Annotated in this window: 58 protein-coding genes and 4 pseudogenes (1 of these 62 only partly in view); 27 read left to right on the forward strand and 35 right to left on the reverse strand. The window is 60.9% G+C overall.

The features are described 5' to 3' along the window. Positions 1-215: 215 nt before the first annotated feature. Positions 216-542 carry a DMT family transporter gene (locus AC13QO_RS18460; protein WP_483315431.1) on the reverse strand — a complete coding sequence of 109 codons (327 nt, stop codon included), beginning with the start codon at positions 540-542 and terminating at the stop codon, positions 216-218. 34 nt (positions 543-576) lie between these two features. Then, complete coding sequence (locus tag AC13QO_RS18465; protein WP_488541470.1) at positions 577-1,140, reverse strand: TetR/AcrR family transcriptional regulator; 564 nt, start codon at positions 1,138-1,140, stop codon at positions 577-579. A 169-nt stretch (positions 1,141-1,309) separates the two neighbouring features. Here AC13QO_RS18465 and AC13QO_RS18470 point away from each other — a divergent pair, with 169 nt between their 5' ends. Then, complete coding sequence (locus AC13QO_RS18470; RefSeq protein ID WP_488541471.1) at positions 1,310-1,699, forward strand: group II truncated hemoglobin; 390 nt, start codon at positions 1,310-1,312, stop codon at positions 1,697-1,699. Positions 1,700-1,701: 2 nt separating this feature from the next. Then, complete coding sequence (locus AC13QO_RS18475; RefSeq protein WP_488541472.1) at positions 1,702-2,073, forward strand: DUF423 domain-containing protein; 372 nt, start codon at positions 1,702-1,704, stop codon at positions 2,071-2,073. Positions 2,074-2,349: 276 nt separating this feature from the next. Here AC13QO_RS18475 and hmuQ read toward each other — a convergent pair whose 3' ends face one another. The 5 genes from hmuQ to AC13QO_RS18500 form a co-directional block, all read right to left on the reverse strand. Next, on the reverse strand, positions 2,350-2,664 hold the full coding sequence (hmuQ, locus tag AC13QO_RS18480; protein ID WP_488541473.1) for a heme-degrading protein HmuQ: 315 nt from the start codon (positions 2,662-2,664) through the stop codon (positions 2,350-2,352). A gap of 9 nt (positions 2,665-2,673) precedes the next feature. Beyond that, on the reverse strand, positions 2,674-2,943 hold the full coding sequence (locus AC13QO_RS18485; protein ID WP_488541474.1) for a hypothetical protein: 270 nt from the start codon (positions 2,941-2,943) through the stop codon (positions 2,674-2,676). Further along, positions 2,940-3,347, reverse strand: a complete 408-nt coding sequence (locus AC13QO_RS18490; protein WP_488541475.1) for a DUF2325 domain-containing protein — start codon at positions 3,345-3,347, stop codon at positions 2,940-2,942. Before AC13QO_RS18490 ends, AC13QO_RS18485 begins: the two co-directional genes overlap by 4 nt. 107 nt (positions 3,348-3,454) lie before the next feature. Further along, positions 3,455-4,774 (reverse strand): TonB family protein, encoded by a 1,320-nt coding sequence (locus AC13QO_RS18495; protein ID WP_488541476.1) that lies wholly within the window; start codon positions 4,772-4,774, stop codon positions 3,455-3,457. Positions 4,775-4,831: 57 nt separating this feature from the next. Further along, the gene (locus AC13QO_RS18500; protein ID WP_488541477.1) at positions 4,832-5,257 is read right to left on the reverse strand and encodes a hypothetical protein; all 426 of its coding nucleotides are present in this window, start codon (positions 5,255-5,257) and stop codon (positions 4,832-4,834) included. A 177-nt stretch (positions 5,258-5,434) separates the two neighbouring features. On the opposite strand from AC13QO_RS18500, the gene hemP reads away from it, so the two are divergent. The 7 genes and pseudogenes from hemP to AC13QO_RS18535 all read left to right on the forward strand — a co-directional run bounded on the left by hemP (position 5,435) and on the right by AC13QO_RS18535 (position 10,455). After that, positions 5,435-5,617 (forward strand): hemin uptake protein HemP, encoded by a 183-nt coding sequence (hemP, locus tag AC13QO_RS18505; RefSeq protein WP_488541478.1) that lies wholly within the window; start codon positions 5,435-5,437, stop codon positions 5,615-5,617. Between the two features lie 20 nt (positions 5,618-5,637). Continuing rightward, a pseudogene (locus AC13QO_RS18510) lies at positions 5,638-6,687 on the forward strand (hemin-degrading factor). A gap of 12 nt (positions 6,688-6,699) precedes the next feature. Next, positions 6,700-7,623 carry a heme/hemin ABC transporter substrate-binding protein gene (locus AC13QO_RS18515; protein WP_488541479.1) on the forward strand — a complete coding sequence of 308 codons (924 nt, stop codon included), beginning with the start codon at positions 6,700-6,702 and terminating at the stop codon, positions 7,621-7,623. A 2-nt stretch (positions 7,624-7,625) separates the two neighbouring features. Then, a complete protein-coding gene (locus AC13QO_RS18520) occupies positions 7,626-8,738 on the forward strand; it encodes a FecCD family ABC transporter permease (RefSeq protein WP_488541480.1) in 1,113 nt (370 codons plus the stop codon). 23 nt (positions 8,739-8,761) lie between these two features. After that, a pseudogene (locus AC13QO_RS18525) lies at positions 8,762-9,555 on the forward strand (heme ABC transporter ATP-binding protein). A 147-nt stretch (positions 9,556-9,702) separates the two neighbouring features. After that, positions 9,703-10,047, forward strand: a complete 345-nt coding sequence (locus AC13QO_RS18530; protein WP_085779156.1) for a glycine zipper domain-containing protein — start codon at positions 9,703-9,705, stop codon at positions 10,045-10,047. A 9-nt stretch (positions 10,048-10,056) separates the two neighbouring features. Further along, positions 10,057-10,455 carry a hypothetical protein gene (locus AC13QO_RS18535; protein WP_183699148.1) on the forward strand — a complete coding sequence of 133 codons (399 nt, stop codon included), beginning with the start codon at positions 10,057-10,059 and terminating at the stop codon, positions 10,453-10,455. A 347-nt stretch (positions 10,456-10,802) separates the two neighbouring features. Here the strand turns inward: AC13QO_RS18535 and AC13QO_RS18540 are convergent, their stop codons facing one another. Further along, entirely contained in the window at positions 10,803-11,360 is a 558-nt protein-coding gene (locus tag AC13QO_RS18540; protein ID WP_011426507.1) for an RNA polymerase sigma factor, read from the reverse strand. A gap of 9 nt (positions 11,361-11,369) precedes the next feature. After that, positions 11,370-11,576 carry a NepR family anti-sigma factor gene (locus tag AC13QO_RS18545; protein ID WP_011426508.1) on the reverse strand — a complete coding sequence of 69 codons (207 nt, stop codon included), beginning with the start codon at positions 11,574-11,576 and terminating at the stop codon, positions 11,370-11,372. A 251-nt stretch (positions 11,577-11,827) separates the two neighbouring features. Between AC13QO_RS18545 and AC13QO_RS18550 the strand changes: the two genes are divergently transcribed. The 5 genes from AC13QO_RS18550 (at position 11,828) to treZ (ending at position 19,038) form a co-directional block, all read left to right on the forward strand. Next, the gene (locus AC13QO_RS18550) at positions 11,828-12,622 is read left to right on the forward strand and encodes a response regulator (RefSeq protein WP_020922074.1); all 795 of its coding nucleotides are present in this window, start codon (positions 11,828-11,830) and stop codon (positions 12,620-12,622) included. A 193-nt stretch (positions 12,623-12,815) separates the two neighbouring features. Next, the gene (locus tag AC13QO_RS18555; RefSeq protein ID WP_176536356.1) at positions 12,816-13,811 is read left to right on the forward strand and encodes a sensor histidine kinase; all 996 of its coding nucleotides are present in this window, start codon (positions 12,816-12,818) and stop codon (positions 13,809-13,811) included. A gap of 400 nt (positions 13,812-14,211) precedes the next feature. Beyond that, entirely contained in the window at positions 14,212-15,573 is a 1,362-nt protein-coding gene (locus AC13QO_RS18560) for an NAD(P)-dependent oxidoreductase (protein ID WP_285194322.1), read from the forward strand. A 15-nt stretch (positions 15,574-15,588) separates the two neighbouring features. After that, complete coding sequence (preA, locus tag AC13QO_RS18565) at positions 15,589-16,902, forward strand: NAD-dependent dihydropyrimidine dehydrogenase subunit PreA (protein WP_285194321.1); 1,314 nt, start codon at positions 15,589-15,591, stop codon at positions 16,900-16,902. A gap of 141 nt (positions 16,903-17,043) precedes the next feature. Beyond that, positions 17,044-19,038 carry a malto-oligosyltrehalose trehalohydrolase gene (gene treZ / locus AC13QO_RS18570; protein WP_488541481.1) on the forward strand — a complete coding sequence of 665 codons (1,995 nt, stop codon included), beginning with the start codon at positions 17,044-17,046 and terminating at the stop codon, positions 19,036-19,038. On the opposite strand, the gene AC13QO_RS18575 is transcribed toward treZ, so the two are convergent. The 4 genes and pseudogenes from AC13QO_RS18575 to AC13QO_RS18590 all read right to left on the reverse strand — a co-directional run bounded on the left by AC13QO_RS18575 (position 19,039) and on the right by AC13QO_RS18590 (position 21,802). After that, positions 19,039-19,875 carry an SIR2 family protein gene (locus AC13QO_RS18575; protein ID WP_488541482.1) on the reverse strand — a complete coding sequence of 279 codons (837 nt, stop codon included), beginning with the start codon at positions 19,873-19,875 and terminating at the stop codon, positions 19,039-19,041. Positions 19,876-20,014: 139 nt separating this feature from the next. After that, entirely contained in the window at positions 20,015-20,449 is a 435-nt protein-coding gene (locus AC13QO_RS18580) for a DUF6766 family protein (protein WP_285194318.1), read from the reverse strand. A 130-nt stretch (positions 20,450-20,579) separates the two neighbouring features. Beyond that, a pseudogene (locus AC13QO_RS18585) lies at positions 20,580-21,554 on the reverse strand (TIGR03885 family FMN-dependent LLM class oxidoreductase); the annotation flags it as partial. Next, positions 21,551-21,802, reverse strand: a complete 252-nt coding sequence (locus AC13QO_RS18590; RefSeq protein ID WP_488541483.1) for a hypothetical protein — start codon at positions 21,800-21,802, stop codon at positions 21,551-21,553. The gene AC13QO_RS18590 and the pseudogene AC13QO_RS18585, both read right to left, overlap by 4 nt. Before the next feature lie 296 nt (positions 21,803-22,098). On the opposite strand from AC13QO_RS18590, the gene AC13QO_RS18595 reads away from it, so the two are divergent. Together AC13QO_RS18595 and AC13QO_RS18600 are read left to right on the forward strand one after the other, a co-directional pair. Further along, complete coding sequence (locus tag AC13QO_RS18595) at positions 22,099-23,526, forward strand: alpha-glucosidase (RefSeq protein WP_488541484.1); 1,428 nt, start codon at positions 22,099-22,101, stop codon at positions 23,524-23,526. 18 nt (positions 23,527-23,544) lie between these two features. Continuing rightward, positions 23,545-23,745: pseudogene (locus AC13QO_RS18600) on the forward strand (alpha-glucosidase C-terminal domain-containing protein); the annotation flags it as partial. A 99-nt stretch (positions 23,746-23,844) separates the two neighbouring features. Here AC13QO_RS18600 and ftrA read toward each other — a convergent pair. Then, a complete protein-coding gene (ftrA, locus tag AC13QO_RS18605) occupies positions 23,845-24,843 on the reverse strand; it encodes a transcriptional regulator FtrA (protein WP_488541485.1) in 999 nt (332 codons plus the stop codon). 69 nt (positions 24,844-24,912) lie between these two features. Between ftrA and AC13QO_RS18610 the strand changes: the two genes are divergently transcribed. Next, on the forward strand, positions 24,913-25,323 hold the full coding sequence (locus AC13QO_RS18610; RefSeq protein ID WP_085779162.1) for a rhodanese-like domain-containing protein: 411 nt from the start codon (positions 24,913-24,915) through the stop codon (positions 25,321-25,323). Positions 25,324-25,363: 40 nt separating this feature from the next. Here the strand turns inward: AC13QO_RS18610 and AC13QO_RS18615 are convergent, their stop codons facing one another. Next, on the reverse strand, positions 25,364-26,386 hold the full coding sequence (locus AC13QO_RS18615) for a zinc-dependent alcohol dehydrogenase family protein (RefSeq protein WP_285194307.1): 1,023 nt from the start codon (positions 26,384-26,386) through the stop codon (positions 25,364-25,366). 102 nt (positions 26,387-26,488) lie between these two features. On the opposite strand from AC13QO_RS18615, the gene AC13QO_RS18620 reads away from it, so the two are divergent. Beyond that, complete coding sequence (locus AC13QO_RS18620) at positions 26,489-27,388, forward strand: LysR family transcriptional regulator (protein ID WP_285194305.1); 900 nt, start codon at positions 26,489-26,491, stop codon at positions 27,386-27,388. Positions 27,389-27,417: 29 nt separating this feature from the next. On the opposite strand, the gene AC13QO_RS18625 is transcribed toward AC13QO_RS18620, so the two are convergent. Further along, positions 27,418-28,062 carry a TetR family transcriptional regulator C-terminal domain-containing protein gene (locus tag AC13QO_RS18625; RefSeq protein ID WP_085779165.1) on the reverse strand — a complete coding sequence of 215 codons (645 nt, stop codon included), beginning with the start codon at positions 28,060-28,062 and terminating at the stop codon, positions 27,418-27,420. A gap of 299 nt (positions 28,063-28,361) precedes the next feature. On the opposite strand from AC13QO_RS18625, the gene AC13QO_RS18630 reads away from it, so the two are divergent. From AC13QO_RS18630 to hydA, 3 genes are read left to right on the forward strand one after another with little or no spacing between them, the layout of a single operon-like run. After that, a complete protein-coding gene (locus AC13QO_RS18630; RefSeq protein ID WP_488541486.1) occupies positions 28,362-29,615 on the forward strand; it encodes a Zn-dependent hydrolase in 1,254 nt (417 codons plus the stop codon). After that, positions 29,615-30,205, forward strand: a complete 591-nt coding sequence (locus tag AC13QO_RS18635; RefSeq protein ID WP_488541487.1) for an endonuclease domain-containing protein — start codon at positions 29,615-29,617, stop codon at positions 30,203-30,205. Before AC13QO_RS18630 ends, AC13QO_RS18635 begins: the two co-directional genes overlap by 1 nt. Further along, entirely contained in the window at positions 30,202-31,656 is a 1,455-nt protein-coding gene (hydA, locus tag AC13QO_RS18640; RefSeq protein ID WP_085779167.1) for a dihydropyrimidinase, read from the forward strand. The genes AC13QO_RS18635 and hydA overlap by 4 nt, the downstream gene beginning before the upstream one ends. A gap of 58 nt (positions 31,657-31,714) precedes the next feature. Here hydA and AC13QO_RS18645 read toward each other — a convergent pair whose 3' ends face one another. Then, positions 31,715-32,128, reverse strand: a complete 414-nt coding sequence (locus tag AC13QO_RS18645; RefSeq protein ID WP_011426527.1) for a cupin domain-containing protein — start codon at positions 32,126-32,128, stop codon at positions 31,715-31,717. Positions 32,129-32,222: 94 nt separating this feature from the next. Between AC13QO_RS18645 and AC13QO_RS18650 the strand changes: the two genes are divergently transcribed. From AC13QO_RS18650 to AC13QO_RS18675, 6 genes are all read left to right on the forward strand, one after another. Further along, positions 32,223-33,008, forward strand: coding sequence for an ABC transporter ATP-binding protein (locus AC13QO_RS18650; protein ID WP_285194298.1), 786 nt, complete (start codon positions 32,223-32,225; stop codon positions 33,006-33,008). 234 nt (positions 33,009-33,242) lie between these two features. Beyond that, positions 33,243-34,172, forward strand: coding sequence for an ABC transporter permease (locus AC13QO_RS18655; protein WP_488541488.1), 930 nt, complete (start codon positions 33,243-33,245; stop codon positions 34,170-34,172). Continuing rightward, positions 34,169-35,296: an ABC transporter permease gene (locus tag AC13QO_RS18660; RefSeq protein WP_285194296.1), complete on the forward strand. Its 1,128-nt coding sequence runs from the start codon at positions 34,169-34,171 to the stop codon at positions 35,294-35,296. The genes AC13QO_RS18655 and AC13QO_RS18660 overlap by 4 nt, the downstream gene beginning before the upstream one ends. Before the next feature lie 59 nt (positions 35,297-35,355). After that, complete coding sequence (locus AC13QO_RS18665; protein WP_085779170.1) at positions 35,356-36,327, forward strand: ABC transporter substrate-binding protein; 972 nt, start codon at positions 35,356-35,358, stop codon at positions 36,325-36,327. A 397-nt stretch (positions 36,328-36,724) separates the two neighbouring features. Continuing rightward, positions 36,725-37,915: an efflux RND transporter periplasmic adaptor subunit gene (locus AC13QO_RS18670; protein WP_488541489.1), complete on the forward strand. Its 1,191-nt coding sequence runs from the start codon at positions 36,725-36,727 to the stop codon at positions 37,913-37,915. 12 nt (positions 37,916-37,927) lie between these two features. Continuing rightward, entirely contained in the window at positions 37,928-41,248 is a 3,321-nt protein-coding gene (locus AC13QO_RS18675; protein ID WP_488541490.1) for an efflux RND transporter permease subunit, read from the forward strand. Positions 41,249-41,546: 298 nt separating this feature from the next. Here AC13QO_RS18675 and ureG read toward each other — a convergent pair whose 3' ends face one another. From ureG to urtA, 18 genes are all read right to left on the reverse strand, one after another. Further along, positions 41,547-42,158 (reverse strand): urease accessory protein UreG, encoded by a 612-nt coding sequence (gene ureG / locus AC13QO_RS18680; protein ID WP_085779173.1) that lies wholly within the window; start codon positions 42,156-42,158, stop codon positions 41,547-41,549. An 87-nt stretch (positions 42,159-42,245) separates the two neighbouring features. Further along, entirely contained in the window at positions 42,246-42,917 is a 672-nt protein-coding gene (locus AC13QO_RS18685) for an urease accessory protein UreF (protein ID WP_488541491.1), read from the reverse strand. A gap of 6 nt (positions 42,918-42,923) precedes the next feature. Continuing rightward, positions 42,924-43,526 (reverse strand): urease accessory protein UreE, encoded by a 603-nt coding sequence (gene ureE, locus AC13QO_RS18690; RefSeq protein WP_488541492.1) that lies wholly within the window; start codon positions 43,524-43,526, stop codon positions 42,924-42,926. A gap of 88 nt (positions 43,527-43,614) precedes the next feature. Then, positions 43,615-44,478 carry a GGDEF domain-containing protein gene (locus AC13QO_RS18695; protein ID WP_488541493.1) on the reverse strand — a complete coding sequence of 288 codons (864 nt, stop codon included), beginning with the start codon at positions 44,476-44,478 and terminating at the stop codon, positions 43,615-43,617. Between the two features lie 330 nt (positions 44,479-44,808). After that, on the reverse strand, positions 44,809-45,480 hold the full coding sequence (locus tag AC13QO_RS18700; RefSeq protein WP_488541494.1) for a TIGR02117 family protein: 672 nt from the start codon (positions 45,478-45,480) through the stop codon (positions 44,809-44,811). A 12-nt stretch (positions 45,481-45,492) separates the two neighbouring features. After that, positions 45,493-47,205 carry an urease subunit alpha gene (gene ureC / locus AC13QO_RS18705; protein ID WP_488541495.1) on the reverse strand — a complete coding sequence of 571 codons (1,713 nt, stop codon included), beginning with the start codon at positions 47,203-47,205 and terminating at the stop codon, positions 45,493-45,495. 3 nt (positions 47,206-47,208) lie between these two features. Beyond that, complete coding sequence (locus AC13QO_RS18710; RefSeq protein ID WP_285194288.1) at positions 47,209-47,847, reverse strand: Urease operon accessory protein; 639 nt, start codon at positions 47,845-47,847, stop codon at positions 47,209-47,211. Between the two features lies 1 nt (position 47,848). Next, entirely contained in the window at positions 47,849-48,256 is a 408-nt protein-coding gene (locus tag AC13QO_RS18715) for a lysozyme inhibitor LprI family protein (protein WP_097600664.1), read from the reverse strand. 17 nt (positions 48,257-48,273) lie between these two features. Further along, positions 48,274-48,579 (reverse strand): urease subunit beta, encoded by a 306-nt coding sequence (locus tag AC13QO_RS18720; protein WP_003542314.1) that lies wholly within the window; start codon positions 48,577-48,579, stop codon positions 48,274-48,276. A gap of 10 nt (positions 48,580-48,589) precedes the next feature. After that, entirely contained in the window at positions 48,590-48,841 is a 252-nt protein-coding gene (locus AC13QO_RS18725) for a DUF1272 domain-containing protein (protein WP_183699108.1), read from the reverse strand. Between the two features lie 9 nt (positions 48,842-48,850). Then, complete coding sequence (locus tag AC13QO_RS18730; protein WP_064695492.1) at positions 48,851-49,153, reverse strand: urease subunit gamma; 303 nt, start codon at positions 49,151-49,153, stop codon at positions 48,851-48,853. A gap of 28 nt (positions 49,154-49,181) precedes the next feature. After that, on the reverse strand, positions 49,182-50,003 hold the full coding sequence (locus AC13QO_RS18735; protein ID WP_285194285.1) for an urease accessory protein UreD: 822 nt from the start codon (positions 50,001-50,003) through the stop codon (positions 49,182-49,184). Positions 50,004-50,154: 151 nt separating this feature from the next. After that, on the reverse strand, positions 50,155-50,850 hold the full coding sequence (urtE, locus tag AC13QO_RS18740; protein ID WP_097600743.1) for an urea ABC transporter ATP-binding subunit UrtE: 696 nt from the start codon (positions 50,848-50,850) through the stop codon (positions 50,155-50,157). 18 nt (positions 50,851-50,868) lie between these two features. Beyond that, the gene (locus AC13QO_RS18745) at positions 50,869-51,387 is read right to left on the reverse strand and encodes a hypothetical protein (protein WP_097600667.1); all 519 of its coding nucleotides are present in this window, start codon (positions 51,385-51,387) and stop codon (positions 50,869-50,871) included. A 76-nt stretch (positions 51,388-51,463) separates the two neighbouring features. Next, entirely contained in the window at positions 51,464-52,219 is a 756-nt protein-coding gene (gene urtD / locus AC13QO_RS18750; protein ID WP_488541496.1) for an urea ABC transporter ATP-binding protein UrtD, read from the reverse strand. A 6-nt stretch (positions 52,220-52,225) separates the two neighbouring features. Next, positions 52,226-53,389: an urea ABC transporter permease subunit UrtC gene (gene urtC / locus AC13QO_RS18755; RefSeq protein WP_097600668.1), complete on the reverse strand. Its 1,164-nt coding sequence runs from the start codon at positions 53,387-53,389 to the stop codon at positions 52,226-52,228. After that, entirely contained in the window at positions 53,386-55,011 is a 1,626-nt protein-coding gene (urtB, locus tag AC13QO_RS18760) for an urea ABC transporter permease subunit UrtB (protein WP_488541497.1), read from the reverse strand. Before urtB ends, urtC begins: the two co-directional genes overlap by 4 nt. 111 nt (positions 55,012-55,122) lie before the next feature. Beyond that, positions 55,123-55,692: the 3' portion of an urea ABC transporter substrate-binding protein gene (gene urtA, locus AC13QO_RS18765; protein ID WP_097600669.1), read on the reverse strand. Its footprint extends 723 nt past the window's final position; only the last 570 of its 1,293 coding nucleotides appear in the window; the start codon falls outside the window, past its right edge; the stop codon is at positions 55,123-55,125.

Genomic DNA, 55,692 nt, shown 5'->3' on the forward strand with positions numbered 1-55,692 from the left:
CACAACGGTGCGTATGGCCATGCTGTGCTCCTCTGGAAGCTGGAAGGATCGTTTAGGCGGGAAAGGCAGAATTCAAAGCGCTTTGGAACGAGGCGCTGGGTGCGCCTGGATCTCCACAACGTCCGAGCAACACATAGCGCTTTGTCAGAAGTTTGACAAAGGGGAAATTTTCTCTCGTGAGACTCCGGAGGACCTTCTGAGATATGACAATGAAATCAATGAGAAACGGATTTCGAGAACAGATTGACGACGATGACGCCCGATATGATCAGCCCGAGGCCGACAATGGCCGGCAGGTCGAGGCGCTGCTTGAAAAAGATCAGGCCGACCGACGAAATCAGCACGATTCCCAAAGCGCTCCAAATCGCATAGGCGATGCCGACGGGAATGCTCTTCAGCGTCAAGGACAGGCAATAGAAGGCCGCCGCATAACAGGCGACGACAAGCGCCGTCGGCCCGATGCGGGTAAACTGCTGCGACAATTGCAGCGCCGTAGTGCCGATGACTTCGAGCACGATGGCTGCAAAGAGCAGCCCGTAGATGGCGGCCTGGCTCATGACGAATTCCTTTTTCGGATTACTTTCCCGTGAGCTCGACAAGACGGCTGATGAGATTCCGCCTCAGGGCACTGCTGATGTCATGGCTCTCCAACGTGTCGGCAAACCACAGCCCATCGGCGGCGAACCGCACGATCTGAGCATCGAGCGAGGAGTCGGTGCCGACATATTCCTCAGCCCGCGCCTGCACCCATTGGCGCCAGCGAAGACGCAGCCTGGGTTCGGCGAGAAGCGCGATCGTCACCTGCGTCCAGCTCCTGGAATCGTCGGGACGATCCTTGAGACCGGACACCGCCCTGAGATAGGCCCGGGTGAAGCGTCCCTGCGGCACGGGATCGCCGCGCATCAGTTCCTCGATATCCGCATCGAACCTTTCGAGCAGGCTCTCGAACAGCGCGTCGAGCAGCGCATTCTTCGTCGGGAAGTGATGCAGCAATCCGCCCTTGCTGACGCTGGAGGCGGCGGAGACCGCATCGAGTGTCACGGCCGCCATGCCTTCGCTGGCGGCAAGGCGCGCTGCGACCTCCAGCAACTGCTGGCGCACGAGAGCCGGTTGTTTCTTGCGATGATGAGCGTTTGACATGCCGATAGAAGATACCGTCCGGACGGTTTTGTCAAGAAGAATCGGTCGAAACCCCTGTCCTGCGGTCATGAATGCGCGAAATGCCGCGGCACCTTGATGACAGTTGCGATCGCCTTTCCGCAAGTGCATGAAGAGGTCGGGGAATGGGAATGATATCGGGGATGGTTTCGTGACGGAGAAGGTCACCACTCTATATGAAGCGATCGGCGGCGATCCCACCGTGCGGGCGCTGACGCAGCGCTTCTATGAGCTCATGGATACGCTGCCGGAGGCAAGCAACGTGCGCGCCGTGCATCCGCCGAGCCTCGAAGGCAGCGAAGAGAAATTCTACGAATATATGAGCGGCTACCTCGGTGGTCCGCCGCTCTATACCGATAAGCGCGGCCATCCGCGCCTACGCAGCCGCCATTTCGTCGCCGAGATCGGGCCCATCGAGCGGGACGAATGGCTGCTCTGCTTCCGCCGCGCGCTCGACGAGACGATCACGAGCCAGGCGCTACGCGATCTCATCTGGGCGCCGGTCGAGCGCCTTGCCCATCATATGCAGAACAAGGAATAGTCATGAGCCTGAACGCGCGCATCGAGCCGGTGCTCTATCTCTTTGCCGGCTTGTTCGGCGCAGCCGGCGTGGCGCTCGCCGCACTTGCCGCCCATGGCGGCGGCGAGGCCAACCTTGCGGCATCCGCCTCCGCCATGTGCCTTGCCCACGCCCCTGCCCTGCTCGCATTGGCTCTCGGCACTGCGAAGCTCAAAACCGCCTGGCTGGCCGGTTTTCTGATGATCGTGGGAACCCTGCTCTTTGCGGGCGATATCGTCACGCTCCGTTTCTCCGGAGCCCGCCTCTTCCCCTATGCCGCCCCGATCGGCGGCTGGGCGATGATGCTCGGCTGGCTGGCCGTAGCGGCGGGTGCCGTGTTTCGGGTCAGGGTTTGAGAGAGCTTTTGACGTGACTTCTGTTTCTGGAGGGCCGCTACATCAGAATTATCGATCCGCAAGTTGAGCAGCTGATGGAAGCATCCACCTCTCTTCCCTCATCCCTGTGCTCGTCACAGGGATCCAGCGCGCCCAAGTCCTTGGGCGCGGAAGACTCTCTTCAGGCCGTATGAGTCATTCACGGCGCCGACGCGCCGTGGCTGGATTCCTGTGACAGGCACAGGAATGAGGGAGGTGGAGAACGCTTTCCTCACATTAAAACCGGATCAACGCCAATTAAATACCCTCGACCACGTTAAAGCCCTCAAAAACGGGCGGCCCCTTGTACATCGCCTTGCGGTCTCCGGCATTGCCGCGCGCCGCGCGAAAATTCTCGGACTTCGTCCAGTTCTGAAAATCTTCTTCGCTCTTCCAGACCGTGTGCGAGGAATAGAGCGTGTAGCCCTCTTCTTCGTTGGCCTTGCCGCGCAGCAGGCGGAATTCGACGAAACCGGGCACCTCGGCCAGGCTGGAATCGCGATTGCGCCAGACCGTCTCGAAATCGGTCTCGCTCCCGGTTACGACCTTGAAGCGGTTCATTTCGATATACATGAAATCTCCTTACGCCTTCTTGGCCGCCTTCGCAGCAGGCGAGGGAAAGGCGAGAATATTATTGCCGTTTGCCGCCGCCGCGCCAAGCGGCCTTGTCGCCGCCTCCCCAGGCATGCGCGCCTCCCAGGTCGGGAACAGCGTCACATTCTGATACATCTGCTGGCGTGCGGCGTGCTGCTGGAACAGTTCGTAGAGTTCGGGCACGAGGCCGTCGCCGCTCTGTGCGGCGAGCTTGTGCAGGCCGATCATGGTGAAGCCATCAGGGCGCTGGTCGTTCATCGGGAAGTGTCTCGTTCGTTCATCGTCTGCAGCGCACGTTCCAGGCTGGATTTGCTGCCGTTTCGAAGCGGGATGAAGGCCTTGCTGAACTTCTTGCAGCCGGTCTTCACGCGCAGGCAGGCATCGTGGCTGATACAGTCGATGGGGCAGAACACGCAGTCGACAGAGGGAAGCAGCGTGTCGATGCGGGAAACCGCTTCGCGAAGGCCGCCGTCGTGATGAATGAGCTCGGCGCCGAAATTGCTGGCGATCTGGCGCAGATGCGCCACCTGGCAATCACGGCCGCCGACATAGAGGAAACTGCGGCCACCCAGTTTGGATCGTCCACTGGATGCCTGGCCGGCCTCCTCGCCCGAGGTCTCGCGGACCTCCCGGCTCGATCCCTTCTTGCCCTTGCGAGCCATATGCCACCCGTTCGCTGGTTGATCGTCACACGATTCCTGCGTGTGCGGACGGACCTTATTAAACCTGATTTTTATAGTAAAGTATAAAGTTGATAATTTTGATCTTATTATCTCGGCGTCACCTGAACCGGAAAGGTGTATGTGCGCGAGGAAGCGACCATATCATCCGGCATAGCCGGAAGATTGCAGGAAGCCACCGTGCCAAGAGCGGCACGATCCACTTCAGGCAAGCTTGACCCCCGGACGATGCCCGATGCTGTGATATTGCCGCTGGGACTGACCGTGATACGAACAGTTAAGCTGGCATAAGCTGTGCGATACCGCGCGTCCATGCGGTCGACGCAACGGAACAATCGTGCAACGAGCTTACCTTTGTAGTTGGCTTCCGACGCACCGCCGGCTCCATTCCGCCCGCCCGACGCGCGTGAATTCTCGCTGGAGTTGGAGTTTGCTTGCCCGTCCGCAGCGCCTTGGCGTGCCTCCTGTTTGGCATCCCCCTCCGAACCTTGAGCCTTTTTCGGCCGCTGTTTTCTTTCCGCCAATTTCTTTTTAACGGGCTTTTCCAGCTTCGGTTTCGGCTGAGGCTTCGCAATCTCTACCGGCGGTTCCGGCTCAGGAGAAATCGCAGCCGTTTCGACGGGCTTGATCTCCTCTGGCTCTGAGGGCGTTGTGGCCACCACTGGCTCAGCAGATATTACCGGAGTCTCTACCGGCCGCTCCGGCACCACCGTCGATATCGGCTGTACGACTGAAGTTTCCGCAGGGGTTTCCGATACAAGAACTTCCGGCTCCGCAGCCGTCGCCGTCTCCGCTGACTGACGTGGAATCTCCTGGGTCGGTTGAACAGCGTCGACAGGCTCCGCATCGGTCGGCTGGACGGCCTCCGGCTGCACCTCCGCTGTCTCTACCGGTTTGATCTCATCGGGTTCGACAGCGTCTGGAATGATTTCTTGCTGGATCGTGACATCGGTCTCGCCGGCTGCGCTTTGATCCGTATCAGAACTGCCGAGCATAACGACGCTGATCGCTTCGCCTGCTTCCATCAGGGTCTCGTCAGAAGCCTTGGGCATAACGACGAGCAGCGCCCCGGCCAGCGCGACATGAAAGAAGAACGAACCGACACACGTCAGAGCCACCCGCCGGCGCACCGGCTTCTGCTCATCTTCCTGCTGCTCCACCGCCGCATCCATCGGCGGCGCCGAAGCGGGAGCGGCCGGTTCGACTTCCGGATGGTCTGGAAAGGAGGATATCTGCGCAAAACGTGTGTAGTGGATGACCGTCTCGCCGGCCGGCTGCCGCTGTGCGTTGCGCAGTTCGGGAAGCTCGTGGCCGGGGTGTATACCGGGCATGTTGTCGTTCAGGCTGGCGTCGGCGCTCTCCTCCCCGATGAGCACGTGTCTCGATCTGGATTTCGCTGAAGTCGCCATTCTTTACGCCTCGGACAGCGGGAAACATGTCGGCCGGGGTTCATCCCCGGCGTCTTCTCATCCTTCGAAGGGAACGGAGATTTGCGAGCGGGTGACGAGACCCTTCATGCATTCGCCGGCGGCCGGCCCGTCGCAGACCGGCGTGTCGTTGATGAGGATGCGGGTCACGCTCTCGCATTTGACATTCGGCATGTCGAACTGGCGCACGCGCTTCTTGTCTTGCGGCAGATCGCGGAAGTCGAGAACGGTGATGCGGTCGACGGCATTCTTGTCGTTGAAGAAGGCAAGCTCGAAGGAAATCTTGTTGATGGCGGCGGGCAGCTTGTTGAGCGCCACGAAAGTCATCATGCAGCCCTTCTGCGATGGCGCCAGCGCATTGAGTTCGACATCGAGGGAGGCCTCGGGCGCCGCCTCCTGCGCCTGGGCTACGCTTGCAACCGTCATCACCAAGCCGGCCGCAACGGCCGCAAACCTACCCGTCATAATCTTCTCCGCATTGTCGCGAGCCGTCGGCGGACGGCTTCGTATCAGCAATCTCAAAAACTTGACTCCGTTAGTCTTCTATTGCGTTCTTTAAAAAACTATGAGTAAGAAAGTCAAGTTAATTGTAAACGCAGCCGGAGACCTTCCGATCCCCGGCGCACGGAATTGCCAGCCGAAATGATGGTTGAAAAGCCAGACACCTTTAAGCATGCGCCGCTGCCCTCCGAGCCGGCGGCGCAGCACCGGATCGTCGAAAGCTCGGATCTTTTCCGCGGCACGAACGAGATCATGATCAGACACGACGGGTTGGTTTACCGCCTGAAGATCACCCGCCAGGGCAAACTCATTCTCAATAAATAGGGCCAATAAGTAGGTAAGACATGACCGAGCAGAAAAGACCGGCGCCAGCAGAAATCCGCGCGTTTCGGGCCGAAAATCCGAAGATGCGCGAGCGCGATATTGCCGCCCGGCTGACGATTTCCGAAGCGGCCCTCGTCGCCGCCGAGACCGGCATCAGCGTCACCCGCATCGATGGTAGCGCCGCGAAACTTCTCGAGCGCGTGGAACGCCTCGGCCAAGTGATGGCGCTGTCGCGCAACGAAAGCGCCGTGCACGAGAAGATCGGCGTCTTCGAAAACATCAAGACCGGCGTGCAGAGCGCGATCGTTCTCGGCGAGAATATCGACCTGCGCATCTTCCCGAGCCGCTGGGTGCATGGCTTCGCCGTCTCCAAGAAGGATGGCGACCAGGAACGCCTCAGCCTGCAATATTTCGACAAGGCGGGCAACGCCGTGCACAAGGTGCACCTTCGCCCGAATTCGAATGTCGAGACCTATCATGCGATCGTCGCCGAGCTTAAATTCGAGGACCAGTCGCAGGAATTCGTCGAGGCCGAGGTCTCGAATGCCGCCGATGAAGCTGCCGATGTCAGCCGTGACGAGCTGCGCGACAACTGGAGCAAGCTCACCGATACCCACGAATTCTTCGGCATGCTGAAGCGCCTGAAAATCGGCCGCCAGGCGGCCATCCGCACCGTTGGCGACGACTATGCCTGGAAGCTCGACGACACCGCGACGGCCGTGATGATGCATGCCTAGGTCAAATCGGGCCTGCCGATCATGTGCTTCGTCGCCAATGACGGCATCGTCCAGATCCATTCCGGTCCGATCTTCAACGTGCAGTCGATGGGCCCGTGGATCAACATCATGGACCCGACCTTCCACCTGCATCTGCGCCAGGATCACATCGCCGAGACCTGGGCCGTGCGCAAGCCAACCAAGGACGGCCACCTCACCTCGCTGGAAGCTTACAATGCCGAAGGCGAGATGATCATCCAGTTCTTCGGCAAGCGGAAGGAAGGTATCGGCGAACGCGCCGAATGGCGCGAGATCATGGAAAACCTGCCGCGGGCAGCAAGTGTTGCCACATAAGGAATCACAGCGATGACGATGCGTAACAAACTTCGCCGGATCCGCCTTTGGGAACTGGCCCTGACGGCAGCGGTCATGGCGCTACCGCTGATTCCGGCGGCGCCGGCCGGCAAAAGCTTTGCTTTCGTCCGCGCCGCCCATGCCGAGGAGCTCGACACGTCGCGCCTGGTTTCGGTCGGCGGAGACGTCACCGAGATCATCTATGCGCTCGGCGAGGAAAGCCGGCTGATCGCCCGCGATACCACAAGCCTTTACCCGGAGGCGGCGCTCAAGCTGCCGAATGTCGGATACATGCGGGCGCTCTCGCCGGAAGGCATCCTTGCCATGAACCCGACGGCGATCATCGCCGTCGAAGGGTCCGGTCCGCCGGAGGCGCTTGCCGTGCTGAAGAATGCCAGCGTGCCTTTCGAAACCGTGCCGAACACCTTCACCCGCGAGGGCATCGTCGCCAAGATCGACCGCGTCGGCACGCTGCTCGGCGTGCCCGACAAGGCAAAGACGCTGGAAGAAAAGGTCGCGGCCGATCTCGACACGGCGGTCGCCGATGCCGAAAAGCGCCCGGAGGCCGAGCGCAAGCGCGTTCTCTTCATCCTCAGCGCCCAGAACGGCCGGATCATGGCATCGGGCACCGGTACGGCGGCCGATGGCGTCATCAAGCTTTCCGGCGCCGTCAACGCCGTCGGAGACTTCCCGGGCTACAAGCCGCTGACGGACGAGGCGATCATCGAAGCCAAGCCCGAGATCATCCTGATGATGAACCGCGGCGATGGCGCCGGCACCAGGAACGAGGACCTGCTGGCCCAGCCGGCAATCGCGCTGACGCCGGCCGGCGAGAAGAAAGCGATCATCCGCATGGACGGCATCTACCTGCTCGGCTTCGGCCCGCGCACGGCAAGCGCGGTGCGTGATCTGAACGCGGCGATCTACGGGGGCTGATCATGGCCCTGCCGCAAGCCATGACGGAGCAAAGGCGACCATTCCGGGTGGCAGAGATGCGCAAAGTCAGGCAGGCAGGAGACAGGACGCGGCTCGCCCTATTGGCGATCGCCCTGCTTGCCGCCGCTTCTATCTTCGCGATGCTGTTTTCGGTGACGACGGGCGCCTCGGATGCTTCGATCCTCGACGTCATCGCCAATATGGCCGGTTCCGACACGGCGCTCAGCGCCCGTGACCGGATCATCATCTTCGATATCCGCCTGCACCGGACGATCCTCGGCTTCCTGATGGGCGCCTCGCTCGCCGTCTCCGGCACGGTGATGCAGGGCCTGTTCCGCAATCCGCTGGCCGATCCCGGACTCGTCGGCGTCTCCTCCGGCGCAAGCTTCGGCGCGGTCGCCATGATCGTGCTCGGCGGCGGCCTCGCTGCCCCGCTCCAGGCGTTTTTCGGCATCTATGCGCTGCCCGCGGCCGCCTTCGGCGGCGGCCTCGCGACGACGCTGCTGCTCTACGGGATTGCGACACGGCATGGCCAGACCTCGGTGGCGACGATGCTGCTTGCCGGCATCACGCTCGGCGCGCTTGCGCTGGCGCTCACCGGCCTCTTGATCTACTTGGCGAACGACCAGCAGCTGCGCGACCTGACCTTCTGGAGCATGGGCTCGCTTGCCGGCGCCACCTGGACGAAGATCGCCACCGCCGGCCCGATCCTTCTCCTGTCCTTCACCGTCCTGCCCTTCCTGGCGCGCGGCCTCAATGCCATCACGCTCGGCGAGGCAGCCGCCTTTCATATGGGGGTGCCGGTGCAGCGGCTGAAGAATGTCGCGATCGTCGGCGTCGCGGCCGCGACCGGCGCTTCCGTGGCCGTCAGCGGCGGAATCGGCTTCGTCGGCATCGTCGTGCCGCATGTCCTGCGCATGGCGATTGGGCCGGATCATCGTTTCTTGCTGCCCGCCGCAGCCCTTCTCGGCGGTTCGCTGCCGATCTTCGCCGACGTGCTCGCCCGCACCCTGGTCGATCCTGCCGAGCTGCCGATCGGCATCATCACCGCAGCGGTCGGCGGCCCATTCTTCCTGTGGATCCTGCTGAAGCAGCGTTCGCGCCTTGCCCTCTGAGCAACCTTGTGAGTGACGTGCAGATGATCGAAGTGTCCGGCCTCTCCGTGCGCCTTTCCGGCAAATCAATCGTCAGCGACGTCGCTTTCAGCGCAAAGGCCGGTGAACTGACGGCGATCGCCGGACCGAACGGCTCCGGCAAGACGACAACGATGAAAGCAATCTCCGGCGAGCTCGCCTATGACGGCTCGGTGCGCATCGGCGGCGATGAGGTGAAGGGCTGAAGCCCTGGCAGCTTGCCGCCATTCGCGGCGTGCTGCCGCAGGCAAGCACCATCTCCTTTCCCTTCACTGTGCGCGAGAGCGTCCGCATGGGCCTGACCGCGGGCCTGAACCCGCACCCCGACAAATCAGATCAGACGGCGGCGGCCGCCCTCGCCTCGGTCGATCTGACCGGTTTCGAAGGCCGCTTCTACCAAGAACTCTCCGGCGGCGAGCAGCAGCGCGTGCAGCTTGCCCGCGTGCTGTGCCAGATCTCGGAACCCATCATTGATGGCAAGCCCTGTTGGCTGCTGCTTGACGAGCCGGTCTCGAGCCTCGACATTAGCCACCAGCTGACCATCATGTTCCTCGCCCGCAAGTTCTGCGAGCGCGGCGGCGGCGTCATCGCCGTCATGCACGACCTCAACCTGACAGCACTTTTTGCCGATTGCATCGTGCTGATGAAATCCGGCCGGCTCGCCGCCGCCGGTAGAGTTAAAGAGGTGCTGACCGACGAGACGATGCTTTCGGTATTTGGCTGCGGGCTGCGGATCAATCAGATCCCGGCTGATGGCACGCCTTTCGTGCTCGCCCACAGCGCCCTCTCCTGTGCCTAAGCCTGCGCGGGCGGAACTTTTGCCCCTTCAACACGTTGTCGGCAATGATCTGGGTCAATGCCGGGCGACATCATTCATGCAACGGACGGTGGTGACCCTCGTGCGAAACAGGCGGGCCCGCGCGCGCCCCAGCCAATGGAGACAGCCATGAGCTATTCTATCTTCCAGTCCGGCCGCAGCCGCCGCAACGGCACCTTCCACCATCTTGAATCCGGCATCGAAGAACAGATCGAGGCATTGCGCGACGAGCTCGCCGAACTGACGCGCCTCGTCGGCAAGAACTCGCGCCACCAGAGCGAGAAGATTCGCAGCCAGGCTAGCGCCGGCTTTGAGGAACTGCTCGGCCGCAGCGAAGAACTGCTGCGCGAGCTGCAGCACGGTTATGAGCGCGGCGCAACCGAAATGCGCGAGACGGTGCGCAATCATCCGCTGGCAACCATCGGCGCCGCTGCCGCTTTGGGCTTGGCCATCGCCTTCCTCGCCCGTCGCTGAGGAAGCTCGATGCTCTCGATCCTCAGTCTGCTCACGGGCGCGAGCGTGCATCGGACCGTTGCGCGCGTCAAACGTAACAGCATCTTCGTCGCGCTTGCCGCGCTGTTCCTCCTTACAGCCTATGCGCTGGCGGTGGCCGCCGGCGCCATTTGGCTCGCTGGCATCTACGGTCCTCTCGCCGCCGTCCTCTTCCTGGCCTTCGGCGCGCTGCTGATCGCAATCATCATGCTGGTGGTGATGTCGATCATCAACGCCCGCGAGGCACGTCGAGCCCGCGATCGCCGAGCGGCGCTGGAGTCTCTGGCGACGGTAGGCATCGGCCTCGTCCGCGCCCAGCCGCTGCTCACTGCCGGCGTCCTGGCCGCCATCGTCGCGGCCAATCTGATCGGCTCGAAGCGGGAGGATTAGGGGAGCCACTCGCTCGCCCACAAGAAGAGAGGTAGGAAGGTGTGCTATCCCTTTCTACACGCAAGCAGAAGATTGGGACAAGACTCCCACTCCACTCTCCCTCACCTGTGCTCGTCACAGGAATCCAGCCACGGCGCGTCTGCGCCGTGAATGAAAAAGCTTCAAAGGTTAGAGTCGTTCGCGGCCAACGACTTGGGCGCGCTGGATTCCTGTGTCAGGCACAGGAATGAGGGAGGAGAGGTAGTGCCTCGAATAACAACCACCGTACAGCGTCCTCCCCGTGCAACGAAGCAAAACGCCGGCGCGCCCAAGAAGCAGCCGGCGTCCTTTTCAAGCAGAGTCGCTTCTCAGAACGCAAAAGCCTTCGATGTTAGAGGCGCCGAAGTGGCGTCGGGGCCGAAATCGGCCTCGCCTGAAATCTGCAGCAGTTCCTGCAGGCGCTGCCGCGCGCGGTTGACGCGGCTCTTGATGGTGCCGACGGCGCAGCCGCAGATTTCGGCGGCTTCCTCGTAAGAAAAGCCCGAAGCGCCGACGAGGATGATCGCTTCGCGCTGGTCCGGCGGCAACTGGTCGAGCGCCTTCTTGAAATCCTGCAGGTCGAGCGCGCCATATTGCGAGGGATGCATCGCCATCGATTCCGTGAACAGCCCGTCGCTGTCCTGCACCTCGCGGCCACTCTTGCGCATCTGGCTGTACAACTCGTTGCGCAGGATCGTGAAGAGCCAGGCCTTCATATTGGTGCCCATCTCGAAATGATCCTGCTTGGCCCAGGCTTTCATGATGGTGTCTTGAACGAGATCATCGGCGCGATCGTGCCGTCCGATCAGCGAAATGGCAAAAGCGCGAAGGCTAGGGAGGGCCGCCAGCAATTCCCGCTTGAAGCTGGGTTGCAGTTTCTCTTCCATGCGACGATCCTATTCGGCCATCTTGGCAGAAGCCATCATTTCAGCATGGTCGAGCTTTTCGAGAAGATCGAGAAAACGATCGGGGATCGCCTCTTCTTGTGCCGCGGCATAGAGCGACCGCAGCTTGACGCCGATCTGGTTGTTCGGGTCCAGAATATCGCTTGCCCGCAGCTCCAGCTTCCGCTGATCCGCCGCCTCTTTATTGCGTGTAGTCATCAACTCGTCTTCTCACCGTTATCTGTTACAAAGGCGTGCAATCAAGAGATCAACCACCGACACCGACCGTTCCACTATCGATATCGCTGATATTTGCCGCGGCATGGATCAAAATGCTACGCTCGCCCTTTCTTTGTCGGGTGGAATAATGCGGCGCGACAAAAAAAGTTCCTACCGTTCCGGAACTTTTTTACCAAGGCAGCGTTAACTGGCCATTGAACCTACGACCGGCCTGCATACGGGAGCCTTTAATGACACTTTCCACTCGAATTGCGCCGCACCTTCCTTATCTGCGTCGCTATTCCCGCGCCCTTACCGGCACCCAGACTTCAGGTGACGCTTACGTCGCTGCCGTTCTTGAAGCCATTATAGCCGATTTGTCGATTTTCCCGGATACGGCCAATGACCGGGTCGCGCTTTACAAACTGTTCACGCAACTATTTGGTTCCACTGCGGTGCAGATTCCGGAGCCGACTTCCCCTTATGCATGGGAACAGCGCGCCACACTCAATCTGTCCAAGGTTTCCCCCGGCGCTCGCCAGGCTTTTCTGCTCGCGTCGGTGGAGAATTTCCGCGTTGCAGAAATCGCGGAAATTCTCGAACTCGATGAACAGGATGTCATGCAGTTGCTCGACAAGGCCTCGCAGGAAATCTCCCGTCAGGTCGCAACCGACATCATGATTATCGAGGATGAACCGCTGATCGCCATGGATATCGAGCAGATGGTCGAGAGCCTCGGCCATCGCGTCACCGGCATTGCCCGCACGCACGCCGAAGCCGTCGCGCTCTACAACAAGACGAAACCGAGCATGGTGCTCGCCGACATCCAGCTTGCCGACGGCAGTTCCGGTATAGACGCGGTCAACGACATCCTCAAGACGTCGAGCGTGCCGGTGATCTTCATCACCGCATTCCCGGAACGGCTTTTGACGGGCGAACGCCCCGAACCCACTTTCCTCGTCACCAAACCGTTCAATCCCGACATGGTCAAGGCCCTGATCAGTCAAGCGCTTTTCTTCAATGAATCGACCAAGGTAGCCGCCTGAGACGCAATTTTCCGGTTCTCGGAACCAAACCGCCGAGACAGGCGTTCCGGTGCTACCGGGGCGCCCCGATGGCTTTAACGGTTTTTGCAGCGCTTTATTCTAGAGTTGGCAGGCGGTTTCTGGCGGGGCGTTCCGTTCAGCGATGCTCCGAGATGTCACAGGGAAAGGCGGCCGAGTGAATACGACTGAACCATTGTCGGGCACGCCTTTCACCTTCGAAGGCAAAGCCGCAATGATGGAGCGGGCGCTCGGCAGCGCCGGGATTTCGATCCTCTGCCAGGACGCCCGGCTTTCAATCTTCTACGCCGAAAATCTGCCGCCGCATTTCGCAGCGCTTTTTATGCCCGGCGGCAGTGATTCCGCCCTTTTCGGTGATGTCCATGGACAATATCTGACGGCGCTGAAGCGCAAGGTGCTGGAGACTGGCATTCCCAACAATGCCGAGGTCGAAATCGATGTCGACGGCGAACTGCGTACCTACGAATTGAAGATCCAACGCACTGGCGACCGCGGCACGCTTGGACTTCTGTCCGTGATGACGGAGGTCACTGAAAGCCGGCATCGCGAAAAAGTGCTGAAATCGCTGCTGCGTGAGCTCTCGCACCGCTCGAAGAACCTTCTCGCTATCATTCAGGGCATTGCGACTCAAACAGCGCGCAACACGCTCTCCCTCGACAGCTTCCTCCTCAAGTTCCGCGGCAGGCTGCAATCGCTTTCGAATTCCCAGGACCTCGTCACGGATTCCAGCTGGCGGGGCGCCTATCTCTTCGAACTCGCTGAAAAACAGTTCGCTCCCTACTGGCCGGAGACATCAGGCTCCATGCCGATCTACGGCATCAATGCCCATCTGACGCCGAATGCCGCCGTGCATCTCGGCCTCGCCCTCCACGAGCTCATTGTCAACTCCGCTTCCTACGGGGCAATATCAGGCGGCGCCGCCTCAATCACGTTGAACTGCCGCGAAGCGATGATCAACGACAGGAAGGCGATCGAGATCGCCTGGGCCGAAGTGCTGCAGGATCAGTCTGAAGTCCACGAATTCAGCGATAACAGCTTCGGCCGCACCGTGCTGGAGCGTGTCGTACCCTCGTCGGTCAACGGCAAGGCGGAATTGAACCTCGTGCCCGGCCGTATCGAATATCGGCTGACTATTCCGGAAACCGAATTCGAGATCTTCAAGCGAGTGTGAAGAGCGACACCACAACGAAAAACAGCCGGTGCGAGGGCGGCGCACCGGCTGTCTTCACTCACCGGGAGGGGACCGTGAGTACGTCCGGATAGTGGGTTGGGGGCGCGCATGTTGGGTCGATGCGGTCACCATCCGGATACCGCAATAACGGCGAAGCTTAAGTTTGGTTCCCTGCCATTCGAAAAAAATCGTGTTTTTTTAATCTTTTTTCCGATGCCTCTTTCCTCGCCGCACGCTCAGATAAATCATCGGTCAAAACTGAAGAAATTAATCTTTAAAAAACAGTTATTTACCGGCACCTCTTCCAGGAGGATCCGTCAAAATTTTACCGTTTGATAAATTTTTAAACCTGAGTTACGCTTTCCCTCACAGGCCGTTTACCAATAATGAGGGAACTTCAATGGAACGACTGGAAACTGGGATTCATGCCGGCCGGCTTTCGCCCGCCGAGTATGAGGCTAATTTTTCCGACCTGCATCCGCGCCTTGACAATCACGAGGCGCTGGTCGCCGCCGACCGCTGTTATTTCTGTTATGACGCGCCGTGCATGACGGCCTGTCCCACCTCGATCGACATTCCGCTTTTCATCCGCCAGATTTCGACCGGCAATCCGCTGGGTTCGGCCAAGACGATCTTCGACCAGAACATCCTCGGCGGCATGTGCGCCCGCGTCTGTCCCACCGAAGAGCTCTGCGAACAGGCCTGCGTGCGTAACACGGCCGAGGAACGGCCCGTCGAGATCGGCCGCCTGCAGCGTTATGCGACCGATGCCGCCATGCAGGTCGGCAAACAGTTCTATGTCAGGGCCGAAGCGACAGGAAAGAAGATCGCCGTCGTCGGCGCCGGCCCGGCAGGTCTTGCCGCCGCCCATCGTCTCGCCGTGAAGGGTCATTCCGTCACGATTTACGACGGCAGGGAAAAATCCGGCGGCCTCAATGAATACGGAATCGCCACCTATAAGACGGTCGACGATTTCGCCCAGCAGGAAGTTGATTACATCATCTCGGTCGGCGGCATCGACGTCCGTCACGGCGCTCTCCTTGGCCGCGATTTTTCGCTCTCCGATCTGCAGTCGCAATATGACGCCGTCTTTCTGGGCATAGGTCTTGCCGGCGTCAATGCGCTGCGTATCGAAGGCGAAAACCTAGCCGGCGTCGAGGACGCCGTAGATTTCATCGCAGCGCTCCGCCAAGCTGAAGACAAAAGCGAAATCGCGATCGGCCGCCGGGTCGTCGTGCTCGGCGGCGGTATGACGGCGATCGACGCTGCCGTGCAGGCAAAGCTGCTTGGCGCCGAAGAGGTGACCATCTGTTACCGCCGCGGCAAGGAGCACATGAACGCCTCCGAATACGAGCAGGATCTGGCCAGCTCGAAGGGCGTCATCATCCGCCACTGGCTGGCGCCGAAATCGATCCTGTCGCAGGACGGCAAAGTTGCCGCGATCGAAGTGGAATACACCAAGATCGTCGAAGGCCGTCTCGTCGGCACCGGCGAGACCGGCGTGATTGCCGCCGACCAGATCTTCAAAGCGATCGGCCAGACCTTTGATGCCGGGGGCCTTGGTTCGCTGCGCATGGAGTCCGGCCGCATCGCGGTCGACGTCGAAGGCCGCACCTCGCTCGACGGCGTCTGGGCCGGCGGCGACTGCGTCTTCGGCGGCGAGGACCTCACGGTTTCCGCCGTCGCCCACGGCCGCGACGCGGCTGAATCCATCCATCGCGCCCTCTCCGCAACAGCCGCTCCGGCTGTCGCGGTTGCTTGAAGGGGAGAATGAACAATGGCTGATCTCCGCAACAATTTTGTCGGCATCAAATCCCCGAACCCGTTCTGGCTGGCATCCGCGCCGCCGACCGACAAAGCCTATAACGTCGAGCGCGCCTTCAAGGCCGGCTGGGGCGGCGTGGTCTGGAAGACGCTCGGCGAGGAAGGCCCGCCCGTCGTCAACGTCAACGGCCCGCGCTACGGCGCGATTTTCGGCGCGGACCGCCGCCTGCTAGGCCTCAACAATATCGAGCTCATCACCGATCGCGACCTCTATACAAACCTGCGTGAAATGAAGCAGGTGAAGATGAACTGGCCGGATCGGGCGCTGATCGCCTCGATCATGGTGCCCTGCGAGGAACAGGCCTGGAAGTCGATCCTGCCTCTGGTCGAGGAGACCGGCGCCGACGGCATCGAACTCAATTTCGGCTGTCCACACGGCATGTCGGAGCGCGGCATGGGCTCCGCCGTCGGCCAGGTCCCGGAATATATCGAAATGGTCGTGCGCTGGTGCAAGCAGTACACCCGCATGCCCGTCATCACAAAGCTGACGCCCAACATCACTGACATCCGCCGCCCCGCCCGCGCCGCCAAAGCCGGCGGCACCGATGCCGTCTCGCTGATCAATACGATCAATTCGATCGTGTCGGTCGATCTCGACAACTTCGCTCCCAACCCGACGGTCGGCGGCAAGGGCAGCCATGGCGGCTATTGCGGCCCGGCGGTCAAGCCGATCGCTCTCAACATGGTCGCCGAGATCGCACGCGATCCCGAAACCTATGGCATGCCGATCTCCGGCATCGGCGGCATCACCACCTGGCGGGACGCGGCCGAATTCCTGGTTCTCGGCGCCGGCAACGTTCAGGTCTGCACGGCGGCGATGACCTATGGCTTCAAGATCGTGCAGGAGATGATAACGGGTCTCTCCGACTGGATGGACGAAAAGGGCCATCGCAATCTCGACGACATCACCGGCCGCGCAGTGCCCAACGTCACCGACTGGCAGTATCTGAACCTCAACTACGTCGCCAAGGCGAAGATCGACCAGGATGCCTGCATCAAATGCGGCCGCTGCCATATCGCCTGCGAAGACACCTCGCACCAGGCAATCACCAACGTCGTCAACGGGCTACGCCATTTCGAGGTGATCGAAGAGGAATGCGTCGGCTGCAATCTCTGCGTCAACGTCTGCCCGGTCGAGAACTGCATCACCATGGAACCGCTTGCCGCCGGCTCCATCGACAAACGCACCGGCCGCGTCGTCGATCCGAACTATGCCAACTGGACGACCCACCCGAATAATCCGATGACCCGCCAGGCGGCGGAGTGACGGCTTCGCAACGCCGCGGACCAGCGCGTCCGCGGCGTAACGCTAGATTGCAAATCCGGATTTCCGGCTTGATGGACGACCCTAAAGCGGGAACATCATGAGGCTGCCGAAGTTAGCGCAGGCGATCTCCGCGAGAGAGCCATGCACGACCACTCAAGCAGCGAAAAATCGAGACCGGCACCCCCCCGTTGGAGCCGACGCCTCCCGATCGGAGCGGAGGTTGATGCCGGCGGCGTTTCGTTCCGGCTATGGGCCCCTGCCAGGGAACGCTGTTTCCTCGTCATCGAGGAAAATTCCGGATATGAGATGACGGCGGAGGAAGGCGGCTACTTCTGCCTCTATCTGCCCGGTCTGGCTGCAGGGACGCGATACCGGTTTCACTTTGAGGACGCAGGTGATCTTCTTGCCGATCCTGCCTCGCGTTTTCAGCCGGAGGGTCCATCGGGGCCATCAGTCGTCGTGGATCCGACGCGGTATCAGTGGCGCGATCACCATTGGCAAGGAATGTCCCCCTTCGGAGCCGCTCTCTATGAGATGCACGTCGGCACCTTCACAAGGGAGGGGACCTTTGCGGCGGCCAGGGAAAAGCTGGCAAGACTCAGGTCGATTGGCATCAACTGCCTGGAAGTCATGCCGATCAACGAATTTGAAGGCGAGTTCGGCTGGGGTTACGACGGCACGTTGCTCTATGCTCCGACCCGACTCTATGGACCACCGGACGATGTGCGCGCCTTTGTCGACGAAGCCCACCGAATCGGCATTGGGGTGATCCTCGACGTCGTCTACAATCACTTCGGTAAAGGTGAGCGTTTTTGCGAATTCACACCAGACTATTTCACCGAGCGTTATTCGAACGAGTGGGGCAAGTCGATCAACTTCGATGGACCGAACAGCCGTGGCGTTCGCGAGTATGTCGCAAAGAACGCGGCTTATTGGATCGACGAATTTCATTTTGATGGACTGCGCATCGATGCAACGCAGGCCTTATTCGACTCAAGCCGCGAACACATCGTCACGGTTATCGCCAGGGAAGCTCGCGCAGCAGCGAGACAGCGTCAAATCTATCTCGTCAGCGAAAATGAGCCGCAACAAACCAGTATGGTGCGGCCGGCTGAGGTGGGAGGGCATGGGCTGGACGCCTTGTGGAATGAGGATTTCCACCGCTCCGCGACAGTGGCGCTGACGGGCCGCAACGAAGCCTATTTTCATGATTATTGTGGTACCGCTCAGGAGCTCGTTTCTGCCGCCAAATATGGCTGCCTGTTTCAGGGACAAAGATATGATTGGCAGGACAAACCACGGGGCACTGCGGGGCTCGACCTCAAGCCGTGGAATTTCGTACACTTTCTCCAAAACCACGATCAAGTCGCTAACTCCGGCACAGGAGCGAGGATCGGCCACATAACATCGCCGGCTCGCCTTCGAGCCCTGACGGCGCTCCAGCTGCTGGGGCCGCAGACCCCCATGCTCTTTCAGGGGCAGGAGTTTGGTTCCTCTTCCCCGTTCTATTATTTCGCTGATCACACCGGAGAAATCGCCGACATCGTACGGCAGGGACGGCGCGATTTTATCAGTCAATTCCCGAACCTGCGGGATGAAGAACTCATCAGACACATGGCGGATCCATGTGCTCGCGAGACGTTCGACAAGGTGAAGCTTGATTGGGCCGAATGGGAGATGAACGCGGCAGTCGTTCAGCTTCATCGCGACCTGCTGAATCTGCGTCAGACAGAAAAGGCATTTTCCCGCCAAGCCTGCGCCCGTGACGGGCAATTGGACGGCAGTATCTTGTCCAGCGCCTCCAGCACCGCCTTCCTCCTCAGATTCTTCGCGGAAAAACCGTCTGAGGAGAGACTATTGCTGATCAACTTCGGCAATGATCTCGTGATCGACAGTCTGCCGGACCCGCTTTTTGCTTCACCAAGAGGTCACCAATGGCATCTCTGGTGGTCGAGTGAAGATGCCGCCTACGGTGGCAGCGGACGCCGCCCCTATGACTTTCAGAAGCGTTGGGTATTGAACGGGGATATCGCCCTGGTTCTCGCCCCCGTAAAAGTCGACCACCGGCAAAACGCCTCGGCAGTGCCGATGGAGGAATGGCAGGCCGGCATTTTGCGAGCCGGAGACTCCCGGTAGCTAACGGCAGGCACCCGGCCTTCGGCGTTCAAGCAGACGTTCGAGGAACTGAGCGAGGGAGTGGCCTGAATTCTCGCCCTCGCCACTGAGGACGGTAACACCCCACCTCTTTAGAACATGCACCTGGACTTCGGTTGGCTCGTGCATGAAGAGAAAAAGAGGTGGTCGGTGTCGGTCCAGTCCTGTCCGCCGCCATGTTGACCACAAGTGATGCAGCAAAAAGCGTATATTCAGATCGGACATGCTGTAGCCGATGAACAGCAACGTCGAGGCGAAGGCATCGCTCCTGAATTTAATATCCAAGGGAGCGTCGAATGAGAGGCGGTCGAAATAATCCGACTCGGTCAGCACCAGCGTGTCGGGATCGGAGAAATCACCGTGGTATTTGATGATCTGCGTTTTGCCGGCTGGCGCGGCCGCCATGTCTTTCGCACTTGTGATCCGGGTGAACGGCCGTTCGAATGTCTCATAGGACATTTCGAGATTTGCATCATAATTTGTGGTGTAAACGAGAGGAAAGTCCAGTTCCACGATGAGCCGATGCAACTCCGAACTCCTCAGTTGCTCCGGCGAAATCTGCCACTCGCGCTTCATCCATGCGACCAACTGAGACAATGACCCGTGCTTCAGCCGGTAATATTCGGCGATTTCCTGATAGGCGGTGCCGTGCTCGGCGGCGAACCACGACGGCAGGCCGAGATCCACCAACATGTGGTCGACGAGGCAGGTCCACGACGGCAAGCCGACATTCATCGATATGCCTGCCCCAACGAACAAGATGGCCTGCCGGCGTTCAAGCGCACCGGCGATCGCCATTATCTGTTCATCGTGTGGCACAAATCCTCCTGACTGCCATAGATCGAACGTCGTCTGGAGGGACTTGTTTCCGTTCGCTAGCGTACCTCCGTGAGGTGCCTAAGCGGCCGGCTGCAAGGATGCAACCGAACCGGCAGCTCCGTGGTCCAGCTTAGCCTGCCTAAGTGGCGTCGCCGGTCCTCTGGGGGCCCCTACGCGTCTCCAGCTCGTGGGCGTAGGGACCCGCATGTCCACCGGTTCTCATGAAGTGTTTGTCGATCTCGGCGATGATCGCTTCAGCCTTCTCTCCGCCATTTAATCTGATCAGAGCGTCCAGCTTCGCTTCGGTGCGATCATCGTTTTCCTTCGAAGACGGAGATCCGATATAGAGAAAGTAGGCAAGACCGACGACCTGCCAGAGCAACTGCAAGAATTCGGACTGCCAGTTTTCAAAGGTGTCTCGGCTCATCTCCATGAGGTAGGCATTGATATCAGGGGCTTGACCGTGGCTCTGTTGCTCGCCGACAAAAGCGAACCAGCCAAACAACCAATGGCCGGCGAGCGAAAATAGAAAGAAGCCGACTGTGATCCAGGCGTAGGCGTATTTCTTGAACATGATACCTCCTTTGGACAGGCGACCGGTGGTGGCGCGTGCACGACCAGCCGCACTTTTTGAAGTCCTCATCAGCTGATACCTGGCCTGCCCTCCAAGTCCGCTCGATCGAGAGATCGCCTGCAGCAATCGGCGCGCCGATGCTGAAAGCGGGCACGACCTCGTGTCCAAAGGTTTTGATGAACTCGCGCTGGTTGCGCCCGACATTGTGGATATAAATCTCTTCAAATCCCATCGCGATATCGGCCTTCAGCCACTCGACGTGCTGTTGCGGATCGGCCGAGATGCGCACATGCTCATCCATGTCTTCGGGCCGCACCTTCAGGCACGCCTCGTCGAACTCCTCCGGCAAACGAAGCGTTTCCGAGATCGCGGCCGAAATCGCGTTGCTCCGCCATTGGTCGAAAGCGTTTGCCCTCGCTTCGCCTTCGGAGTCGGCATAGGACACATGCGCCTGTAAATAGAGCGGCTTGTCCTTCCCGCCGCCACGGCGGAAGGCATCGACGACTTCGCCGAGCTTGTCGGGCGGCTGGTTGATGGTGATAAGCGCATCCGCCCATTCTCCCGCCCACTCGGCCGTTTCGGGCGAAAGAGCACCGGCGACAATGCGGGGAAGCCTGTTTGACAGGGTATGGACCCGCGCCTGATCGACTTTGATCGGCGCTGACCGACTGACAAGCTTCCCCGACCATAAGTCCCGTATGATCTCGACCGCCGCTCGCAGTCGTTCATTTCTTTCTGCCTTGGAAGGCCAGCGCTCCCCCATGACGTGTTCATTCATGGCTTGCCCGCTGCCGACCGCGATCCACGGCAACCGTCCGGGAAACATCTCTGCGATCGTCGCGCCGGCCTGTGCAGTAATCGCCGGATGATAACGCCAGCCCATAGGAACGGTTATGATACCGAAGGGAATAGACCGCGTCGCCTGGAGGCCCGCCCCTAACCAAGCCCAAGCAAAGCCTGACTGACCCTGCCTCTCGCTCCATGGCGTCAGATGATCGGACGACATCACGGCGCCGAAACCTGCAGCTTCCGCCGCCTGCACATATCCAAGGAGCTCACTTGGCGAAAATTGTTCATGGGATGCGTGATAACCGATGAGCGTCATGATCCGTTTCCTTCCGAAACAAACCAATGGTTGGCATAGGGCTCGAGCTCCGGGCGTGGTTGGAGGATACCTTCGAACTCCACATCGCCGATGAGATCTCTGAACTTCCTGTGCTGCATGCCGCTAAAATCGATTTCCGTCTTGTAGGAAAACGGTCCGTCGGCGACGATCGGCTGACACAGTTTTCCGACATTCGCACTGGAGAACCCCGCCTTCTTCTCCGACCACCATTGCATCGGCAGCCGCACTGCTGGTCGCGGTGCTTGCCTAGGACGGGTTCTGCACCTTCGAATATGGAATAGCCTATGCATACCAGCTGCTGCTTCGGTTCGGCACCGCGACGGTCTCCCGATAATCTCTGTTGCCACACCTTCTAACGGTTCCGGAGGGAGGGGGTTCCTTGAGCCGCGCCACGGCTACGAACGGGAAGTTGGGATCAAGTCCGGCCCGATGGAACCCACGCGCACCACCGGTGTTCTCCCAAGATCCCAAACAAGTAGGAAAGCTTCCGATGGATCAGTCCACGACACCGCTGGGAGGTCCCATGCGATCACCTCTCCAACCGAAATGGTGGCATACGGCAACTGTCTATCAGGTCTATCCGCGCAGCTTCTGCGATTGTAACGGAGATGGCATCGGCGATATTCCGGGCATTACCTCCAAGCTCGATTACCTGAAGAAACTCGGGATCGACATCATCTGGCTGTCGCCGATCTACAAGTCGCCGATGGACGACAACGGCTACGACATATCCGACTATAGGGACATCGCCCCCGAGTTCGGCTCGCTCGCAGATTTCGACGAGTTGGTGGCTGAGGCGAAAGACCGCGGGATCGGCATCATGCTCGACCTCGTCGTGAACCACACCTCCGACGAGCATCCGTGGTTTCTTCAATCTCGCCGCGACCTGGACAACCCATTCCGCGATTTCTACATCTGGCGCAAGCCCGCCCCGGACGGAGGACCGCCGAACCGGTTAACATCCTCCTTCGGCGGGCCGGCCTGGACGCTCGATGCCGCCACCGGCGAATATTACCTGCACATGTTTTCCCGTCGCCAGCCGGACCTCAATTGGGAGAACGCGAAGGTCCGGGCGGAAATCTACGACATGATGAACTGGTGGCTCGAGCGCGGCATTGCAGGCTTCCGAATGGATGTCATCGACTATATCGGCAAGCAGGTGGATCAGGAGCTCGTCAAGGACGGACCACATTTGCACGATTATCTGCAGGAGATGAATGCCAAGACCTTTGGCAGCCGCGATATCCTGACGGTCGGCGAAGCCTGGAGCGCCACACCCGGCGCAGCGCTCCTCTATTCCGGGCGTGAACGCCGGGAACTGTCGATGATCTTCCAGTTCGAGCACGTCACCCAGCAATGGGACGCGGTTTATGGGAAATGGCGCCCGAAGCCGTTCGACCTCGTAAACCTCAAGACCGTCCTCAGCAAATGGCAGCTTGCTCTATCCGAAGATGGTTGGAATTCGCTCTTCTGGGGCAATCATGATCTTCCGCGCGCAGTCTCGCGCTACGGCAATATCACCGGCTATCACGTTGAGTCGGCGAAGATGCTGGCGACCGCGTTGCATCTCCTGAAGGGCACGCCTTTCGTCTATCAGGGCGAGGAGATCGGCATGACGAACGTTCCCTTCACCTCCATCGAACAGTATCGCGATATCGAAACTATCAACATGCACAGACTGCACGTGGAGGCCGGCCTTTCACCGGAGGAATTCATCCGCGGAGCAAACGAGAACGGCCGCGATAACGCCCGCACGCCGATGCAATGGAGTGCTGCCCCCTATGGCGGTTTTTCCACAGGCGTCCCCTGGATCGAGGTCAATCCCAATTATCCGAAGGTGAACGCCGAAGCGGCCATCAAGGAAGAGAAGTCGATCTGGAATCATTATCGCAAGCTGATCGCTCTCCGGAAAACCCACCCTGTTATCGTTTATGGCGAGTACCGGTCCTAGCTCGACCAGCACCCCGATGTTTTCGTTTATACCCGCACGCTCGACAGGAGCTGGATCATCGTGGTCGCCAACTTCACACCCAGGGACATTACGCTGAGTTTGCCGACGGAGCTCGCTATCAACGGAGAATGCCTCATCTGCAATTATGAACCAGTGCACATGATCGGCGAAACTGTTGAGCTCAAGCCATACGAAACCTTCGCGATAGAATGTAAGTGAAGCTCTCGAGCCAATGCGCGCTTTGCCAACCGACGGAGTGACGGTTTTCGGCGATCTCGAACTCTTTGAAAAGTTGCACCCTATGTTGGCATGACGCGATCAGCCGCCGAATGACTTCCGATAGGCATGCGGGCTCGTGCCCAGCCGCTTGCGGAAGTGGTGCCGCATCGTCGCCAGCGTGCCGAAGCCGCTTGATATCGCGATATCGTCGAGCGATACGGCTAGTTCTCTTTCGAGAAGGTCGCGCGCATGGCGCAGCCGCTCCTTCAGCAGCCATTCGCCGACGCTGAGACCCGTCGTCGCTTCGAAGCGGCGCTGGAAAGTGCGTATGCTCATGCCGGCCCTTTTGGCGAGCAGGCTGATCGGCTGCTCCTCGGCAAGGCTTGCGCGCATCCAGTCGATCAGCGGGCTGAGGCGTATGCCCTCACGTTCCTCCGGAACCGGCGCGCCGATGAACTGCGCCTGCCCGCCTTCGCGGTGCGGCGGCACGACGAGGCGGCGGGCGACGCTGTTTGCCGCCTCCGAGCCGAAATCGCCGCGCACCACATGCAGGCAGAGATCGATGCCTGCGGCGCTGCCGGCCGCTGTCAGCAGGCTGCCCTCATCTATGTAGAGTACATCCGCCTCGAGCGTGATGTCGGGATAACGCGCCGCGATCGAGTTGACATAGCGCCAATGTGTTGTCGCCCTGCGGTTGGCAAGCAGTCCGGCGCCGGCAAGGACTGCAACGCCGGAACAGAGCGACATGATGCGCGCGCCGCGCTGATGCGCTGCCTTGAGAGCGGCGGCAAGCGGTTCCGGCACCGGCGCATCGATCGACCGCCAGCCGGGCACGACGATCAGGTCTGCCGCGTCGAGCACTTCCAGCCCCCTGTCGACCGCGACCGTCAATCCGCCGGCGGCGCGAAGCGGCCCCGGCTCGATGCCGCAGACGGAGAAGCGATACCACCCCTCGCCCATCTCGGGACGCGGCAGGCCGAAGACCTCATAAGCTATCCCGAATTCGAAGGTGCAGAGCCCGTCATAGGCAAGCACCGCGACCAGCGGTCCGTTCGTCTTCGGAGATATGTTTGGCATGATCTTTACGCTGTCAGTCATGATGGCCAATTTCGCCAAGCTTTAACATCGGCGATATCAGGGGGCAATCCAGCACGAAAGGAAAGACCGATGCCAAGCGCCGTCTCCGAAATCCCCGCCGCCGAGCCTGACCTCGCCGCCGCCCATTATGCCGCTAAGCTCGCCTTCGAGACCGATTGTTCGGATGTCCGCGCCGCTTTCGCAGCTGGAAAGGTCGATTTCGTTCTTCTCGATGTGCGCTCGCCGGCACTGTTTGCGCAGTCCCATGTGCCGGGCGCGATTAACCTGCCGCACGGCAAGATGACCGCACATCGCATGTCGGAATGGGCAAAAAACACGCTCTTCGTCGTCTATTGCGCTGGTCCTCATTGCAACGGCGCCGACAAGGCGGCCTTTCGCCTTGCCAAGCTCGGCCTCAGAGCCAAGCTGATGATCGGCGGCATGACCGGTTGGGCCGATGAGGGTTTTGCCTTCGAAACCGAAACCATCGCTGCCGAATAACAGAAGGCTCCCCTCCACGATTCGCAGGGAGCCTCATGTCTCAAAACTCAATGACGATCTTGCCGAAGGGGCCTCGATAGAGATGATCGAGCGCCTGCGGCAGCTCTTCGAAGCCATAACGCCTGTCGATAACAGGCTTCAGCCCGGTCTGGTCGACGGCGCGCACCAGATCCTCCAGTGCCCTGCGGTGACCGACCGTAATTCCCTGCAGGACGGGCGCCTTGAGAAGCAGTGGCGCCACCGGCGCCGAAACCTCGAAGCCCTCGAACACACCGATCACCGAAATTCGGCCGTTGACCGCCACGGCCCTCAGCGCTTGGCCGAGATGCGGACCGCCGACGATTTCGAGCACATGGTCGGCGCCGTAATCGCCGGTCAGTTGATGCAGCCGCTCCACCCAGTCGCCCTCGTGCCGGTTGATCAGATGATCGGCGCCGAGCGCCAGCGCCCGGTCGAGCTTTTCGCTACTGGCTGACGTGATGAAGACCTCGGCGCCATGCGCCTTGGCGATCTGCAGGCCGAAGAGCGCGACGCCGCCGGTTCCCTGCACCAGCACCTTGTCGCCAGCCTTGAGCTTGCCGCATTCGATCAGTGCGAACCATGCCGTCAGTCCGGCGCAGGGCAGCGTGCTCGCTTCAGCGGCATCGAGCGTTTTCGGCGCATGCGTGAACCACTCCTCGGAAAACACGGTGTGTTCGGTCAGCACGCCCGGATGGAAGCCGCCGCGCGTCTGGTAGGGTAGATTACGCGCGTTGCCCGGGCCGCGTCCATCGATCCAATCCGGGGAAAAGGTGGATATAACTCGATCTCCGGGTTTGAAGCGTGTGACATCCGGCCCGACGGCCTCAACCACGCCTGCCATGTCCGAGGCCGGGACAAAGGGAAACTGCAGCGGCAGTCCCATGCCGCTTTCGAGCACAAGCCTGTCGCGGAAATTGAGGGAGACCGCCTGCGTCCGCACCCGGATCATGCTGCCAGACACGTCGGGAATTCTCGCTTCACCGATCTTCAGATTGGCCTCCGGCCCAACGGCATCGGTTTGCCACTGCTTTGTCGTCTGCATCTCCTGCTCCTTCTCGATTGGAGGAGCAGCAGGTATATCGTTGAATATTCATCGCCTGTTGCGATATTATGTCGTCGAACTGGTGCCATAAAGGAAACAAAGATGGAGCAATTGAAGGGGATTTCGATCTTCGTCCAGACGGTCGAAGCCGGCGGTTTCTCCGCCGCCGCCGAACGGCTTCACCTCACCCGCTCGGCAGTCAGCAAGACGATCGCAAGGCTCGAACAGCGACTCGACGTCCGGCTCTTCAACCGCACGACCCGGACCCAGAGCCTGACTGACGAGGGCCGGTTCTTCTATGAGCGCTGCCTGAAAGCTATCGAGGAAATCCGGATCGGCGAGGCCCAACTTGAATCGGGCAGGCGCGAGGTCCGCGGCAGGCTGAGGGTATCGATGCCGGCGCTGTTTGGACGCCATTGCGCCGCTCCGATCCTGACCCGCCTGCTCGACGACCACCCCGATCTCGAACTGGACTTATCCTTCAGCGATCGGGTCGTCGATCTCCTAGAGGACGGCTTCGACCTTGCCGTCCGCAACGGTCCGCTGAAGGACAATCCCGACCTGATGGCGCGAACGATCGCCCGGCAGTCCATGACGGTCTGCGCCTCGCCCGCTTATCTCGAAAACTATGGCGTGCCGCAAACGATCGACGATCTCGCCCGCCATCATGGCATCGTCTATCGCAGGGGTGACAATGACAAGGCTTGGACCTTCCCGGCTCCGGCCGGTCCCCCACGCGAAGTTCTGCCGAAATCACGGCTGCGGCTCGACGATCTCGCTTCGATCGCAGACGCCGCGGTTGAAGGCCGCGGGCTTGCCTGGCTGACCTGCTGGCTGGTGCGGGACAAGGTCCTCTCAGGTGAACTCGTGCGGGTTCTGACCGATACACCATCAACCATATTTGAAGCCTATGCCGTCTGGCCGCGATCGCCGGTGATGCTGCCGAAAGTGCGTCTTGCCATCGATACGCTGGCCGCGGAACTGCCGGCGATCATGAGCTGAAAAAGGCATCCTCTCAGGAAATCGAGCTGTTAGCCACCCTCCGGCCGCAGCCCGCCAATAAAGAGTTGCTCCAGAAACCGCGCGGCATCCTCGAAGCGCCCTTCGCCGGAATGTTCCTGCCCCAGCACCGCGCGCACCTGGACGTCGAAATCCGCATAGTGCTGGGTCGTCGACCAGATCGAGAAGATCAGGTGGTAGGGATCGCATTCGACGATCTTGCCTGATTTCGTCCAGGCGCGGATGACCTCCGCCTTCTCGTCTACCAGTTGCTTCAGCGGCCCCTTCAATTCGTCCTCGATATGCGGAGCGCCCTGCAGCACCTCATTGGCGAACAGCCGGCTCTCGCGCGGAAAATCGCGCGCCATCTCCAGCTTGCGCCTGATGTAGCTGCGGATTTCTTCTTCCGGATTGCCCTCGGCGTCGAAGGCCCGCAGCGGCTCCAGCCAGGTATAGAGGACCCGGTCGATCAGCGCCCGGTGCATCGCTTCCTTGGTGCGGAAATAATAAAGCAGATTGGGTTTCGACATGCCCGCGACTTCGGCGATCTGGTCGATCGTCGAACCGCGAAAGCCGCGTGCCGAAAACACGTCGAGCGCCGCCTCCAGAATCTGCTCTTCCTTCTCCTCCTGGATTCGCGTTCGCCTCTGGGTCTTCGCTGCTCTCGGAATAGCCATCGGCTATTGTTTCCCCTTGATATTCAACTTCTTCCCTCAAGCTTCGGCAGAGGCGACCCCTGGCGCTTTCTTGAGCAACTGCCCGCATTTTTATCGGAAAATTTCGTGATTTTCGTCTTGAGCCCCGCGGTGGAAGTTGTAATGTTTACCAATCGGTCAAATATCCGCCAGATGAAAAACAAAGGCAACTGGCGATTTTCCGGCGCTCGACAAAACCAACAACAGGCGCGGGAAAGGACCACGGGAACAGGCGGGCATGCCCCTTGCATGACTGCCGCAAACAGGTGAGGGCTTGAAGAATGGTGGCAGCACCAGGCGAGAACATGCGCATCAATGGCGACCGTCTCTGGGACAGTCTCATGGACATGGCGAAGATCGGCCCCGGAATCGCCGGCGGCAACAACCGCCAGACGCTGACGGATTCGGATGCCGAGGGCCGCAGCCTTTTCAAGACATGGTGCGACGAGGCGGGCCTGACCATGGGTGTCGACCGCATGGGCACGATGTTCGCCACCCGCCCCGGCACTGATCCCGACGCCCTGCCGGTCTATGTCGGCTCGCATCTCGACACCCAACCAACCGGCGGCAAATATGATGGCGTGCTTGGCGTGCTCTCGGCCCTCGAAATCGTGCGCACGATGAACGACCTCGGCATCAAGACGAAGCACCCCATCGTCGTCACCAACTGGACGAACGAGGAAGGCGCACGCTTCGCCCCTGCCATGCTGGCGTCGGGCGTCTTCGCCGGCGTGCACAGCCTGGACTTCGCATATAACCGCAGGGATCCAGAGGGCAATCTGTTTGGCGACGAGTTGAAGCGCATCGGCTGGGTCGGCGACGAAGAGGTCGGCGCCCGCAAGATGCACGCCTATTTCGAATATCATATCGAGCAGGGTCCGATCCTCGAAGCCGAGGAAAAGCAGATCGGCGTCGTCACCCACTGTCAGGGCCTGTGGTGGCTGGAATTTACGCTGACCGGCAAGGAGGCCCATACCGGCTCGACGCCGATGAACATGCGCGTCAATGCCGGCCTTGCCATGTCGCGCATCCTGGAAATGGTCCAAGGCGTGGCGATGAGCGAGCAGCCGGGCGCCGTCGGCGGCGTCGGCCAAGTCTTCTTCTCGCCGAATTCCCGCAACGTGCTGCCGGGCAAAGTGGTCTTCACTGTCGACATCCGCTCGCCCGACAAGGCCAAGCTCGATCGCATGCGGGCAAAGATCGAGGCTGAGGCGCCTGGCATCTGCGACGCGCTGGGGGTCGGCTGTTCCATCGAGGCGATCGGCCATTTCGCACCGGTCACCTTCGACGAAAAGCTCGTCACCTCGGTTCGCTCCGCCGCCGAACGGCTCGGTTACAGCCACATGAACATTATCTCCGGCGCCGGCCACGACGCTTGTTGGGCCGCCAAGGTCGCGCCTGCCACCATGGTCATGTGCCCCTGCGTCGGCGGGCTCAGCCACAACGAGGCGGAAGAAATCTCCAAGGAATGGGCGACGGCCGGAGCCGATGTGCTGTTCCATGCTGTTGTGGAGACGGCGGAGATTGTGGTGTGATGTCTGCTGCAGAACCCGGAGCCCCCTCATCCGACCCTTCGGGCCACCTTCTCCCCGCTGGGGAGAAGGGAATGGCGAACGTCGCGGCTTCTCCCTTCTCCCCTCGGGGAGAAGGTGCCCGAAGGGCGGATGAGGGGGCTCCGGGCGCGACCAAAATTATCAAACAGGATATCCGCAGACATCGCCCAGTCAAAACAGCACAAGCTCGACAGCTTCGTCAAAACGAAACCGAAGAAGAATACCATCTCTGGAGCGACCTGCGCGCCCGCCGCTTGAACTGTTATAAATTTGCAAGGCAAGTCCCGCTTGGGCCATTCATTGTCGATTTCCTCTGTCGCGAAAAACGATTGATCGTCGAAGTCGATGGCTTCCAGCATGCCGAAAACGTCAGCGATCAACGCCGAACCGAATGGCTTAATGCAAATGGCTATTCTGTCCCGCGCTTCTGGAATCAGGAAGTCTCTCGCGAAAGACGCTCCGTACTCGAAACAATCCTGGCAGCATTGGAAGGCCGGCTTGAAGCCAGCGAGGAAACGCTCAGCTTCTATTCACCAGGCGAATCCAAAGAAAAGAAGAGGGAACGATCATGACCACAGTCATCAAGAACGGCACCATCGTCACGGCCGACCTCACCTACAAGGCTGATGTCAAGATAGACGGCGGCAAGATCGTCGAGATCGGTCCGAACCTCTCTGGCGACGAAACGCTCGATGCCTCCGGCTGTTTTGTCATGCCGGGCGGCATCGACCCGCACACTCATCTCGAAATGCCCTTCATGGGCACCTATTCCTCCGATGATTTCGAGAGCGGCACGCGCGCGGCGCTTTCCGGTGGCACGACCATGGTGGTCGATTTCGCCCTTCCCGCCCCCGGCCAGTCGCTGCTGGAGGCGCTGACCATGTGGGATAACAAATCGACCCGCGCCAATTGCGACTATTCCTTCCACATGGCGGTCACCTGGTGGAGCGAGCAGGTCTTCAAGGAGATGGAGACCATCGTCCGCGACAAGGGCATCAACACCTTCAAGCACTTCATGGCCTATAAGGGTGCGCTGATGGTCGATGACGACGAGATGTTCGCCTCGTTCCAGCGCTGCGCCGAGCTCGGCGCGCTGCCGCTGGTGCATGCCGAAAACGGTGATGTCGTCGCCTCGATGTCGGCAAAGCTGCTCGCCGAGGGCAATAACGGCCCCGAGGCGCATGCCTATTCCCGGCCGGCTGAAGTCGAGGGTGAGGCCACCAATCGCGCCATCATGATCGCCGACATGGCCGGCTGCCCTGTTTACATTGTCCACACCTCCTGCGAGCAGGCGCATGAAGCGATCCGCCGGGCCCGCGCCAAGGGCATGCGCGTCTATGGCGAACCACTGATCCAGCACCTGACGCTCGACGAGAGCGAATATTCCAATCCCGACTGGGATCATGCCGCCCGCCGCGTCATGTCGCCGCCCTTCCGCAGCAAGCAGCATCAGGATAGCCTCTGGGCAGGGCTCGCCTCCGGTTCGCTGCAGGTGGTCGCAACCGACCACTGCGCTTTCACCACGGCGCAGAAACGTTTCGGCGTCGGCGACTTCACCAAGATCCCGAACGGCACAGGCGGCCTCGAAGACCGCATGCCGATGCTCTGGACACACGGTGTCAACACCGGCCGACTGACGATGAACGAATTCGTCGCCGTCACCTCGACCAACATCGCCAAGATTCTCAACATCTATCCGAAGAAGGGCGCGATCCTCGTCGGCGCCGATGCCGATATCGTGGTCTGGGACCCGAACCGTTCGAAGGTCATCTCGTCCAAGACCCAGCAGTCGGCGATCGACTACAACGTCTTCGAGGGCAAGGAAGTGACTGGCCTGCCGCGCTACACGCTGACGCGCGGGGTCGTCGCGATCGAGGAAAGCACGATCAAGACCCGCGAGGGCCACGGCGAGTTCGTCAGGCGCGAACCGGTGACAGCCGTCAGCAGAGCGCTGTCCACCTGGAAGGAGATCACCTCTCCGCGCAAAGTGGAACGCAGTGGCATCCCGGCAACCGGCGTATGACGATGGAGCATAGCGATACGGCCATCAACCGGGGAACGACGCCTTCATGCGGATGACTTCACGCCGGCACCAGCGCGTCCAGTTCCGGCAGAAGCACGACGCTTTCCTGCTCGTGGGGATCGGTGCGCGCAATGACCGCCGTGCAGGGCGTGCTGCTGAGGTTCGCAGGCATATGCGGCACGCCGGCCGGGATGTAGAACAGTTCGCCGGCATGGGTGATGACGTGATGCTCCAGCCGGTCGCCGTACCAGGTATGAGCCTCGCCGGAGAGCACGTAGATCGCCGTCTCATGCGCCTCGTGCAGGTGCGCCTTGGCACGCACGCCGGGCGGGATCGTCAGGAGGTGCATGCAGATGCCCGTGGCGCCGACAGTCTCGGCCGCTATCCCTTCGAAATAGCTGAGCCCCTGCTTGCCGTCATAGGCGTGCTTGGGACGAACGATGTGGCAGGTTGGTTTTGATGTCGCGTCCATTTTCTTCCTCCAAGAATTGCGCCGCCGGGAAAGCCGGCAGCGATGGTAACATGCAAACCGCCGTCAAGCGGGGAAAACAAGATCGGTCGCATTGATGCAAGCACCCTCCGTCGTATCCGCCAAGGACCTCTGTCTCACCTACCAGGCGAATGACGGCCCGGTGCGGGCGCTGAGCGATGTCAATCTCGATGTCCGCAAGGGTGATTTCGTCTCTTTCATCGGCCCGTCCGGCTGCGGCAAGACGACTTTCCTCCGCGTCATCGCCGATCTCGAAAGGAGCACGTCGGGCGAAATCTCGATCAACGGCATGACGCCGGCGGAGGCGCGCAAAGCCCGCGCCTACGGCTACGTCTTTCAGGCGCCGGCGCTCTATCCCTGGCGCACCATCGAGAACAATATTGCCTTGCCCTTGGAGATCATGGGCTACCGCGGCGCCGATCGGACGAGGCGCATCGCCGAGGCGCTCGACCTCGTCGGTCTTTCCGGCTTCGAGAAGAAATTCCCCTGGCAGCTTTCCGGCGGCATGCAGCAACGCGCCTCGATCGCCCGCGCGCTCGCCTTCGACGCCGACCTGCTATTGATGGACGAGCCCTTCGGCGCGCTTGACGAGATCGTCCGCGACCATCTGAACGAAGAGCTGCTGAAACTCTGGGCCCGCACCAACAAGACGATCTGCTTCGTCACCCACTCCATCCCCGAGGCGGTCTACCTCTCGACCAAGATCGTGGTGATGTCGCCGCGCCCCGGCCGCGTCACCGACGTGATCGACTCCACGCTTCCGGCCGAACGCCCGCTCGACATCCGCGACAGGCCGGAGTTCCTGGAAATCGCCCACCGCGTCCGCGAGGGGCTGAGGACGGGGCATAGCCATGAGGTTTAGGCCGTTGCGCTCTTGGGCCACCCCCCTCTGCCCTGCCGGGCATCTCCCCCACAAGGGGGGAGATCGATATGCCGAGCCGGCCTCCCCAAACAACGAAGGCCCCCTAGCCCAGCATGGCAGCATTGGGGAACGACCCGCCATCTCCTTGCCGATCTCCTCCCTTGTGGGGGAGATGCCCGGCAGGGCAGAGGGGGGTAACGGCCCACGCGGTGCCGATATATGGGGGCTATCCCTGTGAAATCCGACACATTCAGGGACAAGATCGTCCCCGTCACCACCATCCTGCTCGCCCTCGTCGCCATCTGGTATGTCGCCGCCATTCTCATGAACGCGCCGTTCCAGCGTGATATCGACAGCCGCGCCGGCGTCACGCCGACCACGATGGAATTCATCGGCAAGACGCTGGCGCAGCCGAAGCCGATCCTGCCGGCACCGCATCAGGTGGCTGAGAATGTCTATGAGAACACTTTCCTGCGCAGCCTTTCGAGCAGCCGGAGCCTCGTCTATCACAGCTGGGTAACGCTCTCCTCCACCCTGCTCGGCTTCGGTTTCGGCATGCTGCTCGGCATTCTTCTCGCCGTGCTGATCGTGCATAACCGCGCCATGGACCGCTCGCTGATGCCTTGGCTCGTAGCCAGCCAGACAATCCCGATCCTCGCTATCGCGCCGATGATCGTCATCATCTCCTACAACGTGCTGACCGGCGACAATGCGCTGGCGCATCTGCTGAATCTCGATTCCGACGCCTCCCGCCTCGTCTCCAAGGCGCTGATCTCCACCTACCTCTCCTTCTTTCCGGTCGCCGTCGGCATGGTGAAGGGGCTGCGGTCACCCGAACTCCTCTATCTCGACCTCATGCGCACCTATAACGCCAGTCCGATGCAGACCTTTTGGAAACTGCGCGTCCCTGCCTCGATCCCCTTTCTCTTCACTTCTATGAAGGTCGCGATCGCAGCAAGCCTCGTCGGCGCCATCGTCGGCGAATTGCCGACGGGCGCCGTTGCCGGCATTGGTTCGAAGCTGCTCGCCGGCTCCTATTACAGCCAGACGATCGATATCTGGGCAGCGCTGGTCGCCGGCTCGCTGCTTGCAGGCGTCCTCGTCGCGATTGTCGGCCTTGCGGCGAAGATCGTCGACCGCGCCATGGGCGGGAGGCCGGCATGAGACGTCTGAGCTTCTCCTGGCAAGGCGCGGCCGCTCTTCTTTTCTGCATCGCGGCGCTGGCTGCCTTACCGCTTCTGGCCGAGGGCGCGGCCCGTCCTTTAACCGATGGCACCGCAAGCCTCATCTTCATCGTCATCGCCGCGGCCGCTCTCCTGTCCTTTGCACCGCAACCGCCGGCCTATCGCGCCACCGTGCTGTTCATCGGCGCCCATGGCGCCGCCTGGCTGCTGCTTGCAGCGATTTCCGGCAACGAGGGCACGGCAACGCGGGCTTACTTCCTGCTGCTCTTCGCCGCGTGGCTGCTCGCCTGGCGATGCGTCACGGAGCTTTCGAAAGTGCCGCCTGCCGCCGCCTTCGGTGCATCGGTGCTCGAACTGCTGATTCCGGCGATTTTCGGCGCCTGGATTCTCATCCTCTGGGAGGCGATCACGCGCGGTGCCGGCGTCCCCTTCATCCTGTTGCCGCCGCCGAGCGCCATCGGCGCCCGCATCATGGCCTCTCTGCCCATCCTCGGCGACGACGTCAGGCAGACGATCTTCAAGGCGGTTCTGATCGGTTATATCGTCGGCTGCCTCAGCGGCTTCGTCGTCGCGGTGCTGGCCGACCGCATCGCCTTCCTGCGCCGCGGCCTGCTGCCGATCGGCAACATGGTGTCGGCTCTGCCGATCATCGGCATCGCCCCGGTCATGGTCATGTGGTTCGGCTTCGACTGGCCGTCGAAAGCCGCCGTCGTCATCATCATGACCTTCTTCCCAATGCTGGTGAACACCGTGGCAGGCCTCTCCGCCTCCGGCAGCATGGAGCGCGACCTGATGCGCACCTACGCATCGAGCGACTGGCAGACGTTGCTCAAGCTCAAGCTTCCGGCGGCGATGCCCTTCATTTTCAACGCACTGAAGATCAACTCGACGCTGGCTCTGATTGGTGCCATCGTTGCGGAATTCTTCGGGACGCCGATCGTCGGCATGGGCTTCCGCATCTCGACCGAGATCGGCCGCATGAATGTCGACATGGTCTGGGCGGAAATCGCCGTCGCGGCGCTGGCCGGCTCGATCTTCTATGGCATCATCGCCCTGACAGAACGGGCGGTGACGTTCTGGCATCCGTCTATCCGTGGTGGCTAGGCGCGCGCGGGCCTCGCAAATTGGGTCCGGGCATAACTTCAGAGGGTAAGGACAAGAAAATGAAAAAATTGATGGTTGCAATGATGGCGAGCGCCATGTCGCTTGCAGCGGCCCATGCTATGGCCGCCGACAAGGTGGTGCTGCAGCTGAAATGGGTCACACAGAGCCAGTTCGCCGGTTATTATGTCGCCCAGGAGAAGGGTTTCTACAAGGAAGAGGGCCTCGACGTCGACATCAAGCCCGGTGGTCCCGATATCGCGCCTGAGCAGGTGATCGCCGGTGGCGGCGCCGATGTCATCGTCGACTGGATGGGCGGCGCGTTGGTTGCCCGCGAAAAGGGCGTTCCGCTGGTCAACATCGCCCAGCCATATCAGAAGTCCGGCCTGGAAATGATCTGCCGTAAGGACGGCCCGGTCAAGACCGAGGCCGACTTCAAGGGCCATACGCTCGGCGTCTGGTTCTTCGGCAACGAATACCCCTTCTTCGCTTGGATGAACAAGCTGGGTCTTTCCACCGAAGGCGGCCCGAACGGCGTCACCGTGCTGAAGCAGAGCTTCGACGTACAGCCGCTCGTCCAGAAGCAGGCCGATTGCATCTCCGTCATGACCTACAACGAATACTGGCAGGCGATCGATGCCGGCTTCAAGCCGGAGGAACTGACGGTCTTCAACTATACGCAAATGGGCAATGACCTTCTCGAGGACGGCCTCTACGCCATGGAAGACAAGCTGAAGGACCCGGCGTTCAAGGAGAAGATGGTCAAGTTCGTCCGCGCCTCGATGAAGGGCTGGAAATATGCGACCGAGAACCCCGATGAAGCCGCCGAGATCGTCGTGGACAACGGCGGCCAGGACGAGAACCACCAGAAGCGTATGATGGGCGAAGTTGCCAAGCTGGTCGGCGACGGCTCCGGCAAGCTGGACGAAGCGCTCTATGCCCGCACGGCGAAGGCTCTGCTCGACCAGAAGATCATCAACAAGGAGCCCTCGGGGGCCTGGACACACGAGATCACAGACGCCGCATCCAAGTAAACACGGCAGGAAGTAAAGCGAAACGCGCGGAGAAAATTTCCGCGCGTTTCTCATTTTTGGGACGACACGAAAAAAGCGTCGCTGATGTCGCATTTTTCCGGCGTCAAACGTCATTAGGGGAGAAGCGGGATCAATGATCGTCATGTTCGCATAACTCTGCGATGATTGATTCAGGTCATGATGGTAATTATTATCGTCTCATGGGGAATTGTTTTCTGCCGGGCTTGCATATCGAGCAAATCGATACCAACTAGAAGCCGATTTGCCGGCGAGGGATGAAGACGGCAAATGACGTGTGGATACCCCTGAGAATGCAGGAAAGGCAGTGGCCTGGTCGCGAGCTCGATGGCAGACGCGCGAATTCGGCTAACCTTATGACGAGATTGGACGAAAACGCATGGCACGCAAGCCGACTGGAATTTTAGGCGCATCCACCCTTTTTGCAGCGGCGCTGGCTGCATCCGCCGCCTTTTCGCAGGAAGCGCAGGTCGCAAAACCGCAGCAGAACCTGCCGGCGATCGTTGTCACCACAGCCGTCAATCGCACCCTCGTCGACCGTGTTATCGGCACCGGAACGGTCAAGCCGGTGGAGGAAGTCTATATCCAGCCGCAGGTCGAAGGCCTTTCGATTCGCACGCTGAAAGCCGATGTCGGCGACAAGGTCCAGGCTGAAAGCACGCTGGCAACGCTCAATGACGACGCCCTGGTCCTGGAGAAAAGCCAGATGATGGCGACGAAGGCCAAGGGCGAGGCAAGCCTTGCCCAACTGCGCGCCCAGCTCATCGAAGCGCAGGCCAATGCCGAACAGGCAAGGCAGCAGCAGGCCCGCGCCCAGGAAATGGGCAAGAAGGGCACGGTTTCTACAGCCCAGGTCGAGCAGGCCGATGCGACCGCCGCTGCCGCCAACGCCCGAGTCGTCTCCGCCGAGCAGGCGATCGAGGTCGCCGAAGCCGATCTGAAGGTCTTCGACAGCCAGATCGCAGACGCCGATCTGAAGCTCGCCCGCACCGATGTGAAGACGCCGGTTGCCGGTGTGGTTTCGGCTAAGAACGCCAAGGTCGGCGCGATCGCCGCCGGCAACGGCGATCCGCTATTCACCATCATCCGCAACGGCGATATCGAGCTCGTCGCCGAAGTCGCCGAAAGCGATATTGTCAGGATTGTGGCCGGCCAGAAGGCAACCATTTCCCTTTCCGGCAGCCGCGAAAAGCTTTCCGGCGCCGTGCGCCTGGTTTCGCCGACCGTCGATCCCAGCACCCGCCTTGGCCTGGTGCATATCTCGATCGACGATGACAGCAAGGCGCGTTCCGGCATGTATGGCAGCGCCGAGATCATCGTCCGCGAAACCGAGGGCGTATCGCTTCCCCTGACGGCGGTGCTGACCGGCAACGAAGGCTCCTCCGCCCGTAAGGTCGAGGACGGCGTGGTGAAATTCGCCAAGATCGAGACCGGCATCCAGGACGGCGCCTATGTCGAGATCGTCAATGGATTGAAGAGCGGCGACGAGGTCGTCGCCAAGGCGGGCGCTTATGTCCGCGACGGCGACCACATCACGCCGGTGCGTGAACAGCCCTCCGCTTCCAACTAAAGAGACCATCCGATGAATTTTTCAGCCTGGTCCATTAGAAATCCCATCGCGCCGCTGCTGGCCTTCTGCCTGCTGATATTCATCGGCATTCAGTCCTTCAACACGCTGCCGATCACGCGCTTTCCGAACATCGACGTGCCGCTGGTCTCGATCAGCGTGACGCAAAGCGGCGCGTCGCCGGCCGAACTCGAAATGCAGGTGACGAAGGAGATCGAAGACGCGATCGCCTCGATCACCGGCATCGACGAAATCCAGTCGACGGTGACCGACGGCAGTTCACAGACCAACGTCATGTTCCGGATGGAAGTGCCGACCGAACAAGCCGTACAGGACGTCAAGGACGCGATCGACCGCATCCGCAGCGATCTGCCGGCGACGGCCGAAGCACCAATCGTTACCAAGGTTGATGTCGAGGGCCAGGCGATCCAGACCTTCGCCGTGTCCTCACCCGACATGTCGCTCGAAGAACTGTCCTGGTTCGTCGACGATACAATCAAGCGCGCGCTGCAGGGCCAGGCCGGCATCGGCCGAGTCGATCGTTACGGCGGCGCTGAACGCGAAGTGCGCATAGAACTCGCGCCCGGCAAGCTCGATGCTTACGGCATCACAGCTGCAAGCGTGAACGATCAGCTGCGCGGCACCAATGTCGATCTCGGCTCCGGTCGCGGCCAGGTGGCGGGCAGCGAACAGGCAATCCGCGTTCTTGGCGACGCCCGCAATGTCGCCGAACTTGCAGACACGACGATTGCGCTGCCGAGCGGCCGTTTCGTCAAGCTGTCCGATCTCGGCGTCATCAAGGACACCTATGAGGAGCCAAAATCCTTTTCGCGCTTCAACGATACGCCCGTCGTTACCTTCGGCGTCTTCCGCTCGAAGGGCGCCAGTGAGGTCAGCGTCGCCGAGACGGTCGCGCAGAGCCTCGACAAGGTGCGAAGCGAAAATCCGAACGTGAAGATCGAGATGATCGACGATTCGGTCTATTTCACCTACGGTAACTATGAAGCCGCCATCCACACGCTGCTCGAAGGCGCCCTGCTCGCCGTCATCGTCGTGCTGCTGTTCCTCAGGAACTGGCGCGCGACGCTGATCTCGGCCATCGCGCTCCCGCTCTCTGCGATCCCGACCTTCTGGGTCATGGACATGATGGGCTTCTCGCTGAACCTCGTCAGCTTCCTGGCGCTGACGCTCGCGACAGGCATCCTGGTCGACGACGCGATCGTGGAAATCGAGAACATTGCCCGCCATATCAAGATGGGCAAGACGCCCTATCGGGCGGCGATCGAGGCGGCGGATGAAATCGGTCTCGCCGTCATCGCCACCACCTTCACCATCATCGCCGTCTTCGTCCCAGTTTCCTTCATGCCGGGCATTCCGGGCCAGTACTTCATCCAGTTCGGCCTGACCGTCGCATTCTCCGTCTTTTTCTCGCTGCTGGTGGCACGCCTCATCACCCCGATGATGGCCGCCTATCTCATGCGCGCCGAAGACGGCGTCGACGACCATCACGACAATGACGGTCTGCTGATGAAGGGTTATACGCGCCTGATCCGCGCCACGACCGGGCACAAATATTCGCGATATCTGACGCTGCTTGCGGCGATCGGTTTCCTCGTCGGTTCGGTTATGCTGCTGATGAAGGTTCCCGGCAGCTTCCTGCCGCCCGAAGATGCCTCGCGCATCGTTCTCTCTGTTGAACTGCCGCCCAATGCGCGGCTCGACGACACCGAGAAGACGACGAAGGCGATCTATGACAGGGTCAAGGACCTGAACGGCGTCGAAAGCGTCTTCGTCCTCGGCGGGGCATCGCCAAAGGGCGATCTCGAACTGCGCCGTGCGACCATTACGCTGGCGCTCCACAAGCTCGACCAGTCGCTGGTCAAGAAGGTGGTCAACGACGTGCTCGGCCATATCCCGGTCATCGGCCCGATGCTGCCGAAGGTGGAAGTCCACGGCCGCGAGCGCCCGCAATGGGAAATTGAAAAGGAAGTCTTCGCCAAGCTGCGCGATATTCCCGATGTCCATATCCTGAAGCTTAACGACCGCGGCGAACGCGACCTCTCCTTCAACTTCCTCTCCAAAAACGAGAAGGACCTGAACGAAGCCGTCGGCATTCTGGAATCCAAGTTGCGTGCCGACCCGCTGCTCGCCAATGTCAGCGCCGACGGCGCCCTGCCGCGTCCGGAACTGCAGGTCTATCCGCGCAAGGACGAGGCGGCGCGTCTCGGCATCACGCCGCAGCAGATCTCCGAGACGATCCGCGTCGCCACCATCGGCGATGTGGACGCGGCCCTCGCCAAGATCTCGCTCGACGATCGCCAGATCCCGATCCGCGTCCAGGCGGCCCTTGACATGCGCCGCGACCTTGCCGCCATCCGGGCGCTGAAGATCCAGACCGCCAGCGGCGGCACCGTTCCGCTCTCGAGCGTGGCGAATATCGACTATTCGGAAGGCGTAAGCTCGATCAAGCGCAACAACCGTAACCGGGTCGTCTCTATCGGTTCCGACCTGCCGCAGGGCGTAGCGCTCGACACCGCCTCGGCCCGTTTCCGCGAGATCGTCAAGGCGGCCAACATTCCGGCCACGGTGCACCTCGCGGAAAGCGGCGACACCAAGGTGCAGACCGAGATGCAGCAGAGCTTCGTCAACGCCATGTTGATGGGCCTCCTGTTGGTGCTGACCGTGCTGATCCTGCTCTTCAAGGACGTGATCCAGCCCTTCACCATCCTGTTCTCGCTGCCGCTCGCGATCGGCGGCGTCGCGGCGGGCCTGATCATCACCAACAATCCGCTGTCCATGCCTGTCATGATCGGCATTCTGATGCTGATGGGCATCGTCACCAAGAATGCCATTCTGCTCGTCGATTTTGCAATCGAGATGCGCCATCAGGGCATGTCCCGTGTTGAAGCCATGGTCGAAGCCGGCCGCAAACGCGCCCGGCCGATCATCATGACTTCGATTGCCATGTCGGCAGGCATGCTGCCGTCGGCGCTCGGCGTCGGCGAAGGCGGCTCGTTCCGCGCGCCGATGGCAATCGCCGTGATCGGCGGCATCATCGTCTCGACGGTGCTGTCGCTCGTCGTCGTTCCCTCCTTCTTCCTGATCATGGACGATCTGTCCCGCCTGCTCGGCTGGATGTTTGGACGCCTGGTCGGCAGGAAGGATGAGGAAGACCTGCCGCTCTCGCGCGAGGATCTTACCCGCGTGACCCGCGAGAACCGCAGCGATATTGATGCGCTGGACGAGCGCCTGACCGCGATCGAAAAGCCGGAAAGCAAGCGCAAGGGCGCCAACGACACCAATGTGCTCCGCCTGCCGCCGTTTGCGGCGGAGTGAGCAAAGCCTCAGGAACCGAGACGGGCCGGGAGTGACCTCCCGCTCGTCGGGCTGCTGACAAATCGCATGCAAAACCCCCGGCGTCATCCTCGGCCTTCTGCCGAGGATCTATGCCGGCCCAATTAAAAACCTGGAAATAAATGTTTACCCGTCAAATAATCGCGGTGGTTAGATGCTCGGCACGAGCCCGAGCATGACGGAAGAGACGTTGTCAACAAACTACGAACCGGGAGCGATCTCCCGGCCCGTTTTTGTTTCGCCACCTCGCCACGTCAGCCTGATGCGGCGGGCTTGCGCCTCAGAGCCCGCCCTGCTCTCTCAAGAAACGAACGATCGAGCTGACGCCATCGCCACGCTTCATATCGGAGAAGACGAAGGGGCGTGAGGCGCGCATGCGCGTCGCATCCCGCTCCATCACTTCAAGATCAGCGCCGACATGGGGTGCCAGATCCTTCTTGTTGATGACGAGCAGGTCGGAGCGGGTGATGCCGGGCCCGCCCTTGCGCGGGATTTCCTCCCCTTGGCAGACCGAGATGACATAGATAGTGATATCGGCGAGGTCCGGCGAAAAGGTCGCCGCCAGATTGTCGCCGCCTGACTCGATGAAGACGACATCGAGATTCGGGATCCGCTCGTTAAGGCTCGCGATCGCCTGAAGATTGATCGTCGCATCCTCGCGAATGGCGGTGTGGGGGCAGCCGCCGGTTTCGACACCGACGATGCGGTCCGAAGGCAGTGCCTGCATGCGCACTAGCGCCTCGGCATCCTCGGTCGTATAGATGTCGTTGGTGACGACGGCGACAGAATAGTCGTCCCGCATCGCCTTGCAGAGCTTTTCCGTCAGCGCCGTCTTGCCCGACCCGACCGGCCCGCCGATGCCGACGCGCAGAGGTCCGTTTCTTGATTTCATATGGCATACTCCAATAGGATTCCGATGATAGCGACGCCGCCGGCATGCGCCACCGTCAAATGACGCAGTTGCGGGATAATTTGGTAGTTACGAGCGGAAAAGCCTGATCGTCTGGGTTTCGTGGCGCAGGCTGGCGATATCGGCCTGCACCGTCGCCGAACCGAGATCGTCGAGGGTTGAGGCTGCCGCCCGCCGCGCGATTCCCGCAATATGCTCTTCAAGCCCGGCAAGCATAGCAACACCATCCTTCTGCCCGGCAACGCCGAGACGGATGCCTGATGATACCGCCTGCGAGGTATAGGCATGAAGGAAGACCGCGAGCACCTTCTCAGGCCTTATAGCATGGGCGCCCGCAACCGCTCCGACCGCAATGGGATAGGCGGTCTTGCCAGGCAGTCTTTCGAAAACCTCGTCCGGCCAGGCTCGCGCCGCCAAGAGGAACGCCTCGCCGAGCAGCATCGTTTCCTTATGGCGCTCACGCGATCCGGCAAGCGCTTCGGCAAGCGCAGCGATTTCGGCAAGGCCCGGAGCCTCGGCCTGGCGCCTGTGGCTCTCCGCCAGAAGCACCGCATCGTTCCAGACCGAGCCATGGCCGATCAGCGTGCCGATCCAGTCCGCAAGCGAGGCCGCGTCGGTCACGAGCCCATCGGCTACCGCCCGCTCCAACCCGCCTGAATAGGCGAAACTGCCGATCGGAAAGGCCGGTGAAAACCATGCCATCAGGCGCAACAATGCCTGCAATTCACGATCTTCGCTCATCGAGCCTCAATCGTGTTTGTGGCCGTGATGCCCGTGCCCATGACCATGGTGGTGATCATGGTCGCAGGTGTGATCATGTTTGTGGTCATAGCCATGCGCGTGATCATGGTCATGACCAGCGTTGTGATTGTGCCCGTGGTCATGATGCGCATGCGCCTGGTCATGCGAATGTCCGCCATGTGAATGATAGGCCCCGCGCGTAGGCTGGAAGGGCTCTTCGATATCGAGCACGGTGGCGCCGAGCCCCTGCAGCATGGTTCGGATGACATGATCGCGCAGGATGACGATGCGGTCTTCCTCGATCTGGGCGGCGAGATGACGGTTGCCGAGATGCCAGGCAAGCTCGACCAGATGCGTGCGGTCGCGTCCGCGAATCTCGAAGAGCTTCTCGTCGGCGGCAAGGATCTCGATCAGTTCGCCGTCTTCGCGCACAAGCAGGTCGCCATTGGCGAAGAGCACCGGATCCTTGAGGTCGAGCATGACCATCTCGCCATTCTCCAGATGCAGGAGCTTGCGGCGCAAATGCCGCAGATCATGCGGCAGCTTGACCTGGGCGGTCGGATGGGAGGAAGAGGTTCCGGCGGGAAGATAGGAGGTGACGCGCTGCATGATATGTCCGTTTTGATGAGACGACGACCATGCAAAATAGCCCTTCCCGATGCAAGCACCAATGATCTTTCATTTGGGAGGCCGGCTTTTATATTCCGTAGGCCTGCATCATGTTGTCGCTCCCCAGCCCCCTGCCCTCAGTATTGGCACTAGTTTCGGCGAGCCCGTGCCAGGCATGATGCAGTCCCTCCCGCTCGTGCACGACGCGATTGCGTCCGAGCGCCTTGGCGAGATAAAGCGCCCGATCGGCCGAGGCGTAGACCTGCTGCTTGCTGCGCCCAGGAATGAGATCGGCCACGCCGCCGGAAATGGTGATGTCAATATGGTTCCCATCTGCCACGAGCGGTCTGTTGGCGATATCGGCCTGCACGATCTGGATCCGCTCCAACCGTTTCTCCAGCGGTTCGCCGGAGACGATGACGCCGAACTCCTCACCGCCGAGGCGCGCGACGACGGACGATTCGTCGAAGGCGGAAAGCAGCACCGCCGAGACCGCCGCGATAACCGCATCACCGCAGGCATGGCCGAAACGATCGTTGATCGCCTTGAAACGGTCGACGTCGAAAATGACGAGCGAGGCGTCGCCTTCGATCCGATCCAGCGCCTCGGTGAAGGCGCGCCGGTTCAACAGGCCGGAGAGGGTATCCGTGCGGCTGAGCTTTTCGAACTCCGCCCGCGAGAGCGTCAGTTCATGCATTGCAAAACCCGCCGCCAGCGACATCATGCCGGAAACCGTGCCGCCGACAAGCCAGGAAAAAATGGCGCCGAAGCCGATCGCGTGCGAAAGGGTCACCGGCAACAGCCCGAGAAAACCGAGTGGCGGTATCGTCAGCGCAATGATAACGCCGGAGAAAATGACGGCAAGAAAGCTCATCTTCAACGCAAAGACATAGACCTGCCTGCGATATAGAAAATGGCCAAAATCGGCCTGCAGCGACATCCAGTTTCTCATGAGAATCGACCTTCCTGCCCGGCGTTTCAAGGCATTGATAAGAGCCCAATTGCTGCGGGTGTCTTAATCGACTCGCTAAAATTCGAACGATTTCAGACGATTCGGTGGTAAGATTTTTTCTAGCAGGGGCTGCAAGCCTTCAATCCCTGAATCGAACAACGTACACAAGCAGCTAATGTACTGATTTATAATAGCTTTGCCACGATCTTGCACCGAGCTGTCTCAGAATGGTCTAGCTGAAGAAAAACTGCCGTTTCCAAGTGATTTTTACAACCGAACGGAGAAATCCATTCACAATTTCGTTTAAGAGCGCACCGGCCGGCGAGTGCGTCAATTGTAGACACCAACAGACAATCGCAATGATTGTGGAAGCGGGTTCCATAGGCCAGTCCGAAGCCCCGCCGAGCGGAGTGCAGCGGCAGTCCAGGTGTTGCAGCCGAAGAGGGCATTGAAGTATCCCTTGGCTTCGAAAAACCGATCGATCTCCCCGTAACCCGCATCCGGGATCGGCGCGATCGCGCCCGCGTTGCGGACGAAGCTGCCCGCGATGAATTGGCGCAGCCGCGCCAATTCATCATCACCAATATCGAAGGCCGTAACATCAGACTGCGGCTCGGCAATATGGCCAGCGAGATCCACATGCAGCACCGAACGATCTATCGTCAGCGCCCGGAGCACCGGCAGCGGCTTCAGCTCAGCCCAGGTCGGTGTTTCGAGATAGAAGGCGCGGCCGCCCCAGCCGATCACGAGCCATTCCGCATTCGGATGACCGAGCGGAAAATCCGGCTCGTCGAGGAAGGAAAATGCCGCCCGCGTCTCCTCATCGAGCGGAATGGCAATATCGGTATGAATCGATCCCGATAGGAGGAGAATGCGGTGGATTGCCTCCGCCGACGACGCCTTGACCGGGGCTATCAGCGGCCGGGGAATGAAGGTTCCGCCCGCTGCCAGAGTTGCGAGCAGGAGCACGATCCGCAACAGCCAGCGCATCCCCCTCAGCACGGAATGACTGGCCTAGAACAGGAAATAGCGCTGCGCCATCGGCAGCACCGTCGCGGGCTCGCAGGTCAGCAGTTCGCCGTTCGCCCTGACTTCATAGGTCTCCGGATCGACTTCGATCTCCGGTGTCAGGTCATTGTGGATCATCGACGCCTTGGAGATGCCGCCGCGCGTATTCTTTACCGCCACGAGTTCCTTCGCGACCCCGAGCCTGCCCTTCAGCCCGGCATCGAGCGACGCCTGGCTGACGAAGGTGACGGAGGAATTGGTGAGGCTGCGGCCATAGGAGGCGAACATCGGCCGATAGTGCACCGGCTGCGGCGTCGGGATCGAGGCATTCGGATCGCCCATAGGGGCGGCGGCAATCGAGCCGCCGAGCAGCACCATGTCGGGTTTCACGCCGAAGAAGGCTGGGTTCCAGAGCACGAGGTCGGCGCGCTTACCGATCTCGACCGAGCCGATCTCATGGCTGAGACCGTGGGCGATCGCCGGGTTGATCGTATATTTGGCGATATAGCGGCGGACGCGGAAATTGTCGTTGTCGCCCTTTTCCTCCTTCAGTCGGCCGCGCTGGCGCTTCATCTTATCGGCCGTCTGCCAGGTGCGGATCGCCACTTCGCCGACGCGGCCCATGGCCTGGCTGTCGGACGAAATGATCGAGAAGGCACCGATATCGTGCAGGATGTCTTCGGCCGCGATCGTCTCCTTGCGGATACGGCTTTCGGCAAAGGCGATATCCTCGGGGATCGACGGCGACAGGTGATGGCAGACCATCAGCATGTCGAGATGCTCGGCGATGGTGTTGACCGTATAGGGCCGCGTCGGATTGGTGGAAGACGGGATGACGTTCGGCTGGCCGCAGATCTTGATGATGTCGGGCGCGTGCCCGCCGCCCGCCCCTTCCGTGTGGAAGGCGTGGATGGTGCGGCCTTTGATGGCGCCGATCGTATCCTCGACGAAGCCGCTTTCGTTCAGCGTATCGGTGTGGATCATCACCTGCACGTCGTATTCGTCGGCGACCGACAGGCAGCAGTCGATGGCACCAGGCGTCGTGCCCCAGTCCTCGTGCAGTTTCAGCGAAGTGGCGCCGGCCAGCACCATTTCGGTCAGCGCCCCCGGCAGCGAGGCATTGCCCTTGCCGGCAAAGGCGAGGTTCATCGGGAAAGCATCGGCCGCTTCGATCATGCGCGCGAGATGCCAGGGACCGGGCGTGCAGGTGGTGGCGAGCGTGCCATGCGCCGGCCCCGTGCCGCCGCCGAGCATGCAGGTCATGCCCGACATCAGCGCTTCCTCGATCTGCTGCGGCGCGATGAAATGGATATGGCTGTCCATGCCGCCTGCGGTGACGATCTTGCCTTCGGCGGCAATCGCCTCCGTGCCCGGGCCGACGATGATGTTGACGCCAGGCTGCATATCGGGATTGCCGGCCTTGCCGATGGCAACGATGCGCCCGTCCTTGAGCCCGATATCGGCCTTGTAGATGCCGGAGTGATCGACGATCACGGCGTTGGTGATGACGGTATCGACCGCACCGTCGGCCCGCGTCACCTGGCTCTGGCCCATGCCGTCGCGGATCACCTTGCCGCCGCCGAACTTCACCTCCTCGCCATAAATGGTGAAATCCTTCTCGATCTCGATGAAGAGCTCCGTATCGGCAAGGCGCACCTTGTCTCCGGTGGTCGGTCCGAACATGCCGGCATAGGCGGCGCGGGAGATCTTGTAGGGCATTCATCAGGCTCCGTGGAAGGAAGAGACAAGTGTTTTTTCGCCGAGTCGTGTGAGGCGGCCAGCGGCTACATAAGTATCGACAAGCTGCCGTTCGGCCGCAAACGGGTGCCATTCCCAGCCGACGTGACCGAAGCCAGCCAGCATCACCTCGGCCTCGGCATATTTGTCCAGCACCTCGGCGGTGACGATCATGCCGCTGCTCGGCACCACATAGGGCGCCGGCTCAAAGGCCGAAAGCGAGGCGTCGACGGCCTCGTGGACCGTCTTGCCGATGACGATATGCGCCTTGCCGGTTTCAGCGCAGAAGGCAGCGAACGCATCCGTATAGTCGTCGCAGAAATCATCGAGATCAGGATGCGAGACGGCAAGCGGCGCCCGCATCGCGGCAAATTTTTCCGGGTCGCGCACGCTCCAGATTTCGCGCGCCGAAACAACACCGGGATGGGCGCGCCACTCGGGTGAGCCGAGCATTGCCTTTGCCGGCCGGCCGGTATTGCAGACCGCGACGGCATCCGTGCGGCTGCCGCCAGTGCCGTAGGAACGGCAATCGTTGAAGCGGATGACGAAATCGGCGGCATCGATGATGCCTGCCTCTCCTTCTCCAATCTCGCCATTGCCGACGATTACGATCTTTTTGATCACCCTAGTTGCTCATCGTGTCTTCGAGCTGTTTCAGCTCTTTCGTGCGTTTATCCGTCTCTTCGGCCAGACATCCGGCAACCAGCATCGGCTCCATCGTGCCGCCGCGGGCCTGAAAGCCGAAGGCATCGCATTCTGCGTCGCGATAGTCGATCCAGGCGCGCTGCGCCTTGACCAGCGCCCTTTCCGCGCCCTTCATGTCGCCGTCGAGATCCTTGTCGATCGCCGCCATGGCGGCGCGTGTCTTCTTATATTGTTCGTTCAGCGCCTTGTCGGCAGCCTCATGGCGCGCCTCTTCGCAGGAGGTCATGTCCGATTGCGTCTGCGGATTCTTGCAATCGACATCCTGCGCGGACACACGGCCGGCCACAAACAGCATCGCCGCCCCGATGAGGCAGATATTCAGACGCAATCACCTCTCCCGTTCTTCTAAAGCTTGCCCATCACGAGCTGGCGGAAGCCGTAAACCTCGCGCTTGCCGGAAAGCGGGATCAGCGTCACCGAACGCGTCTGCCCCGGCTCGAAGCGCACGGCCGTCCCGGCCGGAATATCAAGACGTTTCCCGTGCGCCGCCGCGCGGTCGAAGGAAAGCCCGGCATTGGTCTCGGCAAAATGATAGTGGCTGCCGACCTGCACCGGCCGGTCGCCTGTATTAGAAACTTCCAGCGTTACAGTCGGCGCGCCGGCATTGAGTTCGATGTCGCCGCTTGCGGCAATGATCTCGCCCGGAATCATCTCATTCTCCTTAAGCCGCTCTGGGCGCACAGCCCTCGGCCTTCAGCACGCGTTTCGTCGACGCCGGATGTTTGGCGAGCATGGCGGCCGGCCGGATGGGCCTGGCGACGAGATTGCCGCCGCAATTGGGGCAAGTGCCCTTCAGCACGCCGTCCACGCAATCGGCGCAGAAGGTGCATTCGTAGGTGCAGATCCGCGCCTCAGCGCTCTCCGGCGGCAGATCCTTGTCGCAGCATTCGCAATTGGGTCTCAGTTCCAGCATTTTCTCTCCCTACCGAATCGGTTCATGTACGGTGACGAGCTTGGTTCCGTCGGGAAACGTTGCTTCCACCTGCACGTCGTGGATCATCTCGGCAACGCCCTCCATCACCTGATCACGGCCGATCACATGGGCGCCGGCTTCCATCAGCTCGGCGACGGGACGGCCGTCGCGGGCGCCTTCGACGACGAAGTCGCTGATCAGCGCAATCGCTTCGGGATAGTTCAGCTTGACGCCGCGCTCCAGCCGCCGCCGTGCCACCATCGCCGCCATCGAAATCAGCAGCTTGTCTTTTTCTCTCGGAGTGAGGTTCATTGCTTGCCCATCTGCCTCATGCTTCGCTTCATAGATTCCAGACTTTCGGCACAGGCGCACCGTTGCGCAAGACGGAAATGACCGGGATAAGGATTTTTCTCAGCGTAAAACCGTCGGCTGCGGCAAGGCGAACGACGAGCTTGTCGCTCCAGGCGCTCGCGCCGCCCATGATCCCTTCGACGAGCGGCCGCACCTTGCCGAGATAGGCTTCAGCCAGCGGACCGGCATAAAGCAGCGTCGCAAAGGCCACCTGCCCGCCGAGCACGGCCTGACGCGCGGTCAATGCCGCGATACCCTCGGAAAGTCTAAGCTCCTCGGCATGGATCAGCCGGCCCGAGCGGCGGATACGCCAGCGGTCACGAAAGAGCCCAGTCTCCACCGCCTCGCCCATTGCCTTGCGGCCGAGCAGCACCGCTTCGACGGCCAGGAATTCGGCGCTTTCGTCGAGATCGACGTCCAGGCGGCGGAAAAGCGCTGCCCTGTCGAAGAGGATCGTTTCCTGCGGAAGCCAGTCGACGCGCGCTCCAACGCCGACTTCGATGCGGGTCGTCACCTCGGCGGCGCCGGCCGAGGCCTTGTAGATCTTTTCGCAGGCCTGGGTGGTAACGTCGATCTTCGTGCCGGCACCGGCAACAACGCTCCAGTCCAGCCGATCGCCGCCGGTCAGCCCGCCCGCGGTGTTGATGATGACGGCTTCCATCGAGGCGTCGAAAGTATCAGGCAAGCGGATCTTCGCAGCGCCCTCCTGATAGAGCTCGCGAATACGAGTGCGCCCATCGAGCAGCCTTGCCGCCAGATGCCCCCGTCCCTCCGCTCTTTGCGGTCTGGTACTCACTGCCGCACTCGTCATGTCGTCCTTTCAATAGCGCCACCGCTTTCCATTCACGCGCGCGAATGACGGAATGCAAGCAATTCCCATGCCGCCCGACAAGGGCTGCGGTTCGCGCAGAAGAGATCAACGAGCCGTCGTTCTCTCTGCCGCAAATTGCGGCATTTGCCGGTCAGACGGTCAGATGGCGGCGAGCCTCCTGCGTATCCAGCGTTTCGGCAAGCCCTTCATGCACGATCTCGCCGCGGTCCATGATGTAGACATAGTCGGCAAGCTCCCGGCAGAAATCCAGATATTGCTCGACAAGCAGGATCGCCATGCCTGTGGAATCGCGGAGATAGCGGATCGCCCGGCCGATATCTTTGATGATCGACGGCTGAATGCCCTCGGTCGGCTCGTCGAGCACGAGAATTTTCGGCCGCGTCACCATGGCGCGCCCGATTGCCAGCTGCTGCTGCTGCCCGCCGGAAAGATCGCCGCCGCGCCGTGACAACATCGATTTCAGCACCGGGAAGAGACTGAAGATATCGTCGGGAATGTTGCGGTCGCGGCGGCCAAGCGGAGCGAAGCCGGTTTCGAGATTTTCCTTGACGGTAAGCAGCGGAAAAATTTCACGCCCCTGCGGCACATAGCCGATGCCCTGCTTGGCGCGGGCAAAGGGCGGCAGGCCGTTCAGTTTTGTATCGTTGAAGGTGACGGTGCCGGCCGACAGCGGATGCTGGCCGGTGACGGCGCGCAGCAGCGAACTCTTGCCGACGCCGTTGCGCCCCAGCACGCAGGTGATCTTGCCCATCTCCGCCTTGATGGAGATGCCGCGCAGCGCCTGCGCCGCGCCATAATGCAGATTTGCGTTCTCGACTGTCAGCATCCGTTCACCCATTCCCCATCAGTTCATCAGACTGCGCCTCAGCGTCTGCAGGGCGTAGTCCTGTTCTTTCGTTCTCTCGCCGCCGGTCTCGGCCACGTCCTCGGCAATGCCGATCAATTGCTGGCGCTCCTGCATGTCGAGCGCCTTTAACCAGAGATCCCGGAACCGGCGGATCGGATCTTCCGGACTGGTGACGTTCTTGGAAGCCCACTCGCCGAAAACCAACACCTCTTCCAGGTCGCCCGGCCGGATGATGCCTTTCATGCGGCTGCGGATAACATCCTTGGCCGCGTCGACATACATCGGCTTCTCCTTGGCAAGGCAGAAGAAAAAGGCCACCGCCGCAATCGCCGGATCGGCAATCGAGGCCAGCGGCGCTACCTCGGCCTGCTTGCGAAACTTCCTGCGCTTATAAGCGCCCCGCATGCGCTCGACGGAATCGATGATCTCGTTTCCCGCCTCGCGCACCATTTTAAAACGCCAATACCAGATGACGGCGCCGCTGAGCGCCGCGACCAGAATACCGAGAAAAGCCATGATGAAACCCCACAGTAAACCCCGCTCGTTTTAGAGCGTCTTCCATTGTCAGGTTCAAGCCTGGAAGTTGCATTCCTCACCTTCCTAGATAATTCTCGATCACCTTCGGATCCGAACTGACGAAATCGATCGATCCCTCCGCCAGCACCGATCCTTCCGCAAGGCAGGTCACCTTGACGCCGAGGTCGCGGATGAAGCCCATGTCGTGCTCAACGACGAGGACCGACCGGGTCTTGGCGATATTCTTGAGCAGAATCGCCGTTTCCGCTGTCTCCGCATCCGTCATGCCGGCGACCGGCTCGTCGACGAGCAGCAGCTTCGGCTCCTGGGCAAGCAACATGCCGATCTCCAGCCATTGCTTCTGCCCGTGCGATAGATTGGCAGCCAATTCGTCGCGGCGGTGGGTCAGCCGCACGGTTTCGAGAATCTCATCGATGCGCGTCCTGTCTTCGCTCGAAAGTCGATAGAACAGCGTCGAGAAGACGGAGCGGCGGCGGTTCAGCGCCAGTTCCAGATTGTCCCAGACCGTATGGCTTTCGAAGACCGTCGGCTTCTGGAACTTGCGGCCGATGCCGAGCTGAGCGATGTCGGCCTCATCCTTCTTGGTGAGGTCGACGGTCCCGTTGAAGAAAACCTCGCCCTCATCAGGCCTGGTCTTGCCGGTGATGATATCCATCATCGTCGTCTTGCCGGCGCCGTTCGGGCCAATAATGGCGCGAAGCTCGCCGGGCTCGATGACGATCGAGAGCGAATTCAGCGCCTTGAAGCCGTCGAAGGAAACGGAGACGCCGCTGAGATAGAGCACGCTGTTGGGTTTGACGTCGGGAATCATGGGCGCTCACTCCGCTGCCTGGATTTTCGCTTCGATGTCATCTTCCTCTGCCGCCGGGGGTACAGCGTCGGTGACGGCCTTCCGTTTGCCGAGTTGGTGCGCGATGGTGCCGACGACGCCCTTCGGCAGGAACAGCGTAACGGCGACGAAGAGACCGCCGAGCGCAAACAGCCAGAACTCGGGGAAGAGACCGGTGAAAATCGTCTTGCCGCCATTGACGAGGATCGCCCCGATGATCGGCCCGATTAGCGTTCCCCGCCCGCCGACCGCCGTCCAGATGACGACTTCGATGGAGTTTGCGGGCGCGAATTCGCCGGGATTGATGATGCCGACCTGCGGCACGTAGAGCGCGCCGGCAATGCCCGCCATCATCGCCGAGACGACGAAGGTGAAGAGCTTGAAATGCTCGACGCGGTAGCCGAGGAAGCGTGTGCGGCTTTCGGCGTCGCGTACGCCGACGAGCACCTTGCCGAACTTTGAGCGCACGATTGCCGAGGCGATCGTCAGCGATAGCGCCAGAAAGATCGCGGTCGCGGCGAAGAGGCTGGCGCGCGTGCCGTCTGCCTGGATGTTGAAGCCGAGGATGTCCTTGAAATCGGTCATGCCGTTATTGCCGCCGAAACCCATGTCGTTGCGGAAGAAGGCAAGCAGCAGCGCATAAGTCATCGCCTGGGTGATGATCGAGAGGTAGACGCCGTTGACGCGCGAGCGGAAGGCGAACCAGCCGAAGACGAAGGCGAGCAAACCAGGCACGAGGAGCACCATCAGCGCCGCGAACCAGAACTGGTCGAAGCCGTACCAGAACCAGGGCAGCTCCTTCCAGTTCAGGAACACCATGAAGTCGGGAAGGATCGGATCGCCGTAGACGCCGCGCGAGCCGATCTGGCGCATCAGATACATGCCCATCGCATAACCGCCGAGCGCGAAGAAGGCGCCGTGGCCGAGCGAAAGGATGCCGCAGAAGCCCCAGACGAGATCGAGCGCCAGCGCCAGCAGCGCATAGGTCAGATACTTGCCAAACAGCGCCATGATGTAGGTCGGGACGTGAAGCGGATGGGTAGGCCCGGTGGCGAGGTTCAGCACCGGCACGAGAATGGCGACCGCCAGCAGCAGGGCGACGGCGATTGAGATCCTGCGATCGAGCGATCGGAGAAGGAAGGCCGTTATCATGCTTCCACCGCCCTTCCTTTGAGTGCGAAGAGCCCGCGCGGACGCTTCTGGATGAACAGAATGATGAGGACGAGCACCAGGATTTTACCGAGCACGGCGCCGGCGAAGGGCTCAAGGAACTTGTTGACGACGCCGAGCGACAGGGCGCCGACCAGCGTGCCCCAGAGATTGCCGACCCCGCCGAATACGACGACCATGAAGCTGTCGATGATGTAGTTCTGGCCGAGGTTCGGCGAGACGTTATCGATCTGCGAGAGCGCCACACCGGCCATGCCGGCGATGCCGGAGCCGAGCGCGAATGTGAAGGCGTCGACCCAGCCGGTGCGGATGCCCATGGAGGAAGCCATGCGCCGGTTCTGTGTCACCGCCCGCATCTGCAGCCCGAAGGCGGAGCGCTTGAGCAGCATCAGGAGCGTCAGGAATACCACCACAGAGAAGGCGATGATCCAGAGCCGGTTCCAGGTGATGACCAGCCCGCCGAAATCGAAGGCACCGGACATCCAGCTCGGATTGCGGACCTCGCGGTTGGTCGGTCCGAAATAGCTGCGGATCGCCTGCTGCAGGATCAGCGACACGCCCCAGGTGGCAAGCAGGGTCTCCAGCGGACGGCCGTAGAGATAGCGGATCACCGAACGTTCGATGACGAGACCGACCAGACCGGTGAAGAGGAAGGCAGCCGGCACCGCGAAGGCCAGTGAATAATCGGCAAGCGAGGGGAAGGCCGAGGCGATCGTTTCCTGCACGACATAGGTCGTATAGGCGCCGATCATCACCATCTCGCCATGCGCCATGTTGATGACGCCCATGACGCCGAAGGTGATGGCAAGGCCGATAGCGGCCAAGAGCAGCACCGAGCCGAGCGACAGGCCGTACCAGACGTTCTGGACGACGTCCCAGAGCGCCAGGTCACGGTTGATCGAATTGATCTCCGTCTGGATCGCGGGCTTCAGATCGTCGGGCGCATTCGCCATCGCCGTCGTCAGGATCGTCAGCGCATCGCGGCCGCCGCGGGCGGCGATCATATCGATGGCAGCCCGCTTCTCCTCGAGACCGGCATCGCTCTTCAGCACCATCACGGCCCGCGCCGCTTCCATCGTGTTTTTGATCTCGCCATCCTTCTCGGCTGAAAGAGCCGAATTCAGGAGTTCGAGATTGGCAGGATCGGCATCCCTAAGCATGCCCTCGGCCGCAGCGAGCCGCGCCGAGCGATCCGGGCTCAGAAGCGTCAGCTGGCTCATCATCGTTGTGATCGTGGTGCGCAGTGCATTGTTGATCTTGACCTTCGACATCAAGTCGGGATCGACATCGGCAACCGCCTCGCCGGTGATCGGATCGGAATAGGTGGGCTCGTCCTCCGTCCCGCCCTGCACGAGCACGGGACCACCCTCCGAATTGACGTAGAGTTGGCCGTCGCTCAGCTGCTGCAGGATTTGGCTGACATGCGTATCCGCGGAAGCGGCAAGCGCCCGGATGGCCGCGTCGCGCTCGGGAAAGCCGCCGACGCCGAGCGCATCGACGAGAGCGTGCACGTCGTCCTCGGCGCGAAGGCCGGTCCCAGAAAGCGTCAGGCCCGAAAGCATCAGACAAAATGTCAGAAGGAGAATCTGGATGGCGCGAAACATCGGCTCTCTCGCCTTTAGTGTCGTCGGCCTTGCGGCGCAGCGGTAAAGATGGAGCTTCCGCCCGGATCGGCTCCGGACGGAAGTCTTCAGGCTATCAGCGGATGGGTCTCCTCAGGAGCCCTTGCCGCCGCACTTGCCGGTGGCAACGTTGAAGTTGCCGCAGTTCAACGGCTTGCGCCAATCAGAGATCAGGTCCTTGGAGTCCGGCAGATAGTCCGACCATTCGTCGCCGACGACAGCGGGCGTTTGCTGGACGATTTCGAACTGGCCGTTGGCCTGGATTTCACCAATCAGCACCGGCTTGGTGATGTGGTGGTTGGGCATGACGGTGGCATAGCCGCCGGAGAGGTTCGGAACAGTCACGCCGATGATGTTATCGAGAACGGCATCGGTATTGGTGGTGCCGGCGGCCTCGACGGCCTTCACCCAGGCGTTGAAGCCGATATAGGCGGCCTCCATCGGATCGTTCGTCACACGCTTGTCGTTCTTTGTGAAGGCGTGCCATTCCTTGATGAACTTCTTGTTGGCGGGGCTTTCCACCGACTCGAAGTAGTTCCAGGCAGCGAGATGGCCGACGAGCGGCTTGGTGTCGAGGCCAGCAAGCTCTTCTTCGCCGACCGAGAAGGCGACAACCGGAATGTCGGTCGCCTTGATGCCCTGGTTGCCGAGCTCCTTGTAGAA

It is taken from the genome of Rhizobium sp. CNPSo 3670 (assembly GCF_057784555.1).

Excerpts from the sequence above, each read along its gene's own strand:
- AC13QO_RS18465 (WP_488541470.1), bottom strand. The coding sequence starts at position 1,140 with ATGTCAAACGCTCATCATCGCAAGAAACAACCGGCTCTCGTGCGCCAG.
- AC13QO_RS18475 (WP_488541472.1), top strand. The coding sequence starts at position 1,702 with ATGAGCCTGAACGCGCGCATCGAGCCGGTGCTCTATCTCTTTGCCGGC.
- hmuQ (WP_488541473.1), bottom strand. The coding sequence starts at position 2,664 with ATGTATATCGAAATGAACCGCTTCAAGGTCGTAACCGGGAGCGAGACC.
- AC13QO_RS18485 (WP_488541474.1), bottom strand. The coding sequence starts at position 2,943 with ATGAACGACCAGCGCCCTGATGGCTTCACCATGATCGGCCTGCACAAG.
- AC13QO_RS18490 (WP_488541475.1), bottom strand. The coding sequence starts at position 3,347 with ATGGCTCGCAAGGGCAAGAAGGGATCGAGCCGGGAGGTCCGCGAGACC.
- AC13QO_RS18495 (WP_488541476.1), bottom strand. The coding sequence starts at position 4,774 with ATGGCGACTTCAGCGAAATCCAGATCGAGACACGTGCTCATCGGGGAG.
- AC13QO_RS18500 (WP_488541477.1), bottom strand. The coding sequence starts at position 5,257 with ATGACGGGTAGGTTTGCGGCCGTTGCGGCCGGCTTGGTGATGACGGTT.
- hemP (WP_488541478.1), top strand. The coding sequence starts at position 5,435 with ATGATGGTTGAAAAGCCAGACACCTTTAAGCATGCGCCGCTGCCCTCC.
- AC13QO_RS18515 (WP_488541479.1), top strand. The coding sequence starts at position 6,700 with ATGACGATGCGTAACAAACTTCGCCGGATCCGCCTTTGGGAACTGGCC.
- AC13QO_RS18520 (WP_488541480.1), top strand. The coding sequence starts at position 7,626 with ATGGCCCTGCCGCAAGCCATGACGGAGCAAAGGCGACCATTCCGGGTG.
- AC13QO_RS18530 (WP_085779156.1), top strand. The coding sequence starts at position 9,703 with ATGAGCTATTCTATCTTCCAGTCCGGCCGCAGCCGCCGCAACGGCACC.
- AC13QO_RS18535 (WP_183699148.1), top strand. The coding sequence starts at position 10,057 with ATGCTCTCGATCCTCAGTCTGCTCACGGGCGCGAGCGTGCATCGGACC.
- AC13QO_RS18540 (WP_011426507.1), bottom strand. The coding sequence starts at position 11,360 with ATGGAAGAGAAACTGCAACCCAGCTTCAAGCGGGAATTGCTGGCGGCC.
- AC13QO_RS18545 (WP_011426508.1), bottom strand. The coding sequence starts at position 11,576 with ATGACTACACGCAATAAAGAGGCGGCGGATCAGCGGAAGCTGGAGCTG.
- AC13QO_RS18550 (WP_020922074.1), top strand. The coding sequence starts at position 11,828 with ATGACACTTTCCACTCGAATTGCGCCGCACCTTCCTTATCTGCGTCGC.
- AC13QO_RS18560 (WP_285194322.1), top strand. The coding sequence starts at position 14,212 with ATGGAACGACTGGAAACTGGGATTCATGCCGGCCGGCTTTCGCCCGCC.
- preA (WP_285194321.1), top strand. The coding sequence starts at position 15,589 with ATGGCTGATCTCCGCAACAATTTTGTCGGCATCAAATCCCCGAACCCG.
- treZ (WP_488541481.1), top strand. The coding sequence starts at position 17,044 with ATGCACGACCACTCAAGCAGCGAAAAATCGAGACCGGCACCCCCCCGT.
- AC13QO_RS18580 (WP_285194318.1), bottom strand. The coding sequence starts at position 20,449 with ATGTTCAAGAAATACGCCTACGCCTGGATCACAGTCGGCTTCTTTCTA.
- AC13QO_RS18595 (WP_488541484.1), top strand. The coding sequence starts at position 22,099 with ATGCGATCACCTCTCCAACCGAAATGGTGGCATACGGCAACTGTCTAT.
- ftrA (WP_488541485.1), bottom strand. The coding sequence starts at position 24,843 with ATGACTGACAGCGTAAAGATCATGCCAAACATATCTCCGAAGACGAAC.
- AC13QO_RS18610 (WP_085779162.1), top strand. The coding sequence starts at position 24,913 with ATGCCAAGCGCCGTCTCCGAAATCCCCGCCGCCGAGCCTGACCTCGCC.
- AC13QO_RS18615 (WP_285194307.1), bottom strand. The coding sequence starts at position 26,386 with ATGCAGACGACAAAGCAGTGGCAAACCGATGCCGTTGGGCCGGAGGCC.
- AC13QO_RS18620 (WP_285194305.1), top strand. The coding sequence starts at position 26,489 with ATGGAGCAATTGAAGGGGATTTCGATCTTCGTCCAGACGGTCGAAGCC.
- AC13QO_RS18625 (WP_085779165.1), bottom strand. The coding sequence starts at position 28,062 with ATGGCTATTCCGAGAGCAGCGAAGACCCAGAGGCGAACGCGAATCCAG.
- AC13QO_RS18630 (WP_488541486.1), top strand. The coding sequence starts at position 28,362 with ATGGTGGCAGCACCAGGCGAGAACATGCGCATCAATGGCGACCGTCTC.
- AC13QO_RS18635 (WP_488541487.1), top strand. The coding sequence starts at position 29,615 with ATGTCTGCTGCAGAACCCGGAGCCCCCTCATCCGACCCTTCGGGCCAC.
- hydA (WP_085779167.1), top strand. The coding sequence starts at position 30,202 with ATGACCACAGTCATCAAGAACGGCACCATCGTCACGGCCGACCTCACC.
- AC13QO_RS18645 (WP_011426527.1), bottom strand. The coding sequence starts at position 32,128 with ATGGACGCGACATCAAAACCAACCTGCCACATCGTTCGTCCCAAGCAC.
- AC13QO_RS18650 (WP_285194298.1), top strand. The coding sequence starts at position 32,223 with ATGCAAGCACCCTCCGTCGTATCCGCCAAGGACCTCTGTCTCACCTAC.
- AC13QO_RS18660 (WP_285194296.1), top strand. The coding sequence starts at position 34,169 with ATGAGACGTCTGAGCTTCTCCTGGCAAGGCGCGGCCGCTCTTCTTTTC.
- AC13QO_RS18665 (WP_085779170.1), top strand. The coding sequence starts at position 35,356 with ATGAAAAAATTGATGGTTGCAATGATGGCGAGCGCCATGTCGCTTGCA.
- AC13QO_RS18670 (WP_488541489.1), top strand. The coding sequence starts at position 36,725 with ATGGCACGCAAGCCGACTGGAATTTTAGGCGCATCCACCCTTTTTGCA.
- AC13QO_RS18675 (WP_488541490.1), top strand. The coding sequence starts at position 37,928 with ATGAATTTTTCAGCCTGGTCCATTAGAAATCCCATCGCGCCGCTGCTG.
- ureG (WP_085779173.1), bottom strand. The coding sequence starts at position 42,158 with ATGAAATCAAGAAACGGACCTCTGCGCGTCGGCATCGGCGGGCCGGTC.
- AC13QO_RS18685 (WP_488541491.1), bottom strand. The coding sequence starts at position 42,917 with ATGAGCGAAGATCGTGAATTGCAGGCATTGTTGCGCCTGATGGCATGG.
- ureE (WP_488541492.1), bottom strand. The coding sequence starts at position 43,526 with ATGCAGCGCGTCACCTCCTATCTTCCCGCCGGAACCTCTTCCTCCCAT.
- AC13QO_RS18695 (WP_488541493.1), bottom strand. The coding sequence starts at position 44,478 with ATGAGAAACTGGATGTCGCTGCAGGCCGATTTTGGCCATTTTCTATAT.
- ureC (WP_488541495.1), bottom strand. The coding sequence starts at position 47,205 with ATGCCCTACAAGATCTCCCGCGCCGCCTATGCCGGCATGTTCGGACCG.
- AC13QO_RS18720 (WP_003542314.1), bottom strand. The coding sequence starts at position 48,579 with ATGATTCCGGGCGAGATCATTGCCGCAAGCGGCGACATCGAACTCAAT.
- AC13QO_RS18725 (WP_183699108.1), bottom strand. The coding sequence starts at position 48,841 with ATGCTGGAACTGAGACCCAATTGCGAATGCTGCGACAAGGATCTGCCG.
- AC13QO_RS18730 (WP_064695492.1), bottom strand. The coding sequence starts at position 49,153 with ATGAACCTCACTCCGAGAGAAAAAGACAAGCTGCTGATTTCGATGGCG.
- AC13QO_RS18735 (WP_285194285.1), bottom strand. The coding sequence starts at position 50,003 with ATGACGAGTGCGGCAGTGAGTACCAGACCGCAAAGAGCGGAGGGACGG.
- urtE (WP_097600743.1), bottom strand. The coding sequence starts at position 50,850 with ATGCTGACAGTCGAGAACGCAAATCTGCATTATGGCGCGGCGCAGGCG.
- AC13QO_RS18745 (WP_097600667.1), bottom strand. The coding sequence starts at position 51,387 with ATGGCTTTTCTCGGTATTCTGGTCGCGGCGCTCAGCGGCGCCGTCATC.
- urtD (WP_488541496.1), bottom strand. The coding sequence starts at position 52,219 with ATGATTCCCGACGTCAAACCCAACAGCGTGCTCTATCTCAGCGGCGTC.
- urtC (WP_097600668.1), bottom strand. The coding sequence starts at position 53,389 with ATGATAACGGCCTTCCTTCTCCGATCGCTCGATCGCAGGATCTCAATC.
- urtB (WP_488541497.1), bottom strand. The coding sequence starts at position 55,011 with ATGTTTCGCGCCATCCAGATTCTCCTTCTGACATTTTGTCTGATGCTT.